Source organism: Ureibacillus sp. 179-F W5.1 NHS (assembly GCF_045369345.1).
Classification (GTDB): Bacteria; Bacillota; Bacilli; order Bacillales_A; family Planococcaceae; genus Ureibacillus; species Ureibacillus halotolerans.
Genome location: NZ_JBIQFG010000005.1, coordinates 57672 through 115342, shown reverse-complemented (window position 1 = coordinate 115342; position 57671 = coordinate 57672). Strand labels below are relative to the sequence as shown.

The window sequence follows — 57671 nt, the reverse complement described above, 5'->3', positions numbered from 1 at the left end:
TCAAACGGTAAAGAAGCTGTAGAATTGTATAAACAATTACAGCCTGATCTCGTCATAATGGATGTTACAATGCCGATTATGTCTGGATTAGATGCTGTAAAAGAAATACTGCCCCAATATCCTAATGCAAATATAATAATGCTATCAGCTCTCGATCAACAAAAAATTATAGTTGAAGCAATTGAAGCGGGTGCAAAGGATTTTATTACAAAACCTTTTGAACAAAACCATTTGAAAATGATCGTTGATAATATTTTTGATTAATAATGAACTATAAAGAATCCTGCTAATCTTTTAGCAGGATTTTAATTGAGCATATTGTGGAATTTATTTAGAAAATAAGGTATTATCAATACGTTATTTTATATAGAGATTGCAAGAGGAGGGAAGAGTTATGTTCGTTAATATACCTTCTCAATATTTAATAATCGGTTCAACAGTAATGGCAATATTTATGGGATTATTTGTAATGTTTGTTCGTATCCGATCTCAAAAAAAACCAGTTACTGCTAAGAAAATCTTAATTCCTCCCATCGCTATGTCATCAGGTGCTCTGATGTTTATTTTTGAGGAATTCCGTGTTACACCGTTACAAATATTAGAAGCTGTCGTAGTTGGAATTATCTTTTCAACCGTATTAATTGCCACATCTAAATTTGAAGTAAGGCAAGATGAAATTTACATGAAACGTTCAAAAGCTTTTTTCTTTATTTTAGGAGGATTACTCATTATTCGAGTGTTTATGAAAGTAATTCTTTCTAATTCCTTTAATATAGGTGAACTTGGCGGAATGTTTTGGATTTTAGCATTCTCTATGCTATGGCCTTGGCGAATCGCCATGTTTATACAATATAAAAAAATTGAAAAAAGTTTAATTACAGCTTAAACAAAAGGGATTGTCTCGATGGACAATCCCTTTTGTTCATATGTAAAAAGATCACTTATTCAAAATATTGTTCATAAGGCGATACATCAATTTTCATTTCATCTAATTTTTTTCTTAAAAACTTATGATCCCGTTTTGGTGTTGCTTGAATATAACCTTTAATAATCAAATCATGGGTTATAGATTTCGCTTTTTCTTTTAAAGCAATTTCTCCAATTTTCCCCGCGATTTTTTCCTTTGCTACTTGTCGAAACAACTCAGGAACAGGACTTACTAATTCATTTAATAATTCCTTTGACTCATCATTCCAAAGATGGATTGTTTTATCTAAATAATAATTTTGCCAATCCAAATCTGACTTTCCATCCTGTTTTGGCAATGCCTTCAAAAATTTTCGGAACATGAAAAATCCACCAATACCCATTAACGTAATGAGGACGAATACCCAAAATAATATAAACCATAAAAACCAACCTTCTAAATTCAAACCGTTCACCTCTTTAATTTCAATAATATCTATTATAAAAGGAACTTCAAAAGTTTTCACTAAATTTAATGTCTCTTTTTCCATCATTAGAAGGTATTTATATTAATGAAAGGGGGAATGAAAGATGGCAGCATATAATTTTGAAAATGCCACATTAAAATTATCATTTGAAACAGGGGTTGATGAGCAAGGCAAGCCAATTATAACTTCTAAGACGTACAGAAATGTCCGTGCTAATGTGGAAGCTTCACAAATTGCTGCAGTAGTTCAAGTGTTAACAAGTCTTTCAAACTACACATTACAAAAAGCACAAAAAATCGAAACTGAATTTGTCGAACTATAATGCAATGAAAAAAGAAGGGAGTTTTTTAAATGGCACAAGTATTAGAGTTGAAATTTGATACAGCCAATGGCAAAACAATGACACTATCTGTAAATGAACCGAAACCAAACTTAACACCTACGGAAATCGCAGCGGCGATGCAAACAATTATGACAGCTGATGTTTTTCATAATGAAGGACATAAATTAGTAGCGATAAATCAAGCCCGTATTATTGAACGCAATGTTTCGGAATTTAATTTAACACAAAATAGTTAAAGAACATCAGATTAGAAGTCGGCAAAATCATCCATCAGATTTTGTCGGCTTTTTTATTCAAGTTATATCGAATGGAGGAAAAATTGATGCAAGAATGGGTCTCTTTAGTTCAAGAAATCGGTTTTCCAATACTCGTATCATTTTATTTGTTATACCGTATTGAAACGAAACTTGATGCAATTCACACTGCCATTATATCCATGCATCAAAATTAATTGTTAAAATAAAGTGGTAAAATTCACAAATTTGTTCGAGAACTATTAACTCGAATGGTTGTACTAAGTTTAGTATTTCGATAATATGAGAGAAGGACTAGAGGGAGTGAATACATTGAAAAAGAAATTAGTCGGACTTATCGGAATACTAACACTTATAACTATTTTAAGTGCATGTAGCAATTATAAATTTAAACCGGATATTGAATATGAAGTTGAAGATTTTACAGCTATGAATCATCGCGGTGAAGAAGTTTCGCTCGAGCAATTAAAAGGGAAACCTTGGTTAGCTATGTTTATATTTACAAATTGTACAACGATTTGTCAGCCAATGACTTTTAATATGACAACAATTCAAGAAGAATTAGAAAAACGTGGAGTGGAAGATTACAACATTGTCGGTTTCTCCGTAGACCCAGCCAATGATACACCGGAAGTACTTTCTGAGTATTTAAGTCATTACACATTAGCAGATGAATCGAAATGGAATTTACTAACGAATTATGATCAAAAATGGATTGAACAGTTCGCATTAAATTCATTTAAATCATTAGTGAAAATGCCGAAAGAAGGGGATCAAGTTATTCATGGTTCAACTTTTTACCTTGTAGATGAAAAAGGAACAGCAGTAAAAAGTTATACTGGTTATTCTGACAGTGCAGATGGTGTTCCATATGAGACGATTGCAATCGATATAGAAACTTTAATTAAAGAAAGATTAGATAAATAAAATTTTAAAAGTCAGGTATAGTTGCCTGGCTTTTTTTATGTTTTTTCTTTCCATTCATCCTTTTAGGAATAATTTTATTGAAATAACAGAAAATAAAAGAGTAAATTTGAATGGAGGTAAGAAAATGAAAACTGTTTCTGAAATCATGACGAAAGATATTAAAGTATGTACCCCCCACGATTCTGTAACAGCTGCTGCCAAAATTATGCGGGATATTGAGTGTGGTTCCGTACCTGTTTGTGAAGGAAAGGAAGTAGTAGGGATTATTACTGACCGTGATATCGTAATCACTTGTGTAGCAGAAGGAAAAGATAGTAATTCTGTTCACTGTCATGACTGTATGTCAACTGATGTTGTTACGTGTACAGCGGATACTGATATTCATGAATGTGCACGAATGATGGCACAGCACCAAATTCGTCGTATTCCAGTTGTAGAAAATGGAGAAATTGTAGGTATAATTGCAATTGGTGACTTAGCAAGAGAGAATATTTATGTAAATGAAGCAGGGGATGCTTTAAGTGATATTTCTGAGCACTCTCGTTACGATCATTAAAATGAATTAACGGTTAAAAGACGAAATATAAAAATCTGCTATTTTCTATGAAGTGTGTCAAATGGTCAATACAGAAGTCATAGCATTTTTTTATGCTATGACTATTTTGGTTGACGTCATTGTCTACGTACATTTCATTAGAAAACGAGCAGATTTTTCTTATATTATGTTTTAAAACTCTCGTCTTAATTGATCAAATACTTGTTTTAAATCAGCAATAATATCCTCAGCTTCTTCTACTCCAACAGAGAAACGTAACAAACGATCATCCACACCACGTGCAACTCGCTCTTCATATGGAATATCCGCATGGGTTTGGGTAGCTGGGTAAGTAATAAAACTTTCAACTCCTCCAAGACTCTCCGCAAAGGTAATTAATTGAATTTTTTGAAGGAAAGGATCTACCATTTCTGCTTTTTGAACTCTAAAGGATAACATACCACCTTTACCGGTATACAAAACATCGCTTACTAAAGGTTCAGATTCTAGATAAGCGGCTACTTTTTTACCGTTTTGATCATGTTGTTTTAAACGAAGGTGCATTGTTTTTAATCCTCTAATGACAAGCCAACTATCCATAGGGGAAAGTACTAATCCCATTTCATTATGGGCAAAGGCTAATTTTTCACATAAACTTTCTCCTTTAGCAACGACTAATCCTGCTAATACATCATTATGTCCTGCAATATATTTCGTTGCACTATGTAATACAATATCTGCACCATGTTCGATTGGACGCTGGAAGTATGGTGTATAGAAAGTATTGTCAACGATAAATAATAAATGATGCTTTTTACAAATTGCTGCAAATTGATCAAGTTCAAATTCAATCATAAGTGGGTTTGTCGGTGTTTCAAGGAAAATTGCTTTCGTATTTTCGTTAACAAGACCTTCTATCTCTTCAATAGAAGAAAAATAGACAGGGTTTATATTATATGTTTCACTAAACGTTTTTAATAAGCGGTATGTACCACCGTAAATATCATCAGGTACGATAATTTCATCTCCTGGTTTAAACAAGGAAAGAACGAGCTGAACTGCTGCCATACCTGAACTACAAGCAAAACCAGCATCACCATTTTCTAAGTCAGCAATACCTTTTTCTAAAATTTCACGTGTTGGATTTTTCGTTCGAGTGTAATCATATCCAGTCGACTGTCCAATTCCATTATGTTTATAAGCCGTTGACATATAAATGGGAGGATTGACAGCACCCGTTTTAATATCACTTAAATTTCCTAATTGAACAAGCTTCGTTTCAATTGAACGCTTTGTCATATAAATCACTTCTTTCTCTTTCAAAGTTGTCACATTTTACGAAACATTAGCAATGAATCGATTATTAATACAATTTATCACGTTAAAGTAGTGAAAACAACACTCTCGTAATGAAAAATAATATTTACATGGAAAAAGAATGAAAAAAGGTATAAATAAAAAGTATTTAACCAATAATAGTTAAATACTTTTTGAATTAAGATTGTTTATTTTTTAATAAATCACGAATTTCCATCAGTAGCTCTTCTTTTACATCAACTTCAGGAGCTGAAGGCTCTTCTGCTGTTTCTTCTTTCTTTTTACGATTTAATTTCGTTAATAGTCGTAATACCATAAAGATAGAAAAGGCAATAATAATGAAGTCAATGATAGATTGGATAAATACACCGAGTTTAATTTCTGCTTCGCCAATACCGAAAATAAGGCTATTTGTTAAATTTATACCACCTGTAATCATACCGATAAGTGGGGTAATAATATTTTCTACTAATGATGAAACAATTTTACCGAAAGCAGCACCAATAACAACACCGATTGCTAGATCGATAACATTACCTCTCATAGCAAATTCTTTAAACTCTTTCCACATTTTATATCACTCCTTGTTGTATAATACATAAATAGTATAGAAAGCTATTTTACATAAAGCTACCTTTTATTACAATATTTAAAATAAATTTTATTTAATTAATAGTTTTGAATCATAAATATCTCTTTAAGGATGTGGCTAAAGTGGCAAATAAAACTTTTAAAAAAAAGCCAAAAAAACCATTGATTAGCCCTGCTAAAAAATTATTTCTTATCGTTTTATTAATTCCTGTTTCCGTAACAGTTTATTTTTGTGTTTTTTTAGTTTGGGATAATATAAAAAATTTCTCCTCGTTTCATCATGAGGAGAAAATTAACATTCAAGAACATTTTGATATTGAAATTCCAGAGGAGTATATCCCTATATATATTTCAGCAGGAGAAGCATATGGAGTACCATGGACATTATTAGCAGCACATCATCGTGTAGAAACAAAATTTTCAACTATGAAGGAATTAATATCTCCCGCTGGAGCTGAAGGACATATGCAATTTATGCCGTGTACCTTTGTCGGTTGGAATCATCCAACATGCAGTGGGTTAGGAGAAGGGGAAATTCCTTCAGTTGAAAAAACAAATCCTGAAATGATCGAAAAATACGGTGGATATGGGGTTGATGCAAATGGCGATGGTATAGCCGACCCTTACGATATTGAAGATGCCATTTATAGTGCAGCAAATTACTTATCAAAATCAGGAGCTTCTGACGGAGAGTTGAGAAAGGCCATTTTTAATTATAACCATAGCGAAGAATATGTAGAAGATATATTGTATTATTATCATCTATATGAAGAAGTCGGCGAGGAACTTGTACAATTGAGTCGAAAAAATTAAATATCATTTATAAAAAACTGCCTTTTTTCTACGGCAAAAAAAGACGAAAGACTCATCATTCATCGATTTGGATACATCATATAGTTTGAATGAGTGGAGACTTTCGTCTTTATCCGTAGTTAAAAACAAATTTTATTCTTTTTAGACAAGAACATTGAATTAAGTCGCTTTTCTCATTGATCTCATAATGAGACTTACAATAAAGATTAAAACGATTGCACCAATTAGAGCAGGGAAAACGTAAAAATCAGAAACTTGCCATCCCCAATTTCCTAACACAGCACTGCCGATCCAGGAACCAACGATACCGGCTACAATGTTTCCGATAATTCCTCCAGGCACATCTCTACCGATAATGACTCCAGCAAGCCACCCAAGTACTCCGCCAATAACTAAATACCAAATGAAGCTCATCATTATTTAGTCAACTCCTTTTATTTATTAAAAGCGTGTACTTACCTATAGCCTAAAATTTGATCATTAAACTTGAATTAAAGTCTTACATCCTAGGTAATACAGCTCTTTAGTAAGTAATATGCACAATTATTAAAGAACAAATGCATCAATACATTCGAATTTAATTGGATCCGTAAATCATCCAACGGTTTTCATTGAAAATTTTTAAAAAACGTTCACAAAATATTCAAAAACTTTTGCTTTTTTAAAAAAGAGGGAGTATAATTTCAAAAAAGAAATAAAAAATAAAAAAATGAGGTGTTTAGTATGGATATGAAAATGATGAAAAAGTTAAATCGACGTGGAATACTTTTGGCCTTTTTGCACAGTGTCATACTATTGAACCTCTCATGGGATTTATTTCTAATAAAATAACAATGCATCAGCAAAAGCCTAGTAAATACTAGGCTTTTTATTTTTTCAAAAAAAGATTTTTAACATCCATATGATAAGAGCTCCTTCAAAGAAAATGAATCTGATTATCAAAATTAATTATTGGATTTTATTTAATAAATCATAAAATTTTGAAAAAATTTCAAAATTAATTAAAAAAACATAATGCTTGTTATAACGTGATTGTAAACGATTACAAATTATTGGAGTTTTTCAAATTGTGAAAATAATTAAAAAAATCATATTGACCTAACAACGGTTTTTGTACTATGATAACAACAATTTAAAACGTTCGCTCTAGTAAAGCGAACACAATCATGTAACTTAAATCCAACATGATTGAACAATTTTTAAACTATTATTCTATTTAAAATTTCATAACAGAGTAGAAAACATGAGGGGCGTTTCAATAATGAGAAGTGACATGATTAAAGTAGGAGTTGATCGTGCTCCTCACCGTAGTCTTCTTTATGCTACTGGTAAAGTAAAAGCGAAAGATTTAGGGAAACCATTTATCGGTATATGTAATTCTTATGTCGATATTATTCCCGGACACGTCCACTTACGTCAATTTGCGGACGTTGTAAAGGAAGCAATCATTGAAGCAGGTGGTATTCCATTCGAATTTAATACAATTGGTGTTGACGATGGAATTGCAATGGGGCACATTGGAATGCGTTATTCGTTACCAAGCCGTGAATTAATAGCTGACTCAGCAGAAACGGTTATTAATGCCCACTGGTTTGATGGTGTATTTTACATTCCTAACTGTGACAAAATTACACCAGGAATGTTAATGGCAGCTGTACGGACGAATGTACCTTCTATATTTGTCTCAGGTGGCCCAATGGAAGCTGGTAAATCATCTTCAGGAAAACAATTATCATTAACATCTGTCTTTGAAGGTGTTGGAGCACATAAATCAGGGAATATGTCCGCTGAAGAACTATTAGATATCGAAAATAATGCTTGTCCAACATGCGGTTCATGTTCAGGAATGTTCACAGCAAATTCGATGAACTGTTTAATGGAAATGTTAGGTGTAGCCCTTCCTGGAAACGGTACGATTGTTGCGACGAGTGAACAACGACACGAACTTATAAAAGAAGCAGCTAAACATTTAATTCGAATGATTAAAGAGGATATTAAACCTCGGGATATTATTACTAAAGAAGCAATTGATGATGCATTTGCCCTTGATATGGCAATGGGTGGTTCAACGAATACAGTTCTTCATACCCTAGCTATTGCAAATGAAGCTGAAATTGACTATGACTTACAGGATATTAATAAAGTTGCAGCCCGCGTTCCATACTTAGCCAAAATAATGCCAGCATCTGATATTTCCATGGATGATATTAATAAAGCTGGTGGCGTAAGTGCCATTATTAATGAGTTAACAAAAATTCCAGGAGCTATTCATCCTAATCGCTTAACCGTTGCAGGTAAAACGATGGAGGAACTAGTGAAGGATTATCAAATTACCAATGATCAAGTCATTCGTACAAAAGATAATCCATATAGCCCTGTTGGCGGATTATCTATTTTATATGGTAACATTGCACCTGAAGGTTCTGTTATTAAAGTTGGTGCTGTGGACCCATCCATTCAAACCTTCGTCGGTGAAGCTATTGTTTTTGATTCCCAGGACGAAGCACAAGCAGCCATTGATAACGGAACTGTAAAAGAGGGACATGTTGTCGTTATTCGTTACGAAGGGCCAAAAGGTGGTCCGGGTATGCCAGAAATGCTTGCTCCTACATCAGCCATTATGGGGAGGGGGCTAGGAACAAAAGTAGCTTTAATTACAGATGGACGTTTTAGCGGTGCTTCAAGGGGAATATCGATTGGACATATTTCACCGGAAGCTGCTGAAGGAGGTCCAATCGCTTTAATTGAAAATGGTGATACCATTGTCATTGACTTACCAAACAGAACAATTCACCTTGAAGTTTCAGACGAAGTGTTAAATGAACGTCGTCAAAATTTAAAACCATTCGAACCTAAAATTAAAAAAGGATGGTTAGCAAGATATTCAAAACTTGTAACAAATGCTTCTAAAGGCGGCATTATGAAAATATAATTCATCAGACTGGTTTATTAAAGTGATAATGGAAAAGTAAATATGTAAATTCGATGATGAGGTTAAAGGTTATAGAGTCTTGTATTTACCAGAGAGTCGGTATTGCTGGAAGCCGATGATACAACTATAACTGACATCCCCTCGGAGTGAGCTATTAAACGCGATTAGCCATTAGATAGCTCCGGGCATATTTCGAAGTGCTCGTTATAAACGAATAGTGTTCCTGTCTAGTTGCACATAAAAATTTCTAAATATTTAGAATTTTATGTAGATAGGTTGTTAAAACTATTCACGAGGTAGCAATTTGCTACGAATAAGGGTGGTACCATGAAAGTCTTTTTCATCCCTACGCGAAAGGTTTCTTTTGCGTTGGAGAAAAAGGCTTTTTTATTTTTATTTTTATTTTTTAAGTTAAAAGGAGGCGTCAACTAATGACTGCTAATGTATCAACAAGCGAAAAATTAGATGCAACTGCAAAAAGTCAATCACAACCTGAAGAAAAGTATAAACCAAGAAATGGTGCAGACTTACTAATTCAAGCACTCCATGATCAAGATGTTGAAATTGTTTTTGGTTACCCTGGTGGTGCTGTATTACATTTATATGATGCTATGTATAAAAATCCAATCCGACATATTTTAACAAGACATGAACAAGGTGCTATCCATGCAGCGGAAGGATATGCACGAGTTTTAAATAAACCAGGTGTTGTTATTGCAACAAGTGGTCCTGGTGCAACGAATTTAGTAACCGGAATTACAGATGCCATGATTGACTCCATCCCGTTAGTCATTTTCACAGGGCAAGTTGCCACTTCTGTCATTGGATCCGATGCTTTTCAAGAAGCTGATGTAATCGGCATTACTACACCTATTACAAAACATAACTATCAAGTACAAGATGTAAACGATATTCCGAGAATTGTAAAAGAAGCTTTCCATATTGCGAATACTGGTCGGAAAGGTCCTGTGTTAATTGACTTCCCTAAAAATATTTCTGCAGATGTTTTTGATGAAGCTTTAGCGGAGGCAAGTAGAGAAAAGGAAATATATTTACCAGGATATCAACCAAACTCAAAACCGAACTATTTACAAATACAAAAGGCGATCCAAGCAATTAGTGAATCGAAAAAGCCATTAGTTTTGGCTGGGGCAGGTGTATTATTTGCCGATGCGCGGGAAGAACTGACGGCATTCGTAGAAAAATACAAAATTCCTGTAGTCAATACTTTATTAGGTTTAGGAAGTATTCACGGTAATCATGAATTGAATTATGGAATGGCTGGCATGCATGGGGCTGTCGTAGCCAACGATGCAATTCAAAACACTGATTTACTTATTAATATTGGCGCTCGCTTTGATGACCGTTTAACAGGAGACACAAAACGGTTTGCACCTAACGCAACGATTATCCATATCGATATCGACCCAGCTGAAATTGGTAAAAATATTCCAACGGATGTACCTATCGTCGCCGATGCAAAGGAAGCTTTAAAAGCGATCTTGAAACAGGATTTCCAAGCTCCAGATACAAATGGATGGATCGATTATTTAAATGAAAAGCAATTAAATTTCCCATATTGGTATGTTGAAGATGAGAAAGAAATATTACCTCAACAAGCTATTCAATTGATCCATTCTATTACAAATGGTGATGCGATTATTACGACTGATGTTGGTCAACATCAAATGTGGGTTGCCCAATATTATCGCCAAAATTATGGTCATCAATGGGTTACTTCGGGTGGCCTTGGCACAATGGGATTCGGATTCCCAGCTGCCATCGGTGCCCAATTTGCCAAACCGGATAAAAAGGTCATTGCAATTTGCGGTGATGCTGGCTTTCAAATGACCGCACAGGAACTTTCCTTATTAAAGGAATTCCATTTACCTGTAAAAATTGTTATTTTAAATAATTTTGCATTAGGTATGGTTCGACAATGGCAACAAACCTTCTATGAGGGGCGCTACTCCCAAAGTTTAATGCCCGTACAACCCAACTTTGTAAAACTAGCTGATGCGTATGGCATTAAAGGTTATCAAATCGACACATTAGATGAAGCCAGTGCAATTTTTGAAGAAGCATTAAATTCTGACGAACCCGTTTTAATCGATTGTCGGGTAAAGCAAGTAGAAAACGTATATCCAATGGTTGCACCAGGTAAAGCATTACATGAAATGATCGGGGTGAAGAAATTTTGAAACGCGTCATTACAGTATCCGTTATAAACCAAAGTGGTGTATTGAACCGTATTACCGGACTCATGATGAAAAGGCAATTTAATATTGAGTCCATAACGGTTGGTCATACAGAACAATTAAACATTTCAAAAATGACTTTTGTCGTCAATGTAGAAGATGAAGTAAAGTTAGAACAACTTATTAAACAATTGTCCAAACAGATTGATGTGTTGAAGGTAAACGATATTACAGAAAAATCGATTGTACTAAGGGAACTTGCCCTTATTAAAGTCGTATCTCCTGGAAATGTCCGGTTGGAAATGAATGCAATTGTTGAACCGTTCAGACCACAAATTATCGATACATCTAAAAATGTTGTGACATATCAAGTCGTTGGTCATCCAGACAAAATTGATGCCTTTATAGAGCTTATACGTCCCTATGGTATTAAAGAATTAACAAGAACTGGGGTTACAGCATCTGTCAGAGAAACACAACCGTCAGATAATACACCACAACTTTCCATATTGAAGTAATTATTTAAAGGTTAATCGTTTAAACGCCAATCATTACTTATGGTTGAGCTACTAAATTCAAATAAAATTGACTATTAGGAGGAAATGAAAATGACAAAAATGTATTACCAAAACGAAATTAACGAGGCTGTATTAAAAGAAAAGAAAATCGCCATTATCGGTTATGGTTCACAAGGTCATGCACATGCTCAAAATTTAAAAGACTCTGGTTTTAATGTAGTAGTTGGTGTACGTCCAGGTAAATCATTCGATCAAGCAAAGGAAGATGGGTTAGAAGTAAAAACAGTAGCAGAAGCTGCACGAGAAGCTGATATTATTCAAATCTTATTACCAGATGAAAGACAAAAACAAGTCTATGAAGAAGAAATTGCTCCGAATCTTGAGCCAGGAAATGCATTAATGTTCGCCCATGGATTCAACATCAATTTCGGTCAAATTGTACCTCCAGCAGATGTCGACGTATTTTTAGTAGCACCAAAAGGACCTGGTCACTTAGTTCGTCGTACTTATGTCCAAGGTGCTGGTGTTCCTGCATTGTTTGCTATTTATCAAGATGCAACAGGAGAAGCACGAAGCTTAGCATTAGCTTACGGCAAAGGAATCGGTGCTGCGCGTGCAGGAATGTTAGAAACAACATTTAAAGAAGAAACGGAAACAGATTTATTCGGAGAACAGGCTGTACTTTGTGGAGGTACTACTCAATTAGTGAAATACGGCTTTGAAACGTTAGTAGAAGCAGGATATCAACCAGAACTTGCTTACTTTGAAACTCTGCATGAACTAAAATTAATCGTTGATTTAATGTACGAAGGTGGTATGGAAACAATGCGATATTCCGTTTCAGATACTGCTGAATGGGGTGATTACGTTTCCGGACCACGTATTATCGATGAATCCGTAAAAGCTCGAATGAAAGAAGTTTTAGCGGACATCCAAGATGGCACATTTGCGAAGGATTGGATTAAAGAAAATGAAACGAATCGTCCACGCTACAACGAATATAAAAAAGCTGGCGCACAACATCAAATTGAACAAGTAGGATCCAAATTACGTGAGATGATGCCTTTCATTAATGAAGGAAAGAAAAAAGTGGTGGTGAAGTAATGCGTAAAATCGATATTTTTGATACAACTCTTCGAGACGGTGAACAGTCCGCTGGGATTAATCTGAATACAGCAGAAAAAATTGAAATTGCAAAACAGTTAGAGCGTCTAGGCACAACAATCATTGAAGCAGGTTTTCCTGCTTCAAGTCCTGGAGATTTCGAAGCAGTAAATCGCATAGCTAGCACCGTTAAAAATTCTATTGTAACAGGCCTTGCCCGTTGTATCCAAAGTGATATTGATGCCACTTGGGAAGCGATTAAAGTAGCTGAGCAACCCCATATTCATGTATTTTTAGCAACAAGTCCAATTCATATGGAATATAAATTAAAGAAATCCGAAGAACAAGTCATTGAGCAAGCTGTTGAAGCAGTCAAATATGCAAAAAAATATTTCTCCCTCGTACAATGGTCTGCTGAAGATGGATTCCGCTCTGATCGCGATTTCCTTGTGCGTATTATTGAAAAAGTTATTGAGGTTGGAGCAACTACAATTAACGTTCCAGATACAGTTGGATACGCGTCTCCTCAAGAATATGGTGAGCTTTTCAAATTTTTACGTGAAAATGTGCGCGGAGCAGATAAAGTAAAATTCTCTGCCCATTGTCATGATGATTTAGGTATGGCGGTCGCTAACTCTATTGCTGCCATTCAAAATGGCGTAGATCAAGTAGAATGTACAATTAATGGGATCGGTGAGCGTGCCGGTAATGCTTCATTAGAAGAAATTGGTGTTGCAATGCATATCCGTAAAGATCTTTATCAAGTTGAAACAGGTTTAAACTTAAAAGAGATAAAAAGAACATCCCAGTTAGTTAGCCGCTTAACAGGCGTTGTTATTCAACCCAATAAAGCAGTAGTAGGGAAAAATGCCTTTGCCCACGAATCTGGGATTCATCAAGATGGCGTACTGAAACATAAAGAAACGTACGAAATTATTTCACCAGCTCTTATCGGTGAAGGTGAAGTTCCTTTAGTATTAGGAAAACATTCTGGTCGTGCGGCATTCCGCGATCGAGCTGTAAAAATGGGCTTTGACTTATCCGATGAAAAATTAAATAAAGCATTCCAAGAGTTCAAAAAATTAGCTGATCGGAAAAAAGAAATTACGGAAGAAGATTTAATAACACTTCTAACAGAACAACAAGTTTCAATGGAAGATGTACCATTATTTGAATTAAAATCCGTTCAAGTATCTTATGGAACAGAGAATATTCCAACAGCGACTGCTTCTGTCCTTACTCCTAGCGGGGAGTTAAAAACATTAGCTGCTACGGGAGCAGGATCAGTAGAAGCCATTTTCAATACATTAGAACAATTAGTTGAAGCAACGATAAACATACTAGATTTCCGAGTGAAATCCGTAGGCAAAGGACGCGATGCATTAGGAGAAGCTGTTGTTAATTTACGATACAACGGATTTACAACAACCGGTCGCGACGCTTCACAAGATGTTCTTGAAGCAGCTGCAAAAGCTTATTTAAACGCTATTAACCGTCATTTAATTCAAGCAAATGTGTTTTCAAAGCAAACTGCCGAAGTATAAATTTGTTTTGATATTATCATCGGGAGAAACGCCATCAAATGTTATACGTTTGATGGCATTTCTTTAAACTCTTTCTACCTAAAGGGAATAAACAAAAGAGAGGTGTGTTCAAATGGAAAAGAAAATTACAGTACTTCCTGGGGATGGCATTGGTCCCGAAGTGATTGCTGCTGCTGTACGTGTACTAAAAGTAATTGGGAAACGGTACAATCATGACTTTCAATTAGGTTATGCAGCAATAGGTGGTGCAGCCATTGATCAGTTTCATAATCCTCTACCAGAAAAAACGATTGAAATGTGTAAAGAAAGTGATGCGATTCTTTTAGGAGCTGTTGGTGGTCCGAAGTGGGATAACAACCCTGCTGAATTGAGACCGGAAAAAGGATTACTTACTATCCGAAAAACGTTCGACTTATTTGCCAATTTACGTCCTGTAAAAGCATTTCCGAGTTTGTTAAATGCTTCCCCTTTAAAAAGGGAAGTGGCAGAAAATGTAGATTTAATGATTGTTCGTGAATTAACTGGCGGTATTTATTTTGGTGAGAAACATCGAACGGAAGAAGAAGCAACGGATTTAAACATCTATTCTCGCCATGAAATTGAACGGATTGTTGATAAGGCATTCGAACTGGCAAAACTTCGAAAAGGAAGATTATGTTCTGTAGATAAAGCAAATGTACTTGAAACATCAAGATTATGGCGCCAAATCGTTGAAGAGAAAAAGGAACAATACCCAGATGTCACGGTAGAACATAACTTAGTCGACTCAGTAGCCATGAAGCTTATTACAAATCCTGGTCACTATGATGTAGTCGTAACAGACAATATGTTTGGCGATATTTTAAGCGATGAATCTTCAGTAATTACGGGATCCCTTGGTGTACTACCTTCTGCATCTATTCGTAGCGATCATTTCGGTCTGTATGAACCTGTCCATGGATCTGCTCCAGAAATTGCTGGTGAAGGAATTGCTAATCCAGCAGCAGCCATTCTTTCTGTCGCTATGATGCTTCGCTATTCATTCGGTATGACAGTAGAAGCAGAAGAAATTGAAAAAGCAGTTAATGACGTATTTAATGATGGTTATTATACTGCCGATTTAGTAAAAAATAATGAACACTTCTTAACAACAGATGAATGGACAGATAAAGTAATCGCCAAAATTGATTCGAATTTCGTTATCGACTGTATTATGGAATCTTATATTTAAAGGATTGGTGAAGATAATGGCAAAAAATATTATTGAAAAAATATGGGAATCCCATGTAGTTTATAAAGAATCCGGTAAACCAGATTTACTATACATCGATCTTCATTTAATTCATGAAGTGACTTCTCCTCAAGCCTTTGAAGGATTACGTTTAGCAGGAAGAAAAGTTCGACGTCCTGATCTTTGTTTTGCCACTATGGACCATAATGTTCCGACGAAGAACTTACCGATTATTAACGATCCTATTGCAAAAAAACAAATTACTACTTTAGCAGAAAATGCAAAGGAATTCGGCATTCAACTTGCAAATATTGGACATCCTGACCAAGGAATCGTCCATGTGATTGGACCAGAACTTGGATTAACTCAACCGGGAAAAACAATTGTATGTGGGGATTCCCATACATCTACTCATGGTGCGTTTGGTGCATTAGCCTTCGGAATTGGAACTTCTGAAGTGGAACACGTTCTATCTACCCAAACATTATGGCAATCTAAACCGCCAACTATGGAAATTCGTGTGAACGGAAAACTTGGAATTGGGGTAGCCGCAAAAGATATAATATTAGCCATTATTGCCAAATGGGGAATTGGTGTCGGAACTGGCCATATCGTAGAATATACAGGTGAAGCTATCCGTAGTCTATCAATGGAAGAACGAATGACGATTTGTAATATGTCAATTGAAGCTGGAGCGAAAGCGGGTCTTATTTCACCAGACGAAAAAACAGTGGAATATTTGCGTGGACGCCGTTTTGCTCCAAAGGGTGAGCAGTTCGAAAAAGCTGCCGAATATTGGTTAAGTTTAGCGTCAGATTCCGATTGTTCCTATGATGTTGTATTGGAAATCGATGCCGATGAAATCGAACCAATCGTCACTTGGGGAACTAATCCGTCTATGGGAACTGGCATTACAAAAAACGTTCCAACTATCGAAGATTTCGAAACAGAATCGGATAAAGCTGCTCTACAAAAAGCACTAGCTTATATGGGATTAGAAGAAGGTCAACCAATTTCTTCTATTGAAATACAACACGTATTTATCGGTTCATGTACAAACTCCCGTCTATCAGACTTACGAACGGCAGCTAGTATTGTAGAAGGAAAAACAATTCACCCAGGTGTTCGAGGAATTGTCGTTCCAGGATCCCATTCAACAAAATTATTAGCAGAGGCTGAAGGGTTAGATAAAATTTTCATCGAAGCTGGTTTCGAATGGCGTGAATCTGGTTGTTCCGCTTGTCTTGGTATGAATGAAGACATCATCCCTTCAGGAGAACGTTGTGCATCCACTTCAAACCGAAACTTTGAAGGACGTCAAGGGGCAGGTGCACGAACACATTTAGTTAGTCCGGCTATGGCTGCTGCAGCTGCTATCGAAGGTCACTTCGTAGATGTTCGTAAATATGTAAAGCAAGAAGTTTAACCCGAGGAGTGAAAAGCAATGGAACCTATTAATCAAGTAAAAAGTGTTATAACACCATTGGATCGCAAAAACGTCGATACTGACCAAATTATTTCAAAAGAGTTTTTAAAACGTATCGAACGAACTGGTTTCGGTCGCTATTTGTTCTATCATTGGCGATTTGATGAACAAGGTAACGAAATATCAGATTTTGTTTTAAATAAACCTGAATATAAAGGTTCGCAAATTTTAGTTGCACAAGATAATTTCGGTTGCGGATCTTCCCGGGAACATGCACCATGGGCCATTTTAGATTACGGTTTCCGGGTAGTCATTGCCCCAAGTTTTGCTGATATATTCCACAACAACTGTTTTAAAAATGGGATATTACCAATAAAATTAACGGAAGCAGCGTGCGATGAAATTTTAGCAAAAGGTATGCAAAGTCCGTATAATGTGGAAGTAAATTTAGAAGAACAAACTGTTAAAGGGGAAGATGGATCCATTTATTCCTTTTCAATTGATCCATACTATAAACAAATGCTACTAAATGGTTGGGATGAAATTTCTTTAACTTTCCAATACGAAGAGCATATTAAGGCTTACGAAGAAAAAAGAATCGTATTTTAACTGAAGAAATCGATAAAATCAGACATTCCTGATTTTATCGATTTTTATTTTACGTATTTTTAAATAGTGGCTGTTCTAGCTCGCTTGTATTCTTTTTTAAATTTGGATATATGCTCATGATTAAAGACCTTGGAATAGCAACAAGTGTGATAATAATTAATGATGCACTACAAAATAGTAAAATAATTTGAGCGGGAAGTACATCATAGAGAATACCAAAAATTAATGAACCAATTGGCATTAATCCCATCGCCATCATTTCAAGTATTCCAAAGATTCTCCCTCTATAACTTTCATCTACATCCTTTTGCATCATGACCATAATTGGTGTATTCGTTAATACGGTTAAACAACCAAAGGAGAACATGACAGCTAAAAAATAAATAAATATTGCACTTGATGAAAAATGGAAAATTAATGGAATAGTCATTACACCTACTAATATCCCTAGCATAAAAAGGGCACGTTTTGAAAACTGAAGAGGGTATTTTACATTTGTCCTTGCTGCAAAATAAAGAGAAATAAACAACATCCCAATGGCTGCAGCAGCTTCAATGAATCCAATAAGTGAATATTCCACCTTTAAGATTTCAACTAAAATAAAGTTAATTCCAACACTTACAGAGGACAAAAACAAATTTAACCAAAGACTTACAATAAGAATTCTTAAAATAACTGGTTTTGTTTTTAAGTAGGTAAATCCTTCTTTAAAACTTTGCAACATTGATTCTTCAATGGAGGTTGGTTCTTCTAGCTGATTTGTATAAAGTTTAAAATTCATTGTTGCTTCTAATGAAAAGGCTATAATATATGAAAGGATATTAATGAATAAAAACCATTCCATTGAAACAAATCCGAACAGCATCCCACCGACAATTGGTCCACCGATTCCCGAAACGGAAATCGATAATTGATTGAAGGACATCGCTTTTTGGATTCTCTCTTCATCGACTAAGTTGGCGATTGATGCGGAAAAGGCAATACCTGAGAATGTGCTACAAATTGTATAAAAAAACGTTGTAATATAAATGGCCACTATGGAAATATCAAACAGTAAACTATATAGAAGTAAGCCACTAATTGTTAATACGGTACCACCTTGACCTACAAGAACCATTACTTTTTTCGGAATTCGATCAGCTAGAATTCCCGCAATCGGTGACAAAATAACTCGAGGAATAATGGAAAAAATTAAATTCGCAGCAAAACTTAATGCAGAACCGGTAATCGATAAAATGTACATACTAATTCCAAAGGAATAAACATTAGCTCCAAGAGCAGAAATCATTTTACTAAACAAAAACGTGTATAAATGATATGTTGCACGCCTCTTTTTTACAATTTCAACCATAATAACAACCCCCTCAACTTAAAAGTTCAATTTAATTAAACTAATGATAAGCGAAACATTGGGAATTCGCAATAATAAAGTTTAATTTAATTTAACTTTCATTACATATAATACGAGTGACGTTTAAAATTTGTTTAATAAAACTAAAATATTTCCGATTGAATTGTTAATTGATACAATAGATGGAAATGGGGTGGTTGGAATTAATTCTTTAGGTGAACGTATTAAAAAATTTAGAAAAGAAAAGAAAATGACTTTAGCAGAAGTAGCTGGAGAACGATTAACAAAAGGTATGTTGAGTTTAATCGAAAATGGGAAAGCACAGCCTTCAATGGAAAGTTTACGATATATTGCTGAAAGAATCGGAGTAGAAGTTTCATCTCTACTCGACGAAGATCATCTAGAGGAACTTCGCACTTTACTATTTGAAATTGAGAAGGAGTATAACAATATCTTTTCTCCATTTGAATTGAGAGAAAAAGACGTTATGAATTCTTTACTTCAAAGGATTCTTTCGGTAAGAGAGAAATTACACGGGAAAAACTATGAAGAAATAAGATTATTGGATCTATACATTCGATTAAATACTGTTTTGAACTATCAAAAAGAGACGATCTCAATGTCTCACATCATTTCTTTTTACGAAAAAATTCATGCATATAGTCAAGTCATTAGTTGTTATTCTTTTTTATCAGGATTTTATTTCAATAAAAATGACTATGAACATGCTTTAAAGTGGATACAAGAAGCTGAAAAAAGAACAAAACCATACGAACATTTAATTGATAAATTATCTATTTTAGATATGCATTATATATTAACAGTCCTTTATGGTGCTATTGACGATCCTGAAAACTCTCAAAAGCATCTGAATATCGCTTTAAATATCGCCCACGAAAATCGAATCTATTATCGATTAGATGATTTTTATCGTTATTCATTCGTCTTAGCCATTCAACAAGGGGATGAGGAAAAAAGCGCCTATTATTTAACAAAGCTTAAACAACATGCTGATTTTACAGAGAATGAGTTCGCACATAATACACTCGTATTTTGCCAAGCCCACTATATGAATATGATTGATAAGGATTACGAAAAGGTTCCTAGTTTAAATGAGCATTTGAAAAAAAGCTCGTATGGTACAAAAGTGGACGAGCATATTTTTACGTTTTACCGAATGGAACAAGCCTATGCCTATTGGGCGCAAGGACTTTATAATGAAGCGCTTCAAACAAGTGAAGATTTATCAATACCATCTTTTACTCATCATCCAATTGATTTAGCGATAATGTATAGAAACTTTGCAGTAAGGGCCCTTTGTTTTTTAGAATTAGGGGAGAAGGAATCGGCAAAACGGGAAATTTTATACGCTTATCATGGGGTCATGAATTTTACTAGTTCGATTTATAAAACATTCATCGTAGAAGCATATAAAAAAATTCAACATTAAAAAAGGTTAAGTAGGGAAGTGGAGTCCACAACTTTACTTAACCTTTTTCATTATTTTACTGAACCACTAATAAATTCAGCATCTTTATAATACATATTTTTAACTAATACGTTTGGTCCTAGGCATTTGACAGCAGGGCAGTGACAATTTAATGATTGGGCTAAATCGGTTGCTAACCATTTGTCAAAAACATTTGGTAAAGAATCCTTTTGAATATTACCAAGGGCTGGTGTATCCCCAAAATCGGTTACAATTACATCGCCTGTAAAAATATTAACGTTTAAACGGGATCGACCATCTGGATCATTACGTAACGTTACATTTTTTGCCTCACGTAATCGTTGAAGTAATTTTTGATCTTCTTCATTTTGACTACACGGATAAAAGGGAAGAGTTCCAAATAACATCCACGTATTTTCATCACGAATATCTAATATTTTATGAATAGCTTCCCGAGTTTCATCTAAAGTAAGGGAAGTTAAACTTGATGCAAAATCTGAAGGGTACATTGGATGCACTTCATGACGAGCACATTTCATTTCATGAACAATTTGATGATGAATATGTTCGATATAAGGAATCGTTTTTTTATTTAACATTGTTTCGGCCGATACCATTACTCCTTGTTCTGCAAGCATACGAGAGTTTTCAATCATTCTTTCGAAAAGACCGGCCCGCTGTTCAAAAGTCGGTTTTCTTTCCATCATGGCAAAACCAGTCTCCGCAAACTCTTCAATCGTTCCCCAGTTATGGGAAATATGCAATACATCTAAGTAAGGAGCAATCTCTAAATATCTTTCACCATCAATCGTTAAGTTAGAGTTCATTTGAGTACGAATACCACGTTCGTGGGCATATTGTAAAATCGGCTTAACATAATTTTTAACCGATTTTCTACTTAACATTGGTTCTCCACCTGTAATACTTAACGTTCTTAAATGGGGAATTTCATCTAAACGTTTCATTATTAAATCTATCGGAAGGGCTTCCGGGTCTTTCGTTTGAAGTGTATAGCCAACTGCGCAATGAGCGCATCTCATATTACATAAAGTTGTCGTTGTAAATTCTATGTTAGAGAGTGTTAATTTCCCGTATTGTTCCACATCTAAATAAGCTTCCCAAGGATCGAACTTTGGGGTAATTTTTTCTAATGTTCTCATAGTTTTCGATCTTCCTTTCCAAAAAACTATTTTCTCACACAAAATCCTTTTCGAAAACTAAAATTGCTTCATTTAGAACATTTAACCTATATCGGGATAATTCTCTCTATTTTCTAGCTTCAAAATCAAAAGTCTAATTGCTTAATAAAACTATTATTTTCACTATAATAAACATCGCCATAGCTATTTTCAACGACGGTTTTGATTAATTCAATTTTTGAAAAATTAACCGCTTGCACATTAAAGCGGGATTTATTATTCCGGATTATGCTATCGGAAACATACACCGAAGATTGATTTTGAGCAAAAATATCAGAATGAGCACCGTCCATAATTTGTACACTTTTTAGTTCCACAGTCGATTCAAAATCAATCCACAATTGATGTTGCACGTGTTTTGAAATAAAACAATCTTGAATATAGACTTCGCTATGATTTTGAATAATTAACGCATTACGATTCCCATCAAACATTTCACTATTTTTCATAATTACCGAACTATCATTGACAACAATTTGTGCCAATTCATGATGGAAAATTTGGCTATCTAATAAATAAAGACTAGAATTTCTTAACACTTTCAATCCGTAAGATTTACCATTATAAATTTGACATTGCTCGAAGCGTCCCGTAGATAGATCACAAATTTCTATTTGTACATTATGACTATCATAAAATTGACATTGAGTAGCAGTTAATTCACATTCATTCACAATAAATAAACTTTTCCCATTATAAAGCTGACTTTGAAGTAACTCGATTTTCACATGGGATTTACAAGCGATATGGGGCATTTCATTGTCAAAAAACTTGCATAAATCTACTTCTACTTTAGAATGGGACATTGCTAATATGCCATTTCCAATGTTATCGGATAAGATCGATTTAATAATCGTTAACTCCGATTTGAAAATCGTAATTGCCGAGTTGGCATTATGGGTAATTTCACTATCAACAATTGTACAATTCCCTTTATCTTCAATACAAATTCCAACATGATATCCTTCTTTTACAACACATTGTTTCATCGAACAAATCGATTTATTGGAAATAGAAATTTGCGCAGAACGATGTCCATTTAGTTTCGATTCAAATAGGTTAACAATCGATTCATCAAGTATTTGCAAACCCGTACTTTCTCCACTATGGATATGGCAACATTCGATATTCATCTTTGAATTTTTCGAAACGATAACATTTGCCTTTTTGTTTTGAGCAATGACACAATGATAAGTTTGTACTTCACCGTGTTGAGCAACCGCTATTCCTGCTAAATCTCCTTGTAATACCGAGCAATATCTTGCAGTTAAATAACCCTTTTGAACAGAAATTTGAGTTTTGCCATTGTATTGAAAAACCGTCGTTTGAAGGGACGCATCCCCCTCATGTAATAGTTGTAATCCTATACCATCACCAGATTCGATTAAACTTTCATGATCGATATATTTTGCATCTTCTACGATAATTTGTGTGTTTGTATGATGATGTAAATGGACATTTCTCGTTTGAATAAGGGAGCCATTTTTTATCCATATGCCATGTTTCCCATGGGAGAATTCACATTTTTCAATACAAGCTTGTGAGGATTCAGCTAATATGTGAACTTTCTCATTTTGAACAAACGTACAATTCTCAAATATCGCTTTACTGCCATTTAGTATTGAAACTGCCATCTCCTTCGCTTGTTCGAAATGGCAGTTATAAGCGTTTATTTTTCCGCCATCAATTGTTACATGTACATTGCTTTTCCCACCGACAAATCGACAATTTTGAAGTACAACTTCACCTTCTACATACATTTGTGCGGTAGGGGATATCGTTAGATTTTGCAAAGTTACTGAAATATTTTTCGGTACGATAATAAATCCTTCAATCATCGTTTCCTCATACATATCTCCTGCTAAAACCATGTTTTTATTAAAATGAATGGATTCTCTATACAGTTTCGGTTTTAGTTGTACAAAATTACCGGCTTTCGAATGTTGGATTGTATGTTGTATCGTTTTTACTTTTGATAATAAAGAAAATAATCGCTTAAAAACCATCAGGGTATTTCCTCCTCATAAACAATCAATACTCCTATTTTCACTAAAAATTCCTAATCTTAATCGTTTTCTTACAACAATTTGAAAAATTTGGGATAAACATCTCAATATTCGAAACCATACATTTAATCATCTAATGAAGACTATTTATCATTTTTGCCAAATAGCTTTTAGAAGTTTACAATAAATACAATTGTGCTCATCTGGCTAAGGAGGATATTCATTTTGAAAGAAACGTTGATTAAAATACTCGATATGAACCATACCGAAAGACAGCAGTATATGAATGAACAGGGCGATATACTCATCGAAAATATGTTAAATAACATCGGTTACCCTGAAGATGAATTAAGGGATAAATTAAATTATCGATTATTTATAGAATTACTTGCAGACAACTTATTAACTACTACACAAATGAAGCATTTGACTGAGACACTTAAAGGAGCTGATTTTTTATATGCTTCTATAGGAGAACGGGATAGCGACCTAGTATTCACCAGATCCTTTTCTGCTTTATGGTTATGTGGATTATTAAATGTTGATTCCCAAATTCGCTTTTTATCCGATGAGGAAGCCAAAGGAATTTTAGAGGAAGCCGTCCACTATTTATCGAAAGAAAACGATGTACGGGGATTCGTTCACGAAAAAGGTTGGGCTCATGCTATTGCCCATGGAGCTGATCTAGCTACTTCCATTGTTGCCCATCCATTATTTGAAATGCGTTTTGCGCCAATTCTTTTACAAGGAATTAAAAACAGCTTATGGAAAGATTCAGTCTATGTTGATGATGAGGATGAACGCCTCGTCACGATTGTTGAAAAACTAATGGCAAAAGGGTATCCAGAAGAAATTTTAATCGAATGGGTAGAACAAGTATTTGATAAACTACAATTTTATTTAATGGAAGTAGGCTATACGCCACAATATTTCGCTGCACGTACAAATACATTACATTTTATGAAAACTTTATACTTCACATTAAAATTTTCTCAAAAATTGCCTGAGCTAAAAGGGGTAGTATCATTATTTATTGGAAAATGGATGAAACAATAACGATTTTCAAAAGATAATCGAGGTGAAAAGAATGCGAAATCGATTAACAAGAATTCTATTATTTGCTGGGTTAGTCATTGTACTTGCCTTTATTTTCAACATTTCTTTAACCGCGTTCACTGGGGATGGAAAAGATACCCCAGAGGAAGCTCTTCCTACCGATGCTAACTATGAATGGATTGAAGGACCAAAAAGTGACAAGGAACAACGCTATTTCTTCTTATCAAATGGGCAATATTTTGGAACTGGTTATGTGGAAAAAAACTTTAAAGGATGGAGCGCAGGAGAAGGGACCTATTCAAAACTACCGAATGCATTGACGGAAAATGCAATTACGTCAGCCCATTCCGATAGTAAAATTTTATTTGGTTTAATAAAACCAAAAGGGAATATCCAAATTTCAGTAAATAATAAGCATGCTAAACTTATTCAATTAGATTTTTTATCTGATGACATACTATCCACCTATAATGTAGAAGGATACGCTATTTGGTACATAGATTTAGAGGAAATTGATAACGCTAAAAGTTTTACAATAAAAGTATTAGGGGAAAATGACTCCGTATTAAATGAGTTGTCTATATAATTTTATTTCTATTAAAAGGGCATCGATACGATGCTCTTTTCTATTTTGACAAAGTAAGTTATAATGATTTTCGCAAAGTAAATTACTAGGTCATAAAAATAACTTATCACAAAAGATAAAATTAATGTAATTTACTTATGTATAAGAATCGTTTATGATAATTACTGGAGAAAAGCTTTGCAAGCCTTTTCAATATTAATTAGGGGGAGTAAAAAATGGCAAGCAATTTACACAACAGCCGTTCTTCATTCGAAGTAAATGGTAAAAAGTATAACTTCTACCGTTTAGCTGCAATCGAAGAAGCTGGTATCGCAAAAGTATCACGCCTTCCATACTCAATTAAAGTATTATTAGAATCTGTATTACGCCAATATGATGGCTACGTAATTAAAGAAGAACATGTAGACGAATTAGCTAAATGGGCTGAGGGTGCTAATCCGGAAGCGGAAGTACCATTCAAACCATCACGTGTAGTATTACAAGACTTCACAGGTGTTCCAGTAGTAGTTGACTTAGCCTCTTTACGTTCAGCTATGAAAGAATTAGGTGGAGATCCAAATAAAATTAACCCAGCTATTCCTGTTGACCTTGTAATTGACCACTCAGTACAAGTTGACAAATACGGTAATGCTTCAGCATTACAAGCGAACATGGATCTTGAGTTCGAACGTAACGCAGAACGTTACAACTTCTTAAAATGGGCTCAAACTGCATACGATAACTTCCGTGCTGTACCACCAGCAACTGGTATCGTGCACCAAGTAAACTTAGAATATTTAGCTCCAGTCGTTCACGTTAAAGAGAACGAAGATGGAACTTTTGAAACTTTCCCAGATTCAGTAGTAGGTACTGACTCTCATACAACAATGATCAACGGTATCGGTGTTCTTGGATGGGGTGTAGGTGGTATTGAAGCTGAAGCAGGTATGCTTGGACAACCTTCTTACTTCCCAATTCCAGAAGTTATCGGTGTAAAATTAACTGGTGAACTTCCAAACGGTGCTACTGCGACTGACTTAGCATTAAAAGTAACTCAAGTTTTACGTCAACGCGGCGTAGTTAACAAATTTGTAGAATTCTTCGGTCCTGGTGTATCTAAATTACCATTAGCTGACCGTGCTACAATTTCGAACATGGCTCCTGAATACGGTGCAACATGTGGTTACTTCGCAATTGACGAAGAATCATTAAACTATATGCGTTTAACTGGTCGTGACGAAGAGCATATCCAAGTTGTAGAAAGCTACTTAAAAGCGAACAACATGTTCTTTGATCCATCATTAGAACCAGTTTACACTGATGTATTAGAAATTAAATTAGACGAAATTGAACCAAACCTTTCTGGTCCAAAACGTCCACAAGATTTAATTCCTCTTTCAGAAATGAAAGCTCGTTACCATGAAGCAGTTACTGCTCCAATGGGCGTACAAGGTTTCGGTTTAACTGAAGATGAATTCTCTAAAACATCAACAATTAAATTTGCTGATGGCGATGTAGAAATGCCAACTGGTGCTGTAGCAATCGCTGCAATCACTTCTTGTACAAATACATCTAACCCATACGTTCTTTTAGCTGCTGGTTTAGTTGCGAAAAAAGCAGTTGAAAAAGGTATTCAACCACCAAAATGGGTTAAAACTTCTTTAGCACCAGGTTCTAAAGTTGTAACTGGCTATTTAGAAGAATCAGGTTTACAAAGCTACCTAGACCAAATCGGATTCAACACAGTTGGTTATGGTTGTACAACATGTATCGGTAACTCAGGTCCGTTATTACCTGAAATCGAAGAAGCAATTAAAGACAAAGATCTATTCGTAACTTCAGTACTTTCTGGTAACCGTAACTTCGAAGGTCGTGTACACCCATTAGTAAAAGCTAACTATTTAGCTTCACCACCACTTGTTGTTGCTTATGCTTTAGCAGGTACTGTAGATATCGATTTACAAAAAGATTCTTTAGGTAAAGACAAAGATGGTAACGATGTATTCTTCGCTGACATCTGGCCTTCAACTGAAGAAGTAAATGAAGTTTTAAACAAAGTTGTTACTCGTGAATTATTCCAAAAAGAATATGCAAAAGTATTCGATAGCAACGAAAAATGGAATGCAATTGAAACATCAACTGAGTCTTTATACACATTTGATGAAAAATCAACTTACATTCAAAACCCACCATTCTTCCAAGGATTATCTAAAACTCCAGAGCCAATCAAAGGCCTTGATGGTTTACGTGTAATCGCTAAGTTTGGTGACTCTATTACAACTGACCACATTTCACCAGCTGGTGCAATTGGTAAAGATACGCCTGCAGGTAAATACCTACAAGAAAATGGCGTAGCAATCCGCGACTTCAACTCTTATGGTTCTCGTCGTGGTAACCATGAAGTAATGATGCGTGGTACATTCGCAAACATCCGTATCCGTAACCAAATCGCTCCTGGTACAGAAGGTGGATTCACTACTTACTGGCCAACTGGAGAAGTTGAGTACATTTATGATGCAGCAATGAAATACCAAGAACAAGGTACTGGTTTAGTTGTTTTAGCTGGTAACGATTATGGTATGGGTTCTTCTCGTGACTGGGCAGCAAAAGGTACATTCTTACTAGGTATTAAAACAGTTATCGCACAAAGCTACGAACGTATTCACCGTTCAAACCTTGTAATGATGGGTGTTTTACCACTTCAATTCTTACCTGGCGAAAGCGCAGAAACTTTAGGCTTAACTGGTAAAGAAGAAATTTCTGTTAATATTACAGATGATGTTAAACCACGTGATATTTTAACAGTAACTGCAAAAGCTGAAGATGGAACGGTTAAAGAATTTAAAGCTCTAGCTCGTTTCGACTCAGAAGTAGAAGTAGACTACTACCGTCATGGTGGTATCTTACAAATGGTACTTCGTAATAAAGCAGCTCAATAATTGACTTTAAATAGAAACCGATAAGTTCCATTTGAACTTATCGGTTTTTTTATTATAATTAAAACTCTTTTATATAATAGGGAATGAAAAATTCAATTTACATTCGATAGAAATTTTTATTGAAAAGGATACTTACTGTTAATAAAATAAAAGAAATAAAATATATTATTTTATAACGAAAAATAAGAGGGAGGAATTATGAATAATAGATATAGCATTCTTGCGAAGTTTCGAGATGGGCGTTATTTTTATTTAAACTTTAACAATCCGAACATATTGGATTGTTTAGAACAAATTCCTCCACCTCAAGGATTGCTAGCATTAGCAAAGTGGCCCGTATATAAACATGCAGAAATCGAATTTTTCGTAGAATTAATCAATGGGAATATTAAATATTATCATTTAAAAGATCGCAATACGAACGTTAGAAAAACCGTTACATTAGATAAAACCGAATTAGATTATTAAAAAAGAGGTGTCTACTAGGACACCTCTAATTTTTTACCATTCAATATGCGCAATGATTCCTTCTTCATCATGAAGATCTAACATAATTCGAGCGGCAATCGAATCACGGTGTAATTGTTCATCAAGATAAAGTCGAATAGCCGTAATAAAATTCACAGTATTATAGAAATCCATTTGCCCATTCACATAAGCTTCAGCAGTAAAACCAGCCGCATCATCATACATTAATTCAACTTCCACATCTGTCGGTTGAACATGCTTAAATTTTGCGTGGAAATAGCAAAGAGCGTTGATTACTTCTTGTTCAGATAATGTTATCTTTTCCAACTGTCCGTTACCTCTTTATCTTTTTTACGTTTCATCATTTGATATATTTTCATACAAATGAAAACAATCAAAAGAATGGCCGCTGCATTGATCGCAAATCCTAAAATGTTCCCGATCAATCCCATATCAGAGAAAAGGCTACCAAACAATAATCCAGCTAACCCACCAACGAATAATCCTTTCATAAGACCACCGCTAGTAAAGCCACCTTTCGTAGTAGTACTAGTTGATTTGTTTGTAGTAGAAGTTGATTTATTTACAGTAGAGTTTGTCCCTGTATTATTATCTTGGAAATTATTCGTTGTACCAGTATTATTATTGTAGCTTTTTTTACCAGACTTGTACGATTTTGCTTCAACTGTTTGAACATCATCAACAAGCATAACAGTTCCTACACTTGAGAAAGCTAAAGCAAAGGCCATTAAAATTGCAGAAAGTTTTTTCATAACGTAAATCCTCCATCCTAATTAACACACAATAACGTGTGAATACTCTATTATTATAACAAAATATGTTTGCGTAAAAAAACAATTTCCCCCTAGTAAAACGTTTTATTTCTCTTTCCTTCATATTTTGAATAATTAGATGATGAACTATACAAGAAAAATGGCTCATTAAAATCTTCCATTTCCATAAATGACAAAGTATGATAGAAAAGTATCCAAGTTTTTTTGATGAAAGGATGAATGATGTTGCAAGATAAGCGTTTTCAAATTGCAAATCGCGAGGCGTTAATTGGAGTAGCGCTTGTAATAATTAACTTTGCTATTTGGTTTGGATGTGCATATGGATTAGGTTCCGGTGATCCAACAGAATATCAATATATTTTAGGTTTTCCCACTTGGTTTTTCTTTAGCTGTATAGCTGGATCTATTTTTATGATTATTCTCATTTGGTTTACAATGAAAGTATTTTTCAAAGATGTACCCTTTGAAGATTGGGAGGGAGATCAATGATTCATTGGCAAGTAATTATTCCGCTCCTGCTCTTTTTAGCAATAATTTTTATTATCGGTTTTTGGGCCAATAAACAAGTTCGTACTTCTAATTCTTTCTTACAGGAATATTTCTTAGGTGGTCGTGAGATGGGAGGATTCCTACTTGCGATGACGATGATGGCTACTTACGGTAGTGCATCAAGTTTTATCGGTGGACCAGGGGTTTCATATAATTTAGGACTCGGTTGGGTTCTTCTTTCGATGGCTCAACTTCCAGCAGGCTATTTTGTTTTGATGATTTTAGGAAAGAAATTTGCCATTATTTCTAGACGTTATGAAGCCATTACATTAATTGACTTCTTAAAAAAACGATATGAAAGTAATATTGTTATTTTTATTTCAGCTATTAGCATCATTGTTTTCCTCTTTGCATCCATGACTGCCCAATGGGTAGGGGGAGCACGATTAATTGAATCATTAACGGGACTTAATTATACCGCCGCTTTACTCATATTTGCTGTGACAGTACTTGTCTATGTTATTATTGGTGGATTTCGTGCTGTTGCCTTAACAGATGCAATGCAAGGAACGGTAATGATTATTGGAACGGTTATTTTATTAATTGGGACGATCATGGCAGGTGGGGGATTGGATAATATTATGAACTCCCTTGTAACAGAGGATCCTGAAATGTTATCACCCTTTGGTTCTGATGGTTCTCTAACTCCTTTATATGTTTCAACCTTTTGGATTTTAATCGGATTAGGAGTAATTGGCCTACCTCAAATCGCTGTTCGTGCAATGAGCTATAAAGATTCCAAAAGCTTGCATCTAGCCATTTTAATCGGAACAATTGGTATTGGAACAATTATGTTCGGTATGCATTTAATCGGCGTACTTGCTCGACCTGTCGTACCAGGAATTGAAGTGGCAGACACAGTCATGCCAATATTGACACTAGAAGTACTTCATCCCGTTTTAGCTGGTATTGTGTTAGCAGCACCGATGGCAGCAATAATGTCGACGGTAAATGCTTTGTTGATTCTTGTAAGCTCAACGGTGGTGAAGGATATTTACCTTAATTTCATTAATCCGAAGGCATCAGATAAACAAATTAAAAATAGAAGCTTTCTCGTCACAACCGTAATTGGACTAGCAGTCGTTTTCTTTGCATTAAAGCCACCTGAATTTTTAATCACGTTGAATCTTTTTGCCTTTGGCGGTTTAGAATCTGCCTTTTTATGGTCTGTCGTGTTCGGACTATATTGGAAAAAAGCGAATAAATATGGCGTTATCTCTTCAATGATTACAGGTCTTTTTCTTTATATTTATATTACGCGTGAATTTCCGAACATTTTTGGGATGCACAGTGTAACAATTCCTGTGCTAGCATCCTTCATTGTATTTATCGTCGTAAGTTTATTAACCCAGCATAAGACAAAATTAACCTCAACGGATATTTAGAAAAGCTTTTAAATGACGTTGTCTATCTTTCTATGGTAATGTCATACATGATGATATAAGGGACTTTCTTTACGAAATGACCAAAACAAAAACGAAAGGGGTCATTTCATATGACAAATAAGGTAACAACACAATATAACGGTATGATTTTACTAACAGGTTATTTACAGCGATTATTCGTTGCTGAAACCATTTATCGAAGAGTAGGGGAAACATATGAGCAAGAGCGGTATGATAATGTAAAGGCACTTTTAGATGAAGCCTATACGATTTTACCAGTATTTGAAGAAACCCATACTTTAACAGCTGCACAAAAAATCCAACTTCAGTTAATCGCACACCAAACAGAAGAATTAATGAAGACTTATTTTAAACAAATGCCGTTATCCTTTAATCAAAAGCTTGCTATTGTAGGTTCATCATTATACGCTGAACAACATGTAAACGCAGGAATTATTCGTTTAGGAAAAATGTTTAATGTGGAAATAAATAAAGATTTCCACCAACGTACTAAATTTTATGAAGAACGCACAAAAATGATTGATTACTTAGTTTTTGTTCTCCATCATGAAGAACAACCAGAGGAACAATTTAAAAAACCAATTGATCCATGGTTTAACGATGTAATAAAAAATAAAGATTTCGTATTAGAAGATTTTAAACAAATTGCTGAAATGCTAGAATTCAACTAAAAAGAAGCTGATTGGTGAGTTTCCCAATCAGCTTCTTTTATTAATAAAACACTTTCTCTACGTTATATTTTGCACGTAAAGTATTTATCGCATATGTTTCATAAATTTCCCGTTCCATTGGATCTTCGATTTCATATACTTCAATTTTATAAATTTCATCCCGATGATTTTTCATCGGAGAAACGTTATCTTCAAAATGTTTCTTAATGCGTTGACGAATTTTACGTGCTTTTCCTACAAATAATAACTCGTTTTCTTTATTGTAAAAGAAGAAAATTCCGCCTTTATCACGGGTAATTTTGTGAAAATCAATAAAGCCATGGTAAGGTGTAATCGGCACGTCCCCTTCCTTTAATTGTTGTTGTCGTTGATAAATGACAACATTCGGTTTTGGTAATTCAATTTTAATCAAAGTCATTTCACGTCCTTCATTTGTATAGAGTTTTATGCTACCATAAATGCCAAGCAATTGCTATAAAGGAAAATGTTCTTTCACTATATTTCAACATTATTATCACCCAATGTGCCAACTGTTATTATTGTTAAAAATAGAAGGAAATACGTTATAATAAATTTGAGGTGAAAGAAATGTTTGTAAGTGAAAAACAAATTGAAATACGGTATGCAGAAACAGATCAGATGGGTGTTGTATACCATGCAAATTATTTAGTTTGGATGGAAATCGGACGTACCCAATTAGTAAATGATATTGGCTTTAATTATGCCGGACTTGAAGAACAAGGATACATATCTCCTGTATTAGATTTATCCATTCAATATAAAAAAGCAATGCGTTATGGACAAGTTGCAACGGTTCGTACATGGGTTGAGTCCCATTCAAAATTAAAAACGATTTATGGCTATGAAATTTTGCATGAAGACGGTTCTGTTGCTGCAACGGCTACTTCACTTCATACATTAGTGAAAAAAGATAGTTTTAGACCTTATCCATTAAGTAAAGTAGACCCAGAGTGGGATGCCAAATATTTAGAAATTGCCAAAGTAAATAATTAAATGGAAAAGATCAGGCTAGCCAAAAGCTAGTCTGTTTTATTTTTACCAAATTTCAAATTATTTTTGTCCGTCTACCACGATTCCTTGAATGTTGATATAATAATCTTTATGAGCAAAAAAAGAAAGACTGAAAGGAGGTGTGTTCATGGTACAACAAATGGGAGCAATGGAGACAATTAAATGTTTTATTTTGTTAACGAATACTGCCAGAGAAGCTTTGAAACAACATTTCCAGGATGAACACGCCTTCTTTAAATTGCAGCATGGCTTCGACGTATATATTGAAAAACAATCAGTGGAACAGACGACATTAAATTTAACTTTCTTTTTTGATAATAAACGGAACGAAAAATTAACAAAAAAATTTGGTGATCGTGTAGTTATCATCGACTGTGCCTTTGACTTAAAAAATGGGCTCGTTGCAAAAAGTTTTAGAACACGGGGAAGAAATACACCGGTTAAAACGAATCGAAGACAAAAAATGCGCATTCATTTTGTGCCATCCCGTATTAGCGGTCATACATACTCCGATAAATTTATTTCGACAATTGCAGAACTTCCCGTTGCTCAAGAACGGTTTGATTATGTAAATAAACGAATTTCCAGTTGGGAAGGGTACTTAAAGGTTTTATATAAAAATGCTTCTATTGATGATATTGACGCTACCTTTCATTCCCTTCAATATAGTCAAGACTTTTCGAAAGTAACGATACGATGTAACGGCATTGACGATAAACAATGGAAACAACTAAAAGGCTTAAGTGCATATGTCAAAGGTTATCCTAGAGAAATTGGAGAAGTTATAAAAGTTCACCAACAATCGAGGACGATTGATATTGAATTAAACGCAAAAGTTGCTAAACTTGCCCGCACTAATGACTTTGACTTTACAAGTGAATACATTACATTTAGTAATGCTTCAACGAAATCCCAATTGAACCGACTTTTAAAAGGATTTGAACATTTAAAGGAAGGATTAGCCGCCAATCCAAATCTCGAAAATATTTTATTTGAAGATACTCCGAAAATCGCGGAACGTAAAAAAGATATTTCATTAGAATTCCATAATCCTTTAAATGAATATCAACGAGAAGCCGTTAGTGGAGCAATGTCAGCCGAAGACTTATATGTTATTCAAGGTCCTCCAGGAACAGGGAAGACGACGGTTATTTCAGAAATTTGCTATCAAAACGCAAAGGCTGGTTTAAAAACGTTAATTGCATCTCAGTCGAATCTAGCTGTTGATAATGCCCTTAGTCGATTATTAAACAATAAGGATATCCGTATTTTACGCTATGGCCGTACTGAAAGTATTGAAGAAGACGGTAAAAAATTTATAGAAGAAAATGTTGCTGATTATTGGAAAAAGCAAACTTACGAAGCTATTACGAAGGAAATTGAAGATCACCAACTAAAAGAAAAGCAATTGAAGAATGATATTACCCAATACGAGAAGGAAATTGAATCTTTAAAGCAAAAAGAGAGTCAATTACAAGAGGATATCGCAAAAAAGGAAGCTGCTGAAAAAGAGCTTAAAATTGTAACAGAAGAAATCGGTCAGCTGAAGAAACAAATTATCCCTCTGAAAAAAGAACGAGAAAAGACTGAACAAGCATTGGAAAAGCTTAGCGCTTCCAATGAACGCATTTCAGAAAAGATCAATGAACTAAATCATTCATTAGTTACCATTGGAACAAACGAATCGATTGATGAACAACTGTTTGAAGCGCAAGAAAAATTGAAAAAAAGTAAGCAACTTCTAGAATATATTCAAGTAACCCAACAACTCATGGAAATAGAGTTGCAGCTTGCAAATGTTCAGAAGGAATTGGAAGGTATTGAAAGCAGTTCCGATACGATTAATTCCATTATCGAATCCGTTGAATCGATGAAAAAAATACATGAAATTGAATCTTTCATTGAAGATCAAAACATTCACCGTGGATATGTATTAAATCAACTGTTTCATGACCTGGATAAAATTCATGAACAACTTTTACCTTTTAAATCTTTAAAGGAAATTACAATCCGTTTAGATAAGGCAATTGAATATAGTAAAACATCCCTCGGTATTGAAGGACAGATGAATCCTTTACCAAATAATCATCATTACTCCTTACAAGAAATCGAGGAGTTTTTAACGAAATTGAGCTATGCTTTTGCCCAAAAGAAAATAACGAGAGAAAATGGAGCCCGATCAATCCAAGGCCTCTATTTAAGAAAGCAATATTTAAATCAGTTAGTTCTTCGTTATAGAGCACTTGTAGATGAGTCCCTTCTAGTTTTTAGTAAAATAAAAGAAGAAGTATGTGATCAGCTTAAGCAAAGGGAAGGAGCAGATCAATCTTCTTTAAACCTTTTAAAAGCAAAAGAACAAAACTTATTACAATCTCAAGAGAAGTATAAAGAACAACTAAACACTTTCGAGTCTATCATTCAAGAGGATGACATTATCCCTTCTATCGAGGAAATTCATACGATTTGTGAAGCATTGGAAAATGAAATGCAAATATTATTGGAAAACAAAGAAAAAACATCCATTCTTGAAGAACAGTTATCAAAAAAACAACAGGAATTAGAAAGTGTTCAAAAGGAAATGACAAGTGGCCAAACATTATTAAAACAATTTATTTCCCAGTTAAAAGAACTAAACTCGAAGGGATTACAGCTTGAAAAGAAATATGAACAACTTGAACAATTGACAAAACAACATCCGGAACTTGAACTGGAAAAAACAAAATCCAAAATGGAGTCAATTACGGTAGAAATTGATAAAGTCCATAAGAAAATTGAGATGCTTCCGATTGCTCAAAAAATGCAGCTTCAATGGAAAACATTATTAGAGCAAGCTACGGAACATGACTTAGATGAAATACGAAAACTTTATGTTAAACATGCAAATGTCATTGGTACAACATGTGTTGCTTCTGCCAACAAAGAGTTTATGGACAATTATCCGATTTTCGATGTTGTGATTATCGATGAAGTATCAAAAGCAACTCCGCCAGAATTATTGTTACCGATGTTAAAAGGGAAAAAGGTGATTCTAGTAGGCGATCATCACCAGTTACCACCACTAATTGGGGATGATACATTTGAAGAAACATTAGAAACGGTTTTAAAAGAAAGCGACACCTTTGAGGAAAAACGAGAATTAGAAAAATTACTAGAGGAGTCTTTATTCGAACGTCTATATAAAAACTTGCCTGCAACGAATAAAAAAATGTTAGCCATTCAATACCGGATGCATGAAAATATTATGCAAACAATCGCTCCATTTTATAAAAATGGCAATGATTCATTGAAATGCGGGCTATCTGATTCAGATGTATTACGGGATCATAAATTAGAAGGTCCATCTATAAAACGAACGGATCATTTACTATGGATTGATATTCCGAATAGACATCCGTATTTTGAAGAACGGATGAAGGAAGGTTCAAGTCTATATAATGAAGCTGAATTAGAAGTTGTTCGTACTATGTTGCTTGAACTAAATGAAGCGACTGCAAAAGCTAAATCGGAAGGATTAATAGCCCAAGATGAATTAAAATCTGTAGGGGTAATTAGTTTTTATGCTGAACAAGTAAAGCGGATTAACCGACTCATTGAACATGAGTTGAACATTCCTCATTTACATATTCGTACAGGTTCAGTCGATAAATTCCAAGGTATGGAAATGGACGTCATTTTAGTAAGCATGGTTCGTAACAACGATCATAAACACGGCGATATTGGATTTGCGAAGGACTACCGGCGACTGAACGTAGCCCTTTCCCGAGCTCGTGAGTTACTCGTATTAATCGGTAGTATAGAGATGTTTACGAATCGTCCTAAAAAGGAAGAAACGAGAAGCATGTACCGAAACTTGCATCAAATTGTCCAATCACAAAATGGTTACCGAAATCATGACGAATTACTAATTACAACGTAGTAAGGTGGATTTATGGAATTACTTTCATTACAACAATCATTATCTACTCAACTTTTAAAGAAATCGAATATCTCCATTTTGAAGACGGATACTTGGAGTGTACCTGTTCACAGTGTAAATATTACATATAAACCGATATCCCGTACAAAAATGGATATTTTAATGAAAATGATTCTTCAATCCGTTGCGAACAACGCCTTTGAAAATGCAGAACAGCTAAGTGAAATTCTTCTTGTAGAACAACTCTTCATACAAGATTTGTTATCTAAAATGCAAAAAACTGGATTAATTACGAAGGTGGATTCCCATTATCAACAAACGGAAAAGGGACAAAAACAATTACAAAGCGGTGTTTTTGAAGAAGAACAGGATATAAAAACGATAGAATTGCTTTATAGCCCATCCCACCATTTATTTTTAAATGGAGATATTGAAGAAGTACTAGAATATGAAGATTTTCCAGAGCAACTGTATCGATATCATAAACAAGAAGAGGAATTATCGATACAAAACGAACAGGTGATAAAGGGAATTCAAGCATTTGAACAACCCGATTTAGACGATAATGGGGAAAATTTGTCCGTAACCCCATCGATTGATTCTATCGAAGATATCCAAATTAATGATATTCCCTGTATTGAGTTTATTTTATACGACGAAGAACAGGATCATTTCACCGTACGCGTTTGGAATACATTAATTGATAATTGGGATGAAAAGCTCGAACAGGTGATATTCCAAAAAGAACAATCAACTTGGCGGGAAAATTATTTACAGAAAAATAATTAATGAATATTGCAAATATTAGCTTTACGTGATAGTATTATTTTAATTTCATCAATCTTATCAAGAGAAGCAGAGGGACATGGCCCAATGAAGCTTCAGCAACCTCTAACAACCGGTTAGAAAGGTGCTAATTCCAGCAAGACAATTTGTCTTGGGAGATAAGAGTGCGCGTATATAAAATTGTACCCTCTCATTCTCACGCTGGAATGAGGGGGTTTTTATTTATCTTCTCTTTTTAAGATGAAATGAAAGTTAAGAAATGGGGGAACAAAAAATGCCTATTAATATACCAAAGAGTTTGCCTGCTGGAGAAATATTGCGCAAAGAGAAAATTTTCGTTATGGAAGAAGACCGCGCACAAACACAACAAATTCGACCTTTGAACATTTTAGTTTGTAACTTGATGCCAGAAAAAGAGAAAACGGAGTTACAACTATTACGTTTACTCGGAAATACACCTTTACAAACAAATGTTACTTTTCTCAATACCGCTACATACTTATCTAAAAATGTTTCAAAATCTCATTTAGATACTTTCTACAAAACATTCAACGAGATTAAACATCGTCGTTTTGACGGGATGATTATTACGGGAGCACCCGTCGAACGAATGGAATTTGAAGACGTACACTATTGGAATGAAATAACAGAAATAATGGATTGGGCAAAAATCAATGTAACGTCTTGTATGTATATTTGTTGGGGAGCCCAAGCAGCACTTTATCACCATTTTGGTATCGGAAAATTCGAACTTCCTAAAAAATGTTCAGGAATTTATTCCCATGTCATTACCGATTTAACAGTAGATTTAGTTCGAGGGTTTAGTGACGAATATGTAGCGCCCCATTCCCGACACACTTCCGTATCCATCGAGGATGTACGCAACTGTCCTGAACTTCGGTTATTAAGCTTTTCGGAGGAAGCGGGTCCATTTATTATCCAATCTAAGGATACAAAACACATCATGATTACTGGCCACTTAGAATATGATGCTACTACTTTAGCAGATGAATATAAGCGAGATGTGGAGAAAGGTGAACCGGTAGAATTACCGGTCAATTACTTCCCAAATAACGATCCAAATAAAACACCAAAAAATACTTGGCGTGCCCATTCCCATTTACTTTTCTATAACTGGTTAAACTATTACGTTTACCAAGAAACTCCATATGATTGGCATTTTGTTGATGATATGATTGAATTTCACATTTAATAAGATAATGAAAACGGATGTTATGAAACCGATAAAAGGTTTACATCCGTTTTTTTATTTTGACTTAAAATTCAACAATTGAAAAATTTTCAATCATTTTAGTGAACGATTTCTCGTTTCAAAATGTCTAATAAGTATAGGGGGGAAATGAATGGAACAAATCGAATTGGCGAAAAAAGCAATCGCTGGAGATGAAACGGCCTTACTTCAAATTTTAAAACAAGAAGAAAGCACCCATTACCGAATCGCTTTTAGTTATTTAAAAAATGAACATGACTCCCTTGAAGCCATCCAAGAATTTACATTTTGCTGTTTTCGTAAAATACATACAGTAAAGCAAGCAGAATTTCTAAACACATGGCTCATTCGAGTGTTATTAAATGTATGTTCAGATATTCAAAAGAAAAAAAGGCGCTATGAATTAAGAAACGATGTAGCGGAAGGGACTTTCCAAAATGATGATAATCATCTTGAACTTTCTGAAGCTATTTCAAAACTAACTCCAAAACAGCAACAACTCATTTATTTAAAATATTTTTGTGATTTAAAAAATAAAGAGATTGCAAAGGAAATGCACATTTCTGAAGGAACTGTAAAATCGAGGCTACATACTGCATTAAAAAAACTACGATTTTTATTTAGTGAGGGGGGACAGTCATGAACGAAAAGGATTTCGACAAGTTAAAGGAAGAGTTAACGAATATTGTAGTACCTACAGAAAAATTAGCTTCTATGCGACATAACGGATATGCAAAATATAAAAAAAGACAAAAACGAAATCGTCTCTTCTTCAAACAAGTTGCTTTAATAGCCGTTGTAGTCATTATATTTGTTAGTTCCATACGTGTCTCACCAGCTTTTGCAAATGCTGTTGCTAAAATTCCTGGCTTTGCACCCCTTGTTGAAATGCTAACAAAAGATAAAGGTTTAAAAGATATTGTGGATAACGAATACTTTGAAGAACTAAATATTGTACAAACGAAAAACAACATTACACTCACGATTCTCGGTACAATTGCTGATGAAACAGGTATTGTTATTTTTTACGAATTGGAAGCACCTTTCAATATTTCAAATTTAGAGACAAAAGAATTTCAATTAAGTCAAAATGGGGAAGTAATCAATGGTTCCTCGACTTCTGGCTGGCCTTATACAGAACCTACTAAAACCATTCAAGGAAAACTTGAAGTTATTGCAACATCGAAAATCGATTATTCCAAGCCGGATTTTGAAATTTATTTGAAATTTGATGATACAAAGGAAACTTCTTTCACGATCCCATTCACGTTAACAAAACCAATTCAACCGTCTAAAGTTTACGATGTGAACAAACCGTTAAAGATCGACGGTCAAACCATCTATGTACAATCATTAACGATTTCCCCATTAAGAGCAGAATTGAAATTAAAGGTGAACAGCCAAAATACAATGCAAATTTTACAAATCGATCATTTGAAAGTATTAGATGAAAAGGGCGAAGAGTGGGGTAAAGTTCAAGATGGACTTGTCGGACTTGGAAGTTTTCGAGAAGAAACCAATAGTATCTTTATTCAAAGTAACTACTTTAGAAAACCAAACAAAATAACCCTAGTATTAGATCAAATTGAAGCTTTACCAAAGGGAGAAGACTATGTTGAAATTGATTTCCTTCGTCAAAAAATAGTAAAAGTCCCGCCAATTGATGACTTCGATTTAAAGATTCTTGATTCAAACTCCATTGAAGTCACTTATAAATCAAAAGAAGACCATCATGTTCAACTGTTTAGTGACGTGATAGATGCTGAAGGTAATCAATTTTATCATAACAGTTTTAGCGTTTATGAAAATCATAATCGTTTTACAGAAAGTTCCTATCATTTCGATTTAAAAGGTGCTGTTAATCCTGTACAAATTTATTTCTTTAGTTATCCTCACTATTTGGAAGGTTCAACCAAAGTAGAAATTCCATTAACAGAATAATTTTAAAACCCACCGAGCAGTGGGTTTTTCTTTTACATAAATGAATAGGTTAGAAATTTTAAGAAAAAATAGTAGAGAAGGAAGGTGGAACTTTGAGTGAACAAATGAATTATGGAGAAGATTATAAATTCATCCCTGTAACTTCTGTAATGAGTGGATTGGGACAAGAAGTAACTCCAGATATCTACTCTTTAACAATCCAAGTCGTTAATCTTTGTATGGTCGGTAACACAAACCATTCCCAAGCATGGACATTAATCGATGCGGGAATGCCTAAGTCAGCTGAAAAGATTATTCATGAAGCAGAAAATCGATTTGGCGCTGATGCCCGTCCAAATGCTATTGTTTTAACTCATGGTCATTTTGATCACGTCGGGGCCATTATTGAATTGATTGAACATTGGGATGTACCCGTATATGCCCATGAACTGGAAATTCCCTATTTAACAGGGGTTAAAAGCTACCCTGAACCTGATTCAACGGTAGAGGGTGGATTGGTTGCAAAAATGTCTCCTTATTTCCCTAATGAACCGATTAATTTAGGAAGCCATGTTAAGCCCTTGCCTTCAGATGGTACCGTTCCATCCATGTTAGAATGGCAATGGATTCATACACCTGGCCATTCACCAGGGCATGTATCGTTTTATCGACAATCTGATGGTGCATTAATTGCTGGTGATGCATTTGTCACAGTGAAACAGGAATCCTTATTTAAAACCCTCGTTCAAGATCAAGAAATAAGCGGACCTCCCCGATATTTTACGACCGATTGGCAACAAGCTTGGGATTCTGTGAAAACATTAAGTGATTTAAAACCTCAAATTGCCATTACCGGTCATGGCATGCCTATGAAAGGTCAAGAATTAACAGAAAATTTAACGAAGTTAGCTATCGATTTCGATGTCATCGCTATCCCCAAACATGGCCGTTATGTGGACGGCTCCCAAAATTAACTAATTTTAATTCAGGATGTTTGTTTTCATAACAAACATCCTTTTATTCTTTTCATGAATGAATATAACAACTGCTCGTCTAATATTATGAGTTAAATAATAAAAGGGAGGTTCCATTCGTATATCCATTCTCTTACTGAACTTTAATTGTGAATGATCAATGAAAGGATTAAGTTCTCACATTAAAATTTTAAGCGCTTTCAAAATTATTACCTAGTTGAAGGAAAGGAGTTGGATTTAATTAACTTAACGTTATCGAATTGAAGACAAGTGTATTGAGAAAGATGAGGTGAATAGTTATGTGGAGTTTAATTATTATTATCCTTTCGTTAATTTTATTAGTCGTTCTGGCAATGCGCGGATTTACTATTATTATCATTGCACCTGTTGTTAGTTTATTTGTCATGATTATGAATAATATGCCGATATTAGAAACTTTCCAAAACGCCTACATGAGCGGCTTTACAAATTATGTGAAAAATTACTTCCTAATTTTCTTATTTGCTGCGATGTTCGGTAAGTTTATGGAAGAGTCGGGTGCAGCTCGAACAATTGCTGAATATTTACTTAAACTGTAAGGGCGAAAAAGTAAGTTACGAGTTTTAGTGACAATTATGTTCATTTGCTCTCTTTTAACTTACGGTGGGGTTAGCTTATTCGTAGTTATCTTTGCAATTTTACCAATTGCTAAACCTATTTTTAAAGAAATGGATATTCCATGGCACTTATTTATTGCTGCCTTCTTCCCAGGAATAGCAACTTTCACAATGACGATGCTACCTGGAACGCCCGCTATTCAAAATATTATTCCAATCTCTTATTTATATACTACCGTTACTTCCGGTGCTTTAATCGGGATTGTTACAACTATTGTCATTATCCCAATCCTTATCTGGTACTTAAATTTCGCATTAAAACGGGCCGAAAAACGCGGTGAAACTTATTTAAATATGAAAAACCTTGAAGAAGCTGAAAATGAACTGGCAAAAGATAAGTATGCCAATAAAAAACTACCAAATATCGTGTTAAGTTTAATTCCACCAGCTTTATTACTTATCCTTTTAAATTTATTTAAACTTGAAGTGCTTTACACATTAATGATTACGGTTGTTGCAAGCGCCATCATCTTTTGGAAGTATATTGACAAGAAAAAACAGGTGGTTAACATTGGCGCAACAAATGCTGTCTTACCTATTATTAACACATCTGCTGATGTAGGGTATGGGACAGTAATTGCAGCTACTTCCGGTTTTGTTGTTTTTCAAGATATTGTGACAAATATTCCTGGTAATCCTTTAATCTCTTTATTATTTCCACTAACTTATTAGCTGGTATTACTGGTTCTAGCTCAGGCGGTTTAGCGATTGCGATGGAAACTTTAACGGATCTTTATTTAAAATTAGGGGTTAATCCTGATGCCTTCCATCGAATTAGCGCAATTGCTTCTGGTGGATTAGATGCACTTCCGCATAACGGAGTTGTTATTACCACTTTAATTGTAGCTGGTTTAACCCATAAAGATGCTTATAAACATATTTTTGCAACTTCTGTCGTTATACCTTTAATTGCTGCAATCCCTGGTCTACTTGTCGCTATTATGTTCTATTAAGATCGTTGGAGGTTTGTAGAATGAAGAATATCGGTGTAATTGGTGCAGGTACGATGGGTTTTGGAATATCCTTTTATTTCGCTATTCATGGTATTCCTACACACGTTGTTGATATATCAAATATAGAATTAGAAAATGCAAAAGAAAAATTGAAAACCTATTATCGACTTTTTAAAGAAAATGGATTTCCTCTTCCATTTAGCGAAAAGGAAACGACATCTTTCTTATCCTTTTCTACTGAACTAAATCATCTAAAAGATGCGGATGTAATTATTGAAAGTGCATCAGAAAATCTATCATTAAAACAAGAATTATTTAAACAATTAGATAGTATCGCAAAAGAAGAAGCTATATTAGCTTCAAATACTTCCAGTTTGAAATTATCCGATATCGCCATATACGTAGAAAAACATCGTAACCGATTATTGTTAACCCATTTCTTTAACCCAGCACAGATCGTCCCATTAGTAGAACTACTCCCATTAGAAGAAACGTCCACACAGGTCGTAAATGACATGAAAACATTTTTTGAATCCATCAATAAAACACCTATTATCATCAAGCGCGAAGTACCTGGTCTAGCTGCCAATCGAATGCAAGTCGCTCTAGCTCGTGAAGCGTTATCCCTGTTAGAAGATGGTGTCCTGTCAAAGGAAGATTTAGAGAAAACTTTATATGATGGTCCAGGTTTTCGGTTTGCTGCAAGTGGACTACTAAAAATTATCGATTTTGGTGGATTAGACGTTTGGTCATCAGTGTTACAAAACCTGCAAAAAGAAATCGAATCTGAAGTAAGGGAATTTACCATTATAAAAGATTTAGTGGAAAATAACGCGCTAGGTGTTAAAAGGGGAAAAGGATTTTTTGAATATCCGAACAAAGGATTTGACGAATTTGTCCTTCAACGTGACTCAGAATTATTAAAACATTTGATCAATACTCATTATAACCGATGAAATAGGGAATGTGACCCGTTATAAATTAATAGGACAAGCCCATCTATTAAGAAAAGCAATTTTCCTTAATTTTATTAACCGATTAGCCGATTGTCTCAGTCGGCTCTTTTCATATGTTAATTATTATTTTACGAGTGGAAGAGGGGAAACGATGAAACAAAAAGTTTTAGTAGATCCACGTCATTTAATCTCGCTATTTAAAGACGGTCAAAAAATTTTAGCAGGCGGATTTGGTATTTCCGGCACTCCTTTAACGATTATCGATATGATTGCAGAATCAAAGGTAAAAGGATTACATGTTGTCAGCAATAATTTAGGGGACTATGGAATGGGGCTTCACCAACTATTTATTCGAGGCCAAATTGAAAAGGCAATTGGATCCTTTTTTACGATCAATCGTGAGGCAGTAGTTGCTTGGTCAAAAGGGGAATTAGCTATCGACTTGTTACCTCAAGGAACTTTAGCAGAAGCCATTCGTTGTGGTGGGGCAGGGATTGGTGGATTTTATACGAAAACAGGGGTTGGAACAGAATTAGCAAAGGGAAAAGTAGAGCGAGTTATTGATGGGGAACGTTATATTTTTGAAAAAGCAATAAAGGGTGATATCGCGATTATCCGTGCCAAAAAAGCAGACAAATTAGGCAACCTCGTTTATCATATGACAGCCCGAAACTTTAACCCTATGATGGCTACTGCAGCAAATATTGTCATAGCAGAAGTCGATGAAATTGTAGAAATAGGTGAAATTGATCCGGAACAGATTGTTACACCCCATGTATACGTTGATTATATTATCCAAACCGCTTACAAGAAGGAAGGAAATCAATATGTCAAACAATGATGTACGTTACAAAATCGCAAAACGTATTGCACAAGAATTAGAAGATGGGCAAGTTGTCAACTTAGGAGTTGGTATTCCAACATTAGTCAACGCTTTTATCGAAAAGAAAGAAGTCTATTTACAAGCTGAAAATGGTCTATTAGGAATTGGGCCACCACCAACTATTGATCAATTAGACATCGATTTAATTAATGCGAGCAAAGAACCTGTAACGATTGCAAAAGGTGCTTCTTTTTTTAACAGTGCTGATTCCTTCGCTATGATTCGTGGCGGACATGTGGACGTTGCGGTTTTAGGAATTTTACAAGTTGACACTACTGGTCAAATTGCGAATTGGGCAGTACCGAACCAGCCCATCCTTGGTGTAGGAGGCGCTATGGATTTAGTAATTGGCGCTAAAAAAGTAATTGGAGCAGCAACGTTGTTTACGAAAGATGGTAATTCCAAGCTTGTTAATACATTAACTTATCCGATTAGCGGAATACGAACCATTGATCTGCTTGTTACTGATTACGCTGTTTTTTCCTTTGAAAATGGTGAAGTCTTCGTCAATGAAATATTTATTGATATGCCCATTGAAAAATTAAGTGAAAAGATTGGCATCACATTAAAATGGAGGGAACTAATTGACAAATGATGCTATTATTAAATCCATTACACGGAAGCGCAACATAAGAATTTTACCTTTTATATTACTCTTATATATCGTCGCTTATTTGGATCGTGTCAATATGGGATTTGCCGCATTGGAAATGAATGCGGAATTAGCATTAACAGCTGAAGTGTTTGGCCTTCTTTCAGGTATTTTCTTTATCGGTTACTTTTTCTTTGAAGTGCCAAGTAATATGATTATGCATAAAGTTGGTGCCCGTGTTTGGATTGCTCGTATTATGATTTCTTGGGGCATCATCGTCATTTTAACTGGATTTATTCAAAATGCTACCCATCTTTATATTCTTCGCTTTTTACTAGGCGTTGCAGAAGCAGGTTTCTTTCCAGGAATCATTCTATACCTTACTTACTGGTTTTTAGAAAGGGAACGTTCCAAGGCAACGGCAGTATTAATTTTAGCGCTTCCTATTGGGGGGCTAATCGGTGCCCCTGTTTCAACTTGGATTATCGACCATATAACATGGGCAAATTTATCAGGCTGGCGTTGGATGTTTATTTTAGAAGGAATCCCCGCATTAATACTTGGGGTGATAGTGTTATTTTATTTAACAAACCGTCCTCGTGAAGCTAAGTGGTTAACAGAAGAAGAAAAAAATTGGATTGAACAACAATTAGAGATCGAAAGAATCGCTAGTAGTAAAATGAATAAACCGACGAAATGGACAATGCTAAAAGATTTAACTGTTTGGAAACTATCTGCCTTTTACTTTGCAGCCTATACAGCCATTTATGGCTTATCTTTTTGGATTCCTACTATCATTAAATCATTATCAGAAGTGCATACTACTAATTTAGAAATCGGTTGGTTATCCATGTTACCTTCATTAGTCGCAATTCCTTCTGCATTATTTGTTGGTTGGAATGCAGATCGAACAGGAAATTTAAAAAAGCATTTAATTATCTGTTTAATCATTGCTATGGTTGGATTTATCGGCTGTGCATTATCCCTTACATCCATCGGTTTATATGGATTTACAGGATGTTTCTTTGCCTACTTAACCTTTTTCTTTACGGAATCAACTGCCCCTGTCGGAATCGCTTTAGTGAATTCATTCGCTGCTCTAGGAGGTTTTGTCGGTCCGACGATTCTAGGTATGTTTACTTTAACTTCTGGCATGTTCCTTTTAGCGGGTATATTATTAGTAGGCATTTTCATTTTACTTACAATGAAACGAACTCGTGAAATTAGTACGTAATCAAAAAGGGAAACAATTTAAAGGTGGGCTTTTATCAAAGAGGCCCACCTTTTTATTTAAATTAAAAACATCGCTACAATTGTTGTTACTACTAATCCGACAATAACAGGAATAAGATTTCTTCGGGCAAGTTCAAAGGGACTTACATTACATATTGCAGCAGCTGGAATTAAAGCCCAAGGTACAAGGGTACCACCGCCTACAAAAATAGCAGCTATTTGACCTAAAGCAGTTAATGTAGCAGTACCATCACCAATGGCAGTGCCAAATAAACTACCGATTGAACCTGCCAACGTTATTCCTGAAAAACCAGAACCGTCTAATCCGGTAATCGCACCTACTGCTGTTAGTGTTACGGCTGCTATTTCTCCTGTTAACGGGACAACTGAAGCTAGGGCAATACCTAAATCATTTACAATCCCTTGGGAATCATTTGGTAAATACTCGCCAATAATCGTTAAAAACCCGGAGTCTCCTAAATAGAAGAAAGCCGCAATTGGGATGACCGGACCAAATACTTTAAAACCAAATTGAAAACCTTCTATTAAGTAGCTCGTTGTTTTCTCCAACCCTTCATTTTTATGGGCAAAGAGAGCTAATAATATAAGAATAAAGACTGTCGTACCACCAATAAGTGCTGTTGCATCACCGCCAGAAAGATTAAAAAGGGACATTGCCACGACATCTAATATGAAAGCAAGTGGGATTAATAAAGCAAAAAATTTTCGTTGTCCAATCGTTAATAAATTTTCATTCACTTTTTCATCCTGTTTTTCCTTATCAAATGTACCAACCATTTCAATTTTTCCGCGCTTCATATCCCGACGCAACATTATAAAGGCAACAACGGTCGTTACTAACCCCATGACGATCACTAACGGAATACTTGCTGACACGACGTCGGATACAGGTATTCCTGCTGCATCAGCGGTTAATTTCGGAGCACCTTGGATAATAAAGTCACTGGAAAGGGCAATTCCATGACCAAATAAATTCATTGCCACCGCTACTCCTAATGCTGGTAACCCAGCGCGTATAGCAACAGGAAGTAAGACTGCTCCAAGAAGTGCAACAGCTGGGGATGGCCAGAAGAACCATGAAATGATCATCATTAATATCCCAATCGTCCAAAAACCGACGGTCGGATTTTTAATGACTTTTGTAAACGGGGCAACCATCACTTCGTTAATGCCGGTTTTCATTAATACCCTGCTCATTGCGACGATAATCGAGATAATCAAAATCGTCGATAACAGTTCTTGTATTGCAAAAATAAAGCTGTTAAAAACACCACTAATGGATGCCGTAAAATCTCCAGTCGCAACAATCGCAAGAATAAAAATGCCTATAATACATATTAGCGTTGTATCGCGACGTTTTACCATAAATCCGATAATCAATACGATAAATACAACATAAATCCAATGAAGTGCGGACAATTCTACATTCATTCGCATATCCCCTCAATTCGTTTAACTTAGAATATGAGGTAAACGTCTAATGGGTGAGCGTACAACTTCATTGGAAGGGAAAATAAATTAAAACAACCAACTCTGAACAAAGAATCAAAATTCATGAGCACCCTTCAAATATTTGTAAAAAAAATTAAAATGATAATATTTGGTTATTCTATAGTTAAAGTTTCGTATTCTATTTAAATGGGAGGTATCATCTATTTTTAAAAGATATTTTTTATTTATATTCATATTACTTTTAGTTTCTTGTGCCGAAAACAACATATTGAAACAACCTATAGAAAAACAAGAACAAGTTACACCTCCAATTCAAAAAGAACCTGAAATTTATACTGCTACTATTAACGCAATAGGAGATATTTTAATACATGAGCCAATTTACCAAGAAGCCTACATCGGTAATAATCAATACAATTTTTCTGACATGTTTGCACAAGTAAAACCATATTTAGAGAAAGCAGATATTACGATAGCAAATAGTGAAAGTATTATTGGTGGCCAAGAAATTGGGCTTTCAAGCTACCCACAATTTAATAGTCCATACGAAATAGGGGATGTTTTAAAGGAGGTAGGTGTTGATGTAGTCAACATGGCTAACAATCATACATTAGATCGTGGGGAAGAAGCTATTCAAAACGCTACAAATTATTGGAACAAACTTGGAATTACTTATATTGGAGCTTCGACAAGTTATGATGAAGCGGAGCAAATCAAAACATTAACGGTTAATCAAATTACATTTTCCTTTTTAGGTTACACTTATGGTACTAATGGACTCCAAGTACCTGAAGGAAAAGACTATTTAGTCAATTATATTGATGAAGAAAAAATGAAAAAGGATATAGAAAAAGCAAAGGAAATTTCGGATATTATCGTCCTAAATTTACATATGGGAGATGAATATAGCCGAAATCAAAATGAAGATCAAGAAAAAATAGCCCAGTTAGCAGCTGATTTAGGTGTCCATATTATTTTGTTCCATCATTCCCATGTACTACAACCGGTGAAATGGTACACAGGAAATACCGGAAATCAAACGTTTGCCATTCATTCTCTAGGCAACTTTTTATCTTCTCAAGACGAACTTTATCGACAAATTGGTGCTTTACTCGAATTAGATGTGAAGAAAACAATTACTTATGATAAAGAGGGAAAACCAAATACAACTGTTGAAATCAATCATCCTAAATTGCTGCCTACTTATGTTAAGTTTCAAAACTGGAGGAATTATGAGATTATACCATTATATTTAGTAACAGAAGAGCAATTGCCGAATGCGAAAATGATTTATGATGAAATAAAAACCCATATGTCTCAATACGTAACTAATCTCCAATTTATTGAATATGCATCGAAATAAACAAATACAACCAAGTCCAAAAGAAGTGATTCTTTTGAACTTGGTTTTTCTATGTGTAGAGATCTCATCATTGGATAACATAATGAATAAGAAATGATGAAGGTGGTTAAGATGAAGGAATTTAAAGTGACATATTTTTTTGATGAACAACATTATATTAGAAGATTTATACATGTGGAATCCCAAGAAATGGCCGAACAACTCATCCAAAGTGAACGGGATCAATATATTTCCTTTACTGATAGTAGAGGCATTTATCATGAATTAAATACAAAAAATGTCCGTGTCATACAAATTTCTGAATACCATCGTAAGAAGTAATTTAAACTTATCTGGTTATAAAAATACATAGGAAAAAGCTGAAGGGAGTTAAATTATGCCGTTACATCATTATATTGAACAATATTTCCAGCAACATCCAGAAGCAAGACAAAAGGGTATTCAAATTAAGTCTAACGAAAGAAAACCAAGCGTATTGAAAGTGGAAGAATCTTTTATTCAAGCGATGGCCAATCACATTCCAATTCGAATATATACGCCAGATGAAGAAGATGATTATTATCCACTTTTCTTATTTTTTCCGGGAGGTGGATTTATTAATGGTGATATAAATAGCTATGATACGTCTTGTCGATTGTTATCATCCCTTTCCGGATACAAAGTCATCGTTATTGATTATCGTTTTTCTCCAGAATACCCCGCACCTGCTGCTTTTCAAGATTGTTATGTTGCAACGAAATGGGTTGTAAACCATGCAGAAGATTTTGCAGGACGGTCCAACGATATTGTGGTTGGAGGTCCTAGTGCGGGAGCTAACCTTGCTACGATGGTCGCTTTAAAATCGATCATTACAGGAGAATTTCAACTTGCGAAACAAGTACTGCAATATCCAATTACCGATCTTGACATTCAAATAAAAGGAAGCGAATATCAATCAAGGGAACTGTATAATGGAAAATACGGAGTGGATATTACGAAAAGCAATGCCCATTTCATACAACATCAACAATCCGATATTCCTTGGGATTCGCCTATTTTTGTAGAAAAAAAATATTTAGCTCAAATGCCGAAAACGTTAATCTTTACTGCAGAATATGACCCCCTTTGTGATGAAGGGGAATTATATGCAGATAAGCTCAAAGAAGCGGGCGTTCAAGTAAGACTCGTTCGATTTGACGGAAATATACACGGATTTATGCAAAGCTTCCCAGGTTCACCTGACTATATGCGCGGTTATGATATTACTGCTGAATTTTTAAATAGTGATTAATTGGAGTAGTACGAAACCTGGAATGAGGATTCGTGCTACTTTTTTAGTTATATGAATAACCTACGGATGCCTTCATGAATACACTAGGGAGATATTTCGGTGCAATGAAGGGGATGGGTGTGAAAAGATTATTTATAATGGTTATTATATGTTCCCTTGCTTTAGTTGGATGTAGTGAAACTTTTACGAGTAAGGAACAGTTAAAAGAACGAATCGTTGAACTAGAACAAAAAATAGAAGAGTTGGAAAGGGAAAAGGAACAGGGAGATGCTGCTGAAGAGATAATAGAAAAAGGAACTTCTACAATTCAGTTAGTCGACCCATCATCAAAGGAAATCATTTATTCTTTTACACCTAAAGAACTCGGATATAATACAAATAAAAATTCCGAAAGATATAAAAAAGAAATTGAACAGTTAGCAAAGGAATTAGCTCGTGGTACCGACAATAAACGAGGATATGACCAAAGAATGGTACTGGATAAATTGAATGAAAATGGGGAACTCGTGAAAGGAAAACCACAAGTCATTTTAAAGGAAAAGGAACTTGTGGAAAAAATATTAGCTGCATCTAATACAGGTGGGAATGTTGAACTTCCAATTTATATTACCGAATCAGGTTATAGTCAAACCGAAATCGCGGATTTAGATAACGTTGTGATTGCTTCTTATACGACTTATTTTAATTCATCTGATGTAGGACGATCATCTAACATCAAACTTTCAGCGAATGCGATATCTCATGTAATTGTCGGAGTAGAAGATATTTTTTCCTTCAACATAACCGTTGGCCCTAGAACAAAGGAAACAGGCTATCAACCAGCATTAGAAATTGTTAACGGTGAGTTTGAGATGGGGATTGGGGGAGGTATTTGCCAAACCTCTTCAACACTTTTTAATGCGGTGGATCAATTGGGGGTACATTACGTTGAACGACATCATCATTCAATTGATATTGGGTATGTTCCTAAAGGAAGGGATGCGACCGTGTCGTACGATTCATTAGATTTTCGCTTCCAAAATACAACGGGAGTTCCCTTTATGATTCAAGCTACTACTACTAAAGATTCTATTACGATAAAGCTTACCACTTCAGAAAAGTATGCTGATCTTTTAAAAAACTAGAAAATGAAATCGATAGACACTACTATAATTTAGTGTCTATTTTTATTGGGTTAGAACTATAGTCCTTCATTTTCCATTCATTTTAATTTTCGATTTAGTATGAATGCTCTAATAATATCTTTAATTCCTACTATTTTCATTATATAATGTATTTGGATAATTAGTAGGAGAAAGGATGGGTTTCCAAATATTTTTTCCTATTCATACAGGTTATCTAATAAATCATGATGATCACAAAGGGGGAAAAGCTTTGAAAAAAAAGAAAAAACTAAGAAAAGGTACAGCGAGTATACGTATTAAATTTATTAGTGCATTTTTACTGATATCGATTGTTCCTTTATTAGCAGTTGCTTTCTTTATACAAAGCAACAATAGTTCAATTCTCATCGATGAAGAAAAAGATGCTATGCACAATCTTGTATTAAATAAAGCTCAATCCATTGATGATTGGTTTAAGTCCCAAATGTCAGAAATGGAGATTGCAGCTTCTACTGATGTTATGAAGTCAATGGATCCGGAACGACTCATTCCCTATATTACGTTTTTAGAAGATCGTTCTGATATTTTTGAAACGATGTATGTCATAAATCGAGATGGTACTGTGATTGCCCATACAATGAAAGATAGTATCGGTCAAGATTATAGCGATCGTAGCTATGTACCTACTGCATTTGGTGGAAAATCGGTTTATTCAGAAGTATTGACATCAAAAGTGACAGGGAATCGAATTGTAGTTTCTGCAACTCCGATTAAAGATGATCGAGGAGTCATTGTTGGTATATTAGCCGGTTCAGCAAACTTTGACTTATTAGTAGATACATACTTAAACAATGAAGAAACATCCAATATGATTACCTTAGTAGATCAACAAGGATTTATACAAGTTTCTCCAGAAAAGGATTTTGTCGGTAAGAATATAAAAGAACTAAAAGTGGATGGCTTTAATAATATTTTAGAAAACAGTAGGTCGGATACAGGGATATCGAGTTTTTCCTATGACGGTGAACAATTTATTGGTACATATGCACCAATCAAGACTACTGGCTATGGATTAACAATTTATACACCAGAAAATAAAGTTTTAGCCGTTTCTAATTCTGTAAAAAACGTTAGCTTATTGATGATTGGAGCAGCTGCCATAATCATTATTCTCATTTCCATTCTGATTGTAAGAAGCATTACGAAGCCTATCCTGACAATTGCTTCTCGAATGGATAAGGTTGCTTCTGGAGATTTAACTGTCCAAGAGGTGGATTTAAAAAGGCGTGATGAATTTGGTCAACTTGCCAATAACTTTAACGTAATGATTCAAAATATTAAACATTTAGTTTCTGAAATAAATATTGCTTCCAATAAAGTTCTTTCATCATCCGAGGAATTATCTGCTAGTTCGGAGGAAACCGTTCGAGCAACTGAACAAATTGCAGCTTCTATTCAAACGATTGCATCGACTACCGAAACACAAGCTAATTTCACTGAAGATGCAAAATCCGTTGTGACGAATATTTCAAACGGTATTTTAACGATTACCGATAATATTCAACGAACAAATGCACTTTCAAATGAAGCAGTTTCTGCTGCAAATTCGGGTACAAATGTAATTGCGAATACGGTTAGCCATATGACAACAATTGAAAATAAAACAAATACAGCTTCAACAACAATCAATGGTTTAGGAAAAAAATCATCCGAAATCAACGATATTATTTCAGTTATAACTGGTATAGCAGATCAAACGAATTTACTTGCTTTAAATGCAGCTATTGAGGCTGCAAGGGCAGGGGAATATGGAAAAGGTTTTTCTGTTGTGGCAGACGAAGTTCGAAAATTGGCGGAACAATCTAGTCAAGCATCCGGACAAATTAGCCAATTGATTAAAGAAATTCAACAAGAAATCACACTTTCGATTTCAGCTATGAATGAAGGGAATATCGCTGTAAAAGATGGTAAGAAACAAGTTGAACGAGCTGGAATTGAATTTGAACATATTGCTCAATCGGTTCATAAAGTATCCGACCATATGAAAGAAATATTGGAAGAAAGCGAACAAATTAAAAGCGTCTCAGAAAAAATGGTCAAAGATATAAAACATATTTCTGAAATTTCAATGGAGGCATCAAGTAATACACAGGAAATCGCCTCTGCATCGGAACAACAAAACAGTTCTATGGAGGAAATTGCTGCATCTGCTGAAAGCTTAGCCTCTATGGCAGAAGAATTAAAAAACATAGTAAAAACATTTAAAATTTAATAAAAAAAACGAAGCAACCTTTTCGTACAAAACACGAAAAGGTTGTTTTTTAATTACGGTGGAATAAAGGAAAAATAGTATATTTTAACACTTTAAGGACAATTCTATTTATAAGATAGAAATTGGAGAGAATGTTATGTTTAAAAAGATACAGCAAAAAATCCTACCAAATGAAGAAAAACCTGAATATAATCCACCAAAGATTCCTGTTCCACCGTTAAAAAATGATTTTATCAATGAATTAAAAAAAATTATTCATTCTCCTGCTGATTTAGTTATTCGGTTTGTCACAAACAATATTACCATTGCATTTATCGATGGGTTAATTGAAACTCAATCATTAGATGACAATATTCTAGCGCGATTTGAAGATACATCGGATGAAACACCCAGTACCCTTCGAGAAAGAATTTCGATTCCAGAGGTAAACGTATTTGACGAAATGATCCAATGTATCGATGAAATGTTAATCGGTGCTGTTTTAATTCATATAAATGGACATCCGCAAGTTGTCCTTGCCAAAATTCCTTCTTACGAAAAGCGTAGTTTAGAAGCCCCAGAAAATGAATCACAAGTAATTGGGACACAAGTTGGTTTTAATGAGAGTCTTAATACAAATATAACGCTAATTCGAAGATTTATTACAAATCCAAATTTATGTAATGAGCACTTTACCCTTGGAAAAGAAACAAGAACTTCTGTTTCTGTTCTATACATTCATGGCATTGTAGATGAAAAACATGTCAATACGGTTCGTCAAAGAATTAAAGATCTTGATATTGTGGATTTAATTGATAGTGCGATATTAGCGGAATTAATCGATGACAGTTCCAGCTCTATCTTTCCACAAACCCTTTTAACTGAACGCCCTGACCGTTTTTGTGATGGCTTATTAACAGGGAAAGTTGGAATTATTGTAAACGGGAGTTCCATGGGAATTATTTGTCCATTTAGCTTTTTAGAATTTTTCCAAAGTAGGGAAGACCAAAACTTACGTTGGCCAATCGCTTCCTTTATACGATTACTCAGATTTGCCGCTATCATCGTTTCGATTTTTTTCACACCCATTTATGTGGCTTCTTTAACATTTCATTATGAAGTTATACCACAACCAATGTTAGTTCCTTTAAGTGAATCGAGGGCAATTGTTCCGTTTCCGCCCATTATAGAAGCACTATTTTTAGAATTAGTTATAGAACTATTAAGGGAAGCTGGAGCTCGACTTCCAACTAAAGTCGGACAAACAATCGGTATCGTAGGCGGTATTGTTATTGGAACAGCAGCAGTTCAAGCCGGTATTACAAGTAATATTTTAATTATTTTTGTAGCACTAGGAGCTTTAGCTTCCTTTACAACGCCAAACTATATGATGGGTAACGTAATTCGAATTATACGATTCCCAATCATTGTGTTGGCAGGTTTTTGGGGATATTACGGAATTATGCTTGCGTTCTGTTTTTTACTCATCCATTTATTAAAACAATCAAGCCTAGGAGCACCTTACTTAGCACCATTTTATCCGCCTAGATTAAAGGATTGGCCGGATAGTATTGTTCGATTGCCTTTGCCCTTTATCAGTCGTCACTCGGTGAATTCTAGAAGTCGGAAAGAGATTGAAAAAAACAAAAAAAAGAAGAATACAAAAAAACAAAGTCAAAATTCAAATTTAACCCCTGAAAACAAAGAGAAGGTGATAGAGTGAAAAAAACTCTTTCGATAAGTGAAAGTGAATTAATTAATGCACCCCTTCTCTTTTTTATTATCAATGCCTGTCAAATTGGGGTTGGAATTCACGGATTTCAAAGACTGATTTACCAAGATGCAAAGCAGGATGCTTGGATATCCGTCATCATAAGTTTTATTTTTGCCCATTTTATAGTATTCATCATGATTAAAACTCTTGAAATGTTTCCGTCGAATGACTTATACGGGATCCATCAGGAAGTCTTTGGAAAATTTATAGGGAATTTTTTTAATCTTATTTATATTTTCTACTCCAGTTTCGCCTTTTTAGTTGTTTTGAAAAATTACATTGAAGTGATTAATGTTTGGATATTTCCCAACTTATCAGCGACTTTTTTAGGTGCTTCACTACTTATGATTGTTATTTATGCTTTTAACGGTGGTTTTCGAGTGTTAGTAGGAATCTGTTTTTTTAGTTTCATCTGTACGTTATGGGTACCTTCCATCCTATTTATCCCGATGGAGTATTCTGAAATTAGTCAACTTCTTCCATTATTTGATAATCATCTAAAGGACATTATTAAAGGGGCGTACGCGATGACCTTTACGATTATTGGATTTGAAATTATTAATATTGTTTATCCCTATGTGAAAGAAAAAAACAAAGTCCAAAGGTATGTTCATCTTGGTTTATTTGCGACATTACTTCTTTATCTTTCCATTATGTTAATCTCCCTTACTTATTTTAGTGGCCCCCAATTGGAAAAAACAATTTGGGCTACATTAAATTTATTTAGTATTATAAAATTCCCCTTTATCGAAAGGGTCGAGATTATCACGATTTGTTTATGGATGATTATCATATTGCCTAATTTATGTCTATTTGCATGGTCTGCACACCGTGGCGTTATTCGTATGGTGAACATTAGTTCGAAAAAATTCATATGGATTTTTTCAATCATTATTTTAATTCTCACTGTATTTATTAAGTCCCGTAATCAAATAAATGAGATCAACAATATTTTTTCGAAATTTGGGTTTATTATTGTATTTGTTTACCCTTTGTTCATTTATTTGATGGCATTAATACGAAATAGTTTCTTAAAAAGGAAGCGAACGAATTGAAAAAGAAGAAATGGTTTTTACTGTTCGTCATTGCATGCTTAATTCTTACTGCTTGTACTGAGTACCGAGTTCTTGAAAGAA

General features: G+C 34.8%; 57 protein-coding genes and 1 riboswitch (2 of these 58 cut by a window edge). Of the genes, 46 read left to right on the top strand and 11 right to left on the bottom strand.

Going from position 1 to position 57671, the window contains the following annotated elements; all coding sequences use genetic code 11:
- A protein-coding gene (locus ACH0B5_RS04445; protein WP_122970626.1) for a response regulator crosses the window boundary here: on the top strand, positions 1 to 264 show its 3' portion. 96 nt of this gene lie to the left of the window's left edge; 264 of the gene's 360 nt are visible here — the last part of the coding sequence; the start codon falls outside the window, past its left edge; it ends in the stop codon at positions 262 to 264.
- A 130-nt stretch (positions 265 to 394) separates the two neighbouring features.
- Complete coding sequence (locus ACH0B5_RS04440) at positions 395 to 886, top strand: CcdC family protein (RefSeq protein ID WP_122970627.1); 492 nt, start codon at positions 395 to 397, stop codon at positions 884 to 886.
- A gap of 55 nt (positions 887 to 941) precedes the next feature.
- Here the strand turns inward: ACH0B5_RS04440 and ACH0B5_RS04435 are convergent, their stop codons facing one another.
- Entirely contained in the window at positions 942 to 1373 is a 432-nt protein-coding gene (locus ACH0B5_RS04435) for a DUF2621 domain-containing protein (protein ID WP_277749706.1), read from the bottom strand.
- A 124-nt stretch (positions 1374 to 1497) separates the two neighbouring features.
- On the opposite strand from ACH0B5_RS04435, the gene ACH0B5_RS04430 reads away from it, so the two are divergent.
- The 5 genes from ACH0B5_RS04430 to ACH0B5_RS04410 all read left to right on the top strand — a co-directional run bounded on the left by ACH0B5_RS04430 (position 1498) and on the right by ACH0B5_RS04410 (position 3474).
- Positions 1498 to 1716, top strand: a complete 219-nt coding sequence (locus tag ACH0B5_RS04430) for a DUF1659 domain-containing protein (RefSeq protein WP_406927461.1) — start codon at positions 1498 to 1500, stop codon at positions 1714 to 1716.
- Positions 1717 to 1745: 29 nt separating this feature from the next.
- Positions 1746 to 1973, top strand: a complete 228-nt coding sequence (locus ACH0B5_RS04425; RefSeq protein WP_406927460.1) for a DUF2922 domain-containing protein — start codon at positions 1746 to 1748, stop codon at positions 1971 to 1973.
- An 86-nt stretch (positions 1974 to 2059) separates the two neighbouring features.
- Entirely contained in the window at positions 2060 to 2188 is a 129-nt protein-coding gene (locus ACH0B5_RS04420) for a YvrJ family protein (protein ID WP_122970630.1), read from the top strand.
- 115 nt (positions 2189 to 2303) lie between these two features.
- The gene (locus ACH0B5_RS04415) at positions 2304 to 2918 is read left to right on the top strand and encodes an SCO family protein (protein ID WP_406927459.1); all 615 of its coding nucleotides are present in this window, start codon (positions 2304 to 2306) and stop codon (positions 2916 to 2918) included.
- Positions 2919 to 3042: 124 nt separating this feature from the next.
- Complete coding sequence (locus ACH0B5_RS04410) at positions 3043 to 3474, top strand: CBS domain-containing protein (protein WP_122970632.1); 432 nt, start codon at positions 3043 to 3045, stop codon at positions 3472 to 3474.
- A gap of 171 nt (positions 3475 to 3645) precedes the next feature.
- Here ACH0B5_RS04410 and ACH0B5_RS04405 read toward each other — a convergent pair whose 3' ends face one another.
- Together ACH0B5_RS04405 and mscL are read right to left on the bottom strand one after the other, a co-directional pair.
- Positions 3646 to 4752: a methionine biosynthesis PLP-dependent protein gene (locus tag ACH0B5_RS04405; RefSeq protein ID WP_406927458.1), complete on the bottom strand. Its 1107-nt coding sequence runs from the start codon at positions 4750 to 4752 to the stop codon at positions 3646 to 3648.
- Positions 4753 to 4948: 196 nt separating this feature from the next.
- Positions 4949 to 5341 (bottom strand): large conductance mechanosensitive channel protein MscL, encoded by a 393-nt coding sequence (gene mscL, locus ACH0B5_RS04400; RefSeq protein ID WP_122970634.1) that lies wholly within the window; start codon positions 5339 to 5341, stop codon positions 4949 to 4951.
- A 143-nt stretch (positions 5342 to 5484) separates the two neighbouring features.
- On the opposite strand from mscL, the gene ACH0B5_RS04395 reads away from it, so the two are divergent.
- The gene (locus tag ACH0B5_RS04395; protein ID WP_406927457.1) at positions 5485 to 6174 is read left to right on the top strand and encodes a lytic transglycosylase domain-containing protein; all 690 of its coding nucleotides are present in this window, start codon (positions 5485 to 5487) and stop codon (positions 6172 to 6174) included.
- Positions 6175 to 6333: 159 nt separating this feature from the next.
- On the opposite strand, the gene ACH0B5_RS04390 is transcribed toward ACH0B5_RS04395, so the two are convergent.
- Positions 6334 to 6591, bottom strand: a complete 258-nt coding sequence (locus ACH0B5_RS04390; RefSeq protein ID WP_122970636.1) for a GlsB/YeaQ/YmgE family stress response membrane protein — start codon at positions 6589 to 6591, stop codon at positions 6334 to 6336.
- 844 nt (positions 6592 to 7435) lie between these two features.
- On the opposite strand from ACH0B5_RS04390, the gene ilvD reads away from it, so the two are divergent.
- From ilvD to leuD, 8 genes are all read left to right on the top strand, one after another.
- Positions 7436 to 9106: a dihydroxy-acid dehydratase gene (gene ilvD / locus ACH0B5_RS04385; protein ID WP_406927456.1), complete on the top strand. Its 1671-nt coding sequence runs from the start codon at positions 7436 to 7438 to the stop codon at positions 9104 to 9106.
- Positions 9107 to 9537: 431 nt separating this feature from the next.
- The gene (gene ilvB / locus ACH0B5_RS04380; protein WP_122970638.1) at positions 9538 to 11307 is read left to right on the top strand and encodes a biosynthetic-type acetolactate synthase large subunit; all 1770 of its coding nucleotides are present in this window, start codon (positions 9538 to 9540) and stop codon (positions 11305 to 11307) included.
- Entirely contained in the window at positions 11304 to 11822 is a 519-nt protein-coding gene (ilvN, locus tag ACH0B5_RS04375; RefSeq protein ID WP_122970639.1) for an acetolactate synthase small subunit, read from the top strand. The genes ilvB and ilvN overlap by 4 nt, the downstream gene beginning before the upstream one ends.
- A 90-nt stretch (positions 11823 to 11912) precedes the next feature.
- Positions 11913 to 12926 (top strand): ketol-acid reductoisomerase, encoded by a 1014-nt coding sequence (ilvC, locus tag ACH0B5_RS04370; protein ID WP_406927455.1) that lies wholly within the window; start codon positions 11913 to 11915, stop codon positions 12924 to 12926.
- Positions 12926 to 14470 carry a 2-isopropylmalate synthase gene (locus ACH0B5_RS04365; protein WP_406927454.1) on the top strand — a complete coding sequence of 515 codons (1545 nt, stop codon included), beginning with the start codon at positions 12926 to 12928 and terminating at the stop codon, positions 14468 to 14470. The genes ilvC and ACH0B5_RS04365 overlap by 1 nt, the downstream gene beginning before the upstream one ends.
- A gap of 112 nt (positions 14471 to 14582) precedes the next feature.
- Positions 14583 to 15680: a 3-isopropylmalate dehydrogenase gene (leuB, locus tag ACH0B5_RS04360; protein WP_341362120.1), complete on the top strand. Its 1098-nt coding sequence runs from the start codon at positions 14583 to 14585 to the stop codon at positions 15678 to 15680.
- Between the two features lie 16 nt (positions 15681 to 15696).
- Complete coding sequence (gene leuC / locus ACH0B5_RS04355) at positions 15697 to 17106, top strand: 3-isopropylmalate dehydratase large subunit (RefSeq protein WP_341362119.1); 1410 nt, start codon at positions 15697 to 15699, stop codon at positions 17104 to 17106.
- An 18-nt stretch (positions 17107 to 17124) separates the two neighbouring features.
- Positions 17125 to 17715 (top strand): 3-isopropylmalate dehydratase small subunit, encoded by a 591-nt coding sequence (gene leuD / locus ACH0B5_RS04350; RefSeq protein WP_122970644.1) that lies wholly within the window; start codon positions 17125 to 17127, stop codon positions 17713 to 17715.
- Positions 17716 to 17764: 49 nt separating this feature from the next.
- Here leuD and ACH0B5_RS04345 read toward each other — a convergent pair whose 3' ends face one another.
- Positions 17765 to 19066, bottom strand: a complete 1302-nt coding sequence (locus ACH0B5_RS04345) for an MFS transporter (protein WP_341362118.1) — start codon at positions 19064 to 19066, stop codon at positions 17765 to 17767.
- 193 nt (positions 19067 to 19259) lie between these two features.
- Here ACH0B5_RS04345 and ACH0B5_RS04340 point away from each other — a divergent pair, with 193 nt between their 5' ends.
- A complete protein-coding gene (locus tag ACH0B5_RS04340) occupies positions 19260 to 20516 on the top strand; it encodes a helix-turn-helix domain-containing protein (RefSeq protein ID WP_406927453.1) in 1257 nt (418 codons plus the stop codon).
- 50 nt (positions 20517 to 20566) lie between these two features.
- On the opposite strand, the gene yfkAB is transcribed toward ACH0B5_RS04340, so the two are convergent.
- Both yfkAB and ACH0B5_RS04330 read right to left on the bottom strand, forming a co-directional pair.
- The gene (gene yfkAB, locus ACH0B5_RS04335; RefSeq protein WP_341362116.1) at positions 20567 to 21676 is read right to left on the bottom strand and encodes a radical SAM/CxCxxxxC motif protein YfkAB; all 1110 of its coding nucleotides are present in this window, start codon (positions 21674 to 21676) and stop codon (positions 20567 to 20569) included.
- 125 nt (positions 21677 to 21801) lie between these two features.
- Positions 21802 to 23721 carry a right-handed parallel beta-helix repeat-containing protein gene (locus ACH0B5_RS04330; protein ID WP_406927452.1) on the bottom strand — a complete coding sequence of 640 codons (1920 nt, stop codon included), beginning with the start codon at positions 23719 to 23721 and terminating at the stop codon, positions 21802 to 21804.
- Positions 23722 to 23946: 225 nt separating this feature from the next.
- On the opposite strand from ACH0B5_RS04330, the gene ACH0B5_RS04325 reads away from it, so the two are divergent.
- The 4 genes from ACH0B5_RS04325 to ACH0B5_RS04310 all read left to right on the top strand — a co-directional run bounded on the left by ACH0B5_RS04325 (position 23947) and on the right by ACH0B5_RS04310 (position 28749).
- Positions 23947 to 24777, top strand: a complete 831-nt coding sequence (locus ACH0B5_RS04325; protein WP_406927451.1) for a DUF2785 domain-containing protein — start codon at positions 23947 to 23949, stop codon at positions 24775 to 24777.
- A gap of 31 nt (positions 24778 to 24808) precedes the next feature.
- A complete protein-coding gene (locus tag ACH0B5_RS04320) occupies positions 24809 to 25363 on the top strand; it encodes a hypothetical protein (protein ID WP_406927450.1) in 555 nt (184 codons plus the stop codon).
- Between the two features lie 215 nt (positions 25364 to 25578).
- Positions 25579 to 28281: an aconitate hydratase AcnA gene (gene acnA, locus ACH0B5_RS04315; RefSeq protein WP_122970651.1), complete on the top strand. Its 2703-nt coding sequence runs from the start codon at positions 25579 to 25581 to the stop codon at positions 28279 to 28281.
- 198 nt (positions 28282 to 28479) lie between these two features.
- Positions 28480 to 28749 carry a hypothetical protein gene (locus tag ACH0B5_RS04310; RefSeq protein ID WP_122971158.1) on the top strand — a complete coding sequence of 90 codons (270 nt, stop codon included), beginning with the start codon at positions 28480 to 28482 and terminating at the stop codon, positions 28747 to 28749.
- 33 nt (positions 28750 to 28782) lie between these two features.
- Here the strand turns inward: ACH0B5_RS04310 and ACH0B5_RS04305 are convergent, their stop codons facing one another.
- Both ACH0B5_RS04305 and ACH0B5_RS04300 read right to left on the bottom strand, forming a co-directional pair.
- Positions 28783 to 29076: a YxcD family protein gene (locus ACH0B5_RS04305; RefSeq protein WP_122971159.1), complete on the bottom strand. Its 294-nt coding sequence runs from the start codon at positions 29074 to 29076 to the stop codon at positions 28783 to 28785.
- The gene (locus tag ACH0B5_RS04300; RefSeq protein ID WP_122971160.1) at positions 29064 to 29522 is read right to left on the bottom strand and encodes a hypothetical protein; all 459 of its coding nucleotides are present in this window, start codon (positions 29520 to 29522) and stop codon (positions 29064 to 29066) included. The genes ACH0B5_RS04305 and ACH0B5_RS04300 overlap by 13 nt, the downstream gene beginning before the upstream one ends.
- 246 nt (positions 29523 to 29768) lie before the next feature.
- Here ACH0B5_RS04300 and ACH0B5_RS04295 point away from each other — a divergent pair, with 246 nt between their 5' ends.
- From ACH0B5_RS04295 to ACH0B5_RS04285, 3 genes are all read left to right on the top strand, one after another.
- Complete coding sequence (locus ACH0B5_RS04295; protein WP_406927449.1) at positions 29769 to 30032, top strand: YhdT family protein; 264 nt, start codon at positions 29769 to 29771, stop codon at positions 30030 to 30032.
- Complete coding sequence (gene panF, locus ACH0B5_RS04290; RefSeq protein WP_341362962.1) at positions 30032 to 31477, top strand: sodium/pantothenate symporter; 1446 nt, start codon at positions 30032 to 30034, stop codon at positions 31475 to 31477. Before ACH0B5_RS04295 ends, panF begins: the two co-directional genes overlap by 1 nt.
- Before the next feature lie 110 nt (positions 31478 to 31587).
- Positions 31588 to 32169, top strand: coding sequence for a hypothetical protein (locus ACH0B5_RS04285; RefSeq protein WP_406927448.1), 582 nt, complete (start codon positions 31588 to 31590; stop codon positions 32167 to 32169).
- 40 nt (positions 32170 to 32209) lie between these two features.
- Here ACH0B5_RS04285 and ACH0B5_RS04280 read toward each other — a convergent pair whose 3' ends face one another.
- Positions 32210 to 32581, bottom strand: coding sequence for a nucleotide excision repair endonuclease (locus ACH0B5_RS04280; RefSeq protein WP_122971230.1), 372 nt, complete (start codon positions 32579 to 32581; stop codon positions 32210 to 32212).
- Positions 32582 to 32757: 176 nt separating this feature from the next.
- On the opposite strand from ACH0B5_RS04280, the gene ACH0B5_RS04275 reads away from it, so the two are divergent.
- The 14 genes from ACH0B5_RS04275 to ACH0B5_RS04210 all read left to right on the top strand — a co-directional run bounded on the left by ACH0B5_RS04275 (position 32758) and on the right by ACH0B5_RS04210 (position 47302).
- Positions 32758 to 33183, top strand: coding sequence for an acyl-CoA thioesterase (locus ACH0B5_RS04275; protein WP_406927447.1), 426 nt, complete (start codon positions 32758 to 32760; stop codon positions 33181 to 33183).
- Positions 33184 to 33328: 145 nt separating this feature from the next.
- Entirely contained in the window at positions 33329 to 37117 is a 3789-nt protein-coding gene (locus ACH0B5_RS04270) for a DEAD/DEAH box helicase (RefSeq protein ID WP_406927446.1), read from the top strand.
- 12 nt (positions 37118 to 37129) lie between these two features.
- Entirely contained in the window at positions 37130 to 37906 is a 777-nt protein-coding gene (locus ACH0B5_RS04265) for a hypothetical protein (RefSeq protein WP_406927445.1), read from the top strand.
- Positions 37907 to 37957: 51 nt separating this feature from the next.
- Positions 37958 to 38068: riboswitch (SAM riboswitch) on the top strand.
- 109 nt (positions 38069 to 38177) lie between these two features.
- Positions 38178 to 39116, top strand: a complete 939-nt coding sequence (gene metA / locus ACH0B5_RS04260) for a homoserine O-acetyltransferase MetA (RefSeq protein ID WP_122971167.1) — start codon at positions 38178 to 38180, stop codon at positions 39114 to 39116.
- 151 nt (positions 39117 to 39267) lie between these two features.
- Positions 39268 to 39777, top strand: a complete 510-nt coding sequence (locus tag ACH0B5_RS04255) for a sigma-70 family RNA polymerase sigma factor (protein WP_406927444.1) — start codon at positions 39268 to 39270, stop codon at positions 39775 to 39777.
- Positions 39774 to 41075 (top strand): DUF4179 domain-containing protein, encoded by a 1302-nt coding sequence (locus ACH0B5_RS04250; RefSeq protein WP_406927443.1) that lies wholly within the window; start codon positions 39774 to 39776, stop codon positions 41073 to 41075. The genes ACH0B5_RS04255 and ACH0B5_RS04250 overlap by 4 nt, the downstream gene beginning before the upstream one ends.
- Positions 41076 to 41167: 92 nt before the next feature.
- Positions 41168 to 42028, top strand: coding sequence for an MBL fold metallo-hydrolase (locus ACH0B5_RS04245; protein WP_122971170.1), 861 nt, complete (start codon positions 41168 to 41170; stop codon positions 42026 to 42028).
- Between the two features lie 299 nt (positions 42029 to 42327).
- Complete coding sequence (locus tag ACH0B5_RS04240) at positions 42328 to 42606, top strand: GntT/GntP/DsdX family permease (protein ID WP_406927442.1); 279 nt, start codon at positions 42328 to 42330, stop codon at positions 42604 to 42606.
- Positions 42607 to 42633: 27 nt separating this feature from the next.
- Positions 42634 to 43356, top strand: coding sequence for a hypothetical protein (locus ACH0B5_RS04235; protein ID WP_406927441.1), 723 nt, complete (start codon positions 42634 to 42636; stop codon positions 43354 to 43356).
- A 41-nt stretch (positions 43357 to 43397) separates the two neighbouring features.
- Entirely contained in the window at positions 43398 to 43637 is a 240-nt protein-coding gene (locus tag ACH0B5_RS04230) for a hypothetical protein (protein WP_406927440.1), read from the top strand.
- Between the two features lie 20 nt (positions 43638 to 43657).
- Complete coding sequence (locus ACH0B5_RS04225; protein ID WP_406927439.1) at positions 43658 to 44593, top strand: 3-hydroxyacyl-CoA dehydrogenase family protein; 936 nt, start codon at positions 43658 to 43660, stop codon at positions 44591 to 44593.
- A 151-nt stretch (positions 44594 to 44744) separates the two neighbouring features.
- Positions 44745 to 45434: a CoA transferase subunit A gene (locus ACH0B5_RS04220; protein WP_406927438.1), complete on the top strand. Its 690-nt coding sequence runs from the start codon at positions 44745 to 44747 to the stop codon at positions 45432 to 45434.
- Complete coding sequence (locus ACH0B5_RS04215; RefSeq protein ID WP_122971174.1) at positions 45421 to 46071, top strand: 3-oxoacid CoA-transferase subunit B; 651 nt, start codon at positions 45421 to 45423, stop codon at positions 46069 to 46071. Before ACH0B5_RS04220 ends, ACH0B5_RS04215 begins: the two co-directional genes overlap by 14 nt.
- On the top strand, positions 46061 to 47302 hold the full coding sequence (locus ACH0B5_RS04210) for an MFS transporter (RefSeq protein WP_406927437.1): 1242 nt from the start codon (positions 46061 to 46063) through the stop codon (positions 47300 to 47302). The genes ACH0B5_RS04215 and ACH0B5_RS04210 overlap by 11 nt, the downstream gene beginning before the upstream one ends.
- Before the next feature lie 56 nt (positions 47303 to 47358).
- Here the strand turns inward: ACH0B5_RS04210 and ACH0B5_RS04205 are convergent, their stop codons facing one another.
- Complete coding sequence (locus ACH0B5_RS04205; protein ID WP_406927436.1) at positions 47359 to 48753, bottom strand: hypothetical protein; 1395 nt, start codon at positions 48751 to 48753, stop codon at positions 47359 to 47361.
- 289 nt (positions 48754 to 49042) lie between these two features.
- Between ACH0B5_RS04205 and ACH0B5_RS04200 the strand changes: the two genes are divergently transcribed.
- From ACH0B5_RS04200 to ACH0B5_RS04165, 8 genes are all read left to right on the top strand, one after another.
- On the top strand, positions 49043 to 50137 hold the full coding sequence (locus ACH0B5_RS04200) for a CapA family protein (protein WP_406927435.1): 1095 nt from the start codon (positions 49043 to 49045) through the stop codon (positions 50135 to 50137).
- Between the two features lie 111 nt (positions 50138 to 50248).
- Positions 50249 to 50458: a hypothetical protein gene (locus ACH0B5_RS04195; protein ID WP_122971177.1), complete on the top strand. Its 210-nt coding sequence runs from the start codon at positions 50249 to 50251 to the stop codon at positions 50456 to 50458.
- A 55-nt stretch (positions 50459 to 50513) separates the two neighbouring features.
- Complete coding sequence (locus tag ACH0B5_RS04190) at positions 50514 to 51407, top strand: alpha/beta hydrolase (RefSeq protein WP_122971178.1); 894 nt, start codon at positions 50514 to 50516, stop codon at positions 51405 to 51407.
- A gap of 113 nt (positions 51408 to 51520) precedes the next feature.
- Complete coding sequence (locus tag ACH0B5_RS04185; RefSeq protein ID WP_406927467.1) at positions 51521 to 52531, top strand: VanW family protein; 1011 nt, start codon at positions 51521 to 51523, stop codon at positions 52529 to 52531.
- Positions 52532 to 52781: 250 nt separating this feature from the next.
- Positions 52782 to 54782, top strand: a complete 2001-nt coding sequence (locus ACH0B5_RS04180; RefSeq protein WP_406927434.1) for a methyl-accepting chemotaxis protein — start codon at positions 52782 to 52784, stop codon at positions 54780 to 54782.
- A 136-nt stretch (positions 54783 to 54918) separates the two neighbouring features.
- Positions 54919 to 56484, top strand: coding sequence for a spore germination protein (locus tag ACH0B5_RS04175; RefSeq protein ID WP_406927433.1), 1566 nt, complete (start codon positions 54919 to 54921; stop codon positions 56482 to 56484).
- Complete coding sequence (locus ACH0B5_RS04170) at positions 56481 to 57590, top strand: GerAB/ArcD/ProY family transporter (protein ID WP_406927432.1); 1110 nt, start codon at positions 56481 to 56483, stop codon at positions 57588 to 57590. The genes ACH0B5_RS04175 and ACH0B5_RS04170 overlap by 4 nt, the downstream gene beginning before the upstream one ends.
- On the top strand, positions 57587 to 57671 hold the 5' portion of the coding sequence (locus ACH0B5_RS04165; RefSeq protein WP_406927431.1) for a Ger(x)C family spore germination protein. The gene runs 1037 nt beyond the window's last position; 85 of the gene's 1122 nt are visible here — the first part of the coding sequence; it begins with the start codon at positions 57587 to 57589; the stop codon falls past the right edge of the window. Before ACH0B5_RS04170 ends, ACH0B5_RS04165 begins: the two co-directional genes overlap by 4 nt.

What these genes read in the sequence shown, in the direction of transcription:
- ACH0B5_RS04440 (WP_122970627.1), top strand. Translation starts at nt 395, where the DNA reads ATGTTCGTTAATATACCTTCTCAATATTTAATAATCGGTTCAACAGTA.
- leuD (WP_122970644.1), top strand. Translation starts at nt 17,125, where the DNA reads ATGGAACCTATTAATCAAGTAAAAAGTGTTATAACACCATTGGATCGC.
- ACH0B5_RS04225 (WP_406927439.1), top strand. Translation starts at nt 43,658, where the DNA reads ATGAAGAATATCGGTGTAATTGGTGCAGGTACGATGGGTTTTGGAATA.
- ACH0B5_RS04265 (WP_406927445.1), top strand. Translation starts at nt 37,130, where the DNA reads ATGGAATTACTTTCATTACAACAATCATTATCTACTCAACTTTTAAAG.
- metA (WP_122971167.1), top strand. Translation starts at nt 38,178, where the DNA reads ATGCCTATTAATATACCAAAGAGTTTGCCTGCTGGAGAAATATTGCGC.
- ACH0B5_RS04195 (WP_122971177.1), top strand. Translation starts at nt 50,249, where the DNA reads ATGAAGGAATTTAAAGTGACATATTTTTTTGATGAACAACATTATATT.
- ACH0B5_RS04420 (WP_122970630.1), top strand. Translation starts at nt 2,060, where the DNA reads ATGCAAGAATGGGTCTCTTTAGTTCAAGAAATCGGTTTTCCAATACTC.
- ACH0B5_RS04285 (WP_406927448.1), top strand. Translation starts at nt 31,588, where the DNA reads ATGACAAATAAGGTAACAACACAATATAACGGTATGATTTTACTAACA.
- leuC (WP_341362119.1), top strand. Translation starts at nt 15,697, where the DNA reads ATGGCAAAAAATATTATTGAAAAAATATGGGAATCCCATGTAGTTTAT.
- ACH0B5_RS04205 (WP_406927436.1), bottom strand. Translation starts at nt 48,753, where the DNA reads ATGAATGTAGAATTGTCCGCACTTCATTGGATTTATGTTGTATTTATC.
- yfkAB (WP_341362116.1), bottom strand. Translation starts at nt 21,676, where the DNA reads ATGAGAACATTAGAAAAAATTACCCCAAAGTTCGATCCTTGGGAAGCT.
- ACH0B5_RS04330 (WP_406927452.1), bottom strand. Translation starts at nt 23,721, where the DNA reads ATGGTTTTTAAGCGATTATTTTCTTTATTATCAAAAGTAAAAACGATA.
- ACH0B5_RS04405 (WP_406927458.1), bottom strand. Translation starts at nt 4,752, where the DNA reads ATGACAAAGCGTTCAATTGAAACGAAGCTTGTTCAATTAGGAAATTTA.
- ACH0B5_RS04430 (WP_406927461.1), top strand. Translation starts at nt 1,498, where the DNA reads ATGGCAGCATATAATTTTGAAAATGCCACATTAAAATTATCATTTGAA.
- ilvC (WP_406927455.1), top strand. Translation starts at nt 11,913, where the DNA reads ATGACAAAAATGTATTACCAAAACGAAATTAACGAGGCTGTATTAAAA.
- ACH0B5_RS04310 (WP_122971158.1), top strand. Translation starts at nt 28,480, where the DNA reads ATGAATAATAGATATAGCATTCTTGCGAAGTTTCGAGATGGGCGTTAT.
- ACH0B5_RS04365 (WP_406927454.1), top strand. Translation starts at nt 12,926, where the DNA reads ATGCGTAAAATCGATATTTTTGATACAACTCTTCGAGACGGTGAACAG.
- leuB (WP_341362120.1), top strand. Translation starts at nt 14,583, where the DNA reads ATGGAAAAGAAAATTACAGTACTTCCTGGGGATGGCATTGGTCCCGAA.
- ACH0B5_RS04390 (WP_122970636.1), bottom strand. Translation starts at nt 6,591, where the DNA reads ATGATGAGCTTCATTTGGTATTTAGTTATTGGCGGAGTACTTGGGTGG.
- ACH0B5_RS04185 (WP_406927467.1), top strand. Translation starts at nt 51,521, where the DNA reads ATGGGTGTGAAAAGATTATTTATAATGGTTATTATATGTTCCCTTGCT.
- ilvB (WP_122970638.1), top strand. Translation starts at nt 9,538, where the DNA reads ATGACTGCTAATGTATCAACAAGCGAAAAATTAGATGCAACTGCAAAA.
- mscL (WP_122970634.1), bottom strand. Translation starts at nt 5,341, where the DNA reads ATGTGGAAAGAGTTTAAAGAATTTGCTATGAGAGGTAATGTTATCGAT.
- ACH0B5_RS04190 (WP_122971178.1), top strand. Translation starts at nt 50,514, where the DNA reads ATGCCGTTACATCATTATATTGAACAATATTTCCAGCAACATCCAGAA.
- ACH0B5_RS04220 (WP_406927438.1), top strand. Translation starts at nt 44,745, where the DNA reads ATGAAACAAAAAGTTTTAGTAGATCCACGTCATTTAATCTCGCTATTT.
- ACH0B5_RS04175 (WP_406927433.1), top strand. Translation starts at nt 54,919, where the DNA reads ATGTTTAAAAAGATACAGCAAAAAATCCTACCAAATGAAGAAAAACCT.
- ACH0B5_RS04275 (WP_406927447.1), top strand. Translation starts at nt 32,758, where the DNA reads ATGTTTGTAAGTGAAAAACAAATTGAAATACGGTATGCAGAAACAGAT.
- ACH0B5_RS04320 (WP_406927450.1), top strand. Translation starts at nt 24,809, where the DNA reads ATGCGAAATCGATTAACAAGAATTCTATTATTTGCTGGGTTAGTCATT.
- ACH0B5_RS04240 (WP_406927442.1), top strand. Translation starts at nt 42,328, where the DNA reads ATGTGGAGTTTAATTATTATTATCCTTTCGTTAATTTTATTAGTCGTT.
- ACH0B5_RS04230 (WP_406927440.1), top strand. Translation starts at nt 43,398, where the DNA reads ATGGAAACTTTAACGGATCTTTATTTAAAATTAGGGGTTAATCCTGAT.
- ACH0B5_RS04300 (WP_122971160.1), bottom strand. Translation starts at nt 29,522, where the DNA reads ATGAAAAAACTTTCTGCAATTTTAATGGCCTTTGCTTTAGCTTTCTCA.
- acnA (WP_122970651.1), top strand. Translation starts at nt 25,579, where the DNA reads ATGGCAAGCAATTTACACAACAGCCGTTCTTCATTCGAAGTAAATGGT.
- ACH0B5_RS04425 (WP_406927460.1), top strand. Translation starts at nt 1,746, where the DNA reads ATGGCACAAGTATTAGAGTTGAAATTTGATACAGCCAATGGCAAAACA.
- ilvD (WP_406927456.1), top strand. Translation starts at nt 7,436, where the DNA reads ATGAGAAGTGACATGATTAAAGTAGGAGTTGATCGTGCTCCTCACCGT.
- ACH0B5_RS04410 (WP_122970632.1), top strand. Translation starts at nt 3,043, where the DNA reads ATGAAAACTGTTTCTGAAATCATGACGAAAGATATTAAAGTATGTACC.
- ACH0B5_RS04345 (WP_341362118.1), bottom strand. Translation starts at nt 19,066, where the DNA reads ATGGTTGAAATTGTAAAAAAGAGGCGTGCAACATATCATTTATACACG.
- ACH0B5_RS04250 (WP_406927443.1), top strand. Translation starts at nt 39,774, where the DNA reads ATGAACGAAAAGGATTTCGACAAGTTAAAGGAAGAGTTAACGAATATT.
- ACH0B5_RS04215 (WP_122971174.1), top strand. Translation starts at nt 45,421, where the DNA reads ATGTCAAACAATGATGTACGTTACAAAATCGCAAAACGTATTGCACAA.
- ACH0B5_RS04255 (WP_406927444.1), top strand. Translation starts at nt 39,268, where the DNA reads ATGGAACAAATCGAATTGGCGAAAAAAGCAATCGCTGGAGATGAAACG.
- ACH0B5_RS04270 (WP_406927446.1), top strand. Translation starts at nt 33,329, where the DNA reads ATGGTACAACAAATGGGAGCAATGGAGACAATTAAATGTTTTATTTTG.